Here is a 54,814-nt window from a genome sequence, read left to right on the forward strand (position 1 = left end):
GACCCGTCGGGTGGCGCCGAGGGCAACGCCACCTCTTCCGCCGGCGGATTCAAGCGGTGGATGCAACACCGGTTGGTTTTGGTGGGTTTGACAGTAGTTCGTCGAGTGCTTGTGCTGGTGTCCTCCAGCCGAGGGTCTTGCGGGGTCTGCGGTTGAGCTTGGCTGCGACGTGGTCGAGGTAGTCGAGCTGGTAGACCGACAGGTCGGTGCTTTTGGGGAAGTACTGACGCAGCAGGCCGTTGGTGTTCTCGTTGGTGCCGCGCTGCCAGGGCGAGTGTGGGTCGCAGAAGTAGATGTCCAGGCCGGTCGCGGCAGCAATCGCGGGGTGGGAGGTCATCTCGTGGCCCTGGTCCCAGGTCAGGGTGCGTCGCAGGGTCTCGGGAAGTCGACTCATCGTGTCGACCATGGCCGCGGCGACCGCGTCAGCGCCGTGACCCTCGGGCAGGTGCAGCAACATCACGAACCTGGTGGCGCGTTCGACGAGGGTCCCGATCGCCGAGTTCGACGCCGTCGAGCCCATGATCAGATCACCTTCCCAGTGCCCCGGCACGGCCCGGTCGGCGACCTCGGCGGGCCGTTCGCTGATGTTGACCATCCCGGGGATCCGGCCGCGTCGCTCACCCTCGACCCGGCGGACCTTGCGCACCGCACGGCCCGTCCGCAGCCGTTTGTGCAGGTCACGACGCAGTTCACCGCGCCCTTGGACGTACAAGGCTCGGTAGATCGTCTCGTGGCTCACACGCATCTCCGCGTCGTCGGGGAAGTCGATCTTCAGCTGTGCCGAGATCTGCTCAGGGGACAACTCATCCTCGAGCAGATCCTGCACCTTCTCGTGCAGTCGAGGATTCGCTACTAGCTTCCCGCCCCGCACGCGTCGGGCGCGGTGATCGGCGGCGAGCTGGGCCGTGACCGCCCGGTATCTGGGAAGTCGGTCGGGAAAGACGGTCGAGCCCCTGACCAGCTCGCGACCGACCGTGGCCCGGTGACAGCCGATCACACGGGCAATCTCAGCTTTCGACACTTTCGCGGCATGCAGCAGCGCGATCTCCTCACGCTGCTCCACCGTTAGCCGGGGACGCGTGGTGGCCGGCTCAGGCAATCGGGGCATCACACCACCACGCTCGCGGTACCAGTCCATCCCAGCGAACCTCGACGCGCCAACTTTCTGTGCCGCCTCCGCGACCGTCAGCCCCTCACGTACAAGACCCCAGAACTCGCGACGTACCTGCTGGGGAAACACCCGCCGAGCCGCCATCGCAAACACCCCTCACTACGAGGTGTTGCATCCAGACCTTGAACCCAAGNCCCCAGAACTCGCGACGTACCTGCTGGGGAAACACCCGCCGAGCCGCCATCGCAAACACCCCTCACTACGAGGTGTTGCATCCAGACCTTGAACCCAAGGCCGCCGAACGTGGCTGGGTCACCGCCCGCGAAGCATCAGCCCTGCAGCGCGTCCTCGGGTACCCCGCAGGGGTGGGGCGCCTGCTCCCCGCGGAGCTCGGCGACCTGGGCGACCAGGACGGCCATCACCTCGTCGGCGACCCGCCGCACGGTCGCGTCGTCGACCGGCTGGTCGCCGCTGTCGCCGGCGAGGCGGCGTACGTCGATGGGCTCGCCGACCGCGACGGCCACCCGAGGGCGCAGCACGGTGTTGCGCAGCAGGCGGGCGAGGATCCCGGTCTTCCCGACGACCTGCTGGGCGCCGACCATCGCGACCGGGACGACGGGTGCCCCGGTGCGCAGCGCCAGGCGTACGGCGCCGGTCTTGCTGCGCTCGGGCCAGTGCTGCGGGTCGCGGGTGATGCGGCCCTCGGGGAAGAGCCCTACCGCCTCGCCGGCACCCAGCGCGACGGCGGCCGCGTCGAGCGCGCCGGCCGCGGAGCCGGTGCCGCGCAGCACGGGGATGAAGCCGAGACGGCGTGCGAGCGGGCCCACCAGTCCATTGCGGAACACGCCGCCGGTGGCCATCAGTCGCAGCGAGCGCCCGAGGCGGCGGCCGACGATCGCGAGCAGGACGCCGTCGGCGAAGCTGGTGTGGTTGGCCACGACGATGACGGGGCCGTCGGGGAGGTCCCCGGACGGGACGGCCCGCCGGGTGAGCTCGAGGCGGCTGACGGCGGACACGAGGCTGCCCAGGAGGCCGGCGGCGACGGCGTAGAGCAGGGCGGCACGGAGGCCCGGGCGCTGCCAGGAGGTGGGTTCCATGGAGCGAGTGTCGGGCACCGGCGCAGTCGCCTGCGTGCGTACGAGGACTCAGCTCTGCGCGGCGGTCCAGTGGCGCGGTCGCTCCAGCCCGGCGGGGAGCACGGTGGTCGCGTCGCCGATCGCCGCGTTGACCTGCGGCTGGGCCAGGAACAGCGTGTTCGAGAGGTCGCAGCCCCGCACGTCGGCATCGCGCAGGTCGGCGCCCAGCAGGTCGGCCTCGCCGAGGTCGGCCGCGCGCAGGTCAGCTCGGATCAGCACCGCCCCGCGGAACGACCAGCCGCGGTGGTCACCCGAGAGGCAGTGCCCGGCCAGGTCGTGCCGGGACCGGTCGCGCGCCGCGTGGTGGGCGCGGCGTACACGGGTGCTCGCGGCGCCCAGCAGGTCGCCCACCCGCTCGTGGATGCGGTCGATCTCGGCGAGCAGCAGCGACTCGGGGTCGGCCGCGGTGAGTTCCGTGATCTCCGCCCGCGCAGCGGCGGCGGCCGGGTCGGGGGAGCGGCGCTCCGCCTCGTCGAGGTGCACGAGCATCTCGTGGAGCTGTCGCATCACCGAGAGCACAGCCGCCATCTCGCCGAGGTTGTCCTGCTCGCGCCACGAGACGCCCCCGTAGGTCACCTGCGAGACCTGCTGGCCGGCGCCGAAGCACTCGAAGACGGTGCAGCCGGGCCACCCGTCCTCGCGCAGCGTGGCGTGGATCCCGCAGCCGTCGCTGTCGGTGAGGTGGTGACAGGGGCGTCCGCTCGGCTTGTCGACGCCGAAGCCGGACGAGGCCGAGAACGGCAGCAGCACGCAGCAGAGGCCGAAGCAGGAGGAGCAGTCGGAGGTCAGGGCGCGGGACGACATCCGGAGGATCGTGTCATGCGCGTGGTGAGGCTAGGGCCTCAGGCGTACCAGCCGTTCTGCAGGGCGAACGCGTTGAGGAACAGGAGCGCCACGAACGCTGACGCGACGAACCGGTTGTCGAAGATCAGCTTGGCCATACAACGAGTCTGCCTCGCTGTCTGGGGAATCAAACAGTTCGAAGGTAAAGATTTGTCGCAGACGCCCGGCTCCGCTCCGCGGCCGGGTCGTATCGTGATGACATGCCGACCCCGGGCCTGCCTCCCGTCTCGCCGCTCAAGCTGCAGTTCCCGCAGTCGCTGGCCGTCTACGACGACTATTCCGCGGCCCAGAAGAGCGTCGACTTCCTCGCCGACGCCGAGTTCCCCGTCGACCAGCTCATGATCGTCGGCACCGACCTCAAGCGGATCGAGCGGATCACCGGCCGGCTCACCTGGGGCCGTATCGCCGTCGGTGGCATCGCGTCGGGGTTGTGGCTCGGCGTCTTCATCGGACTGGTGCTCGCACTGTTCACCACCTCCAACCTCTGGGAGGTGCTGCTGAGCACCGCCTTCATGGGCGCCACCTTCGGCCTGGTCTGGGCCCTGGTCGGCTACGCGTTCACGCACGGCCAGCGCGACTTCTCCTCGGTCACCCAGGTGGTCGCCACGAAGTACGAGGTGCTCGTGGAGAACAAGCACGCCGCTCGGGCCCGCGAGCTGCTCGCCGGGCTGCCGGGCGCGCTGCCCGACCCGTTCGCCTGACGTGCCGCGGGTTTGCCCGACCCGATGATCCGAGACATGGTGGAGGGGACACATTCGCCACACGGATTGGAGAGCCCATGCTGACTCTCACCGAGAACGTGACCGAGATCGTCAAGCAGCTGACCGACGAGGTGCCGGAGATCTCCGCCCTGCGCATCGCCGCCGAGCCCGACGGGCAGGCGCTGTCCGTCAGCCCGGCCGACCAGGCGGCACCGACCGACCAGGTCATCGAGCAGGACGGCGCCACCGTCTACGTCGACGGTGCGGCTGCCGAGATGCTGGACCAGATGGTGCTCGACGGGGGCGTGGACGAGGACGGCAACATCCAGTTCGCCCTCGGCCAGCAGGCCTGAGCCGCAGCACGGCCGTACGCCGGAGCCCCGGACCCTCAGGGGTCCGGGGCTCCGGTGCGTGCGGACGCTCGCGCCGAGATTTCCCAAAGTTGAGGGGAATCGACTCAACTTCTGGCGCGTTGTGAGGAGTGGGACCACAGTGGTCTCGTGACGGGCGCGAGAGCGCCTCCTCGACCAGCGAGCACGCATGAGAAGGAGCAGAGTTGAGCCAGTTCGGTGCCGAGAAGTTCACCACCCGCAGCCGCGAGGTGATCGAGGCCGCCCAGCTCGCCGCCACCACCGGCGGCAACACCACCACCGAGCCCATCCACCTGCTCGTCGCCCTGCTCAAGCAGGAGGACGGCGCCACCCGCAGCCTCGTGCAGAAGGCGGGCGTCGACGCAGGCCTGCTGCTCGCCCAGGCCGAGCGCGTGGCCCAGTCCCTGCCCCGCGCGACCGGCTCGACCGTCCAGCAGCCGAGCGCGTCGGCCTCGCTGACCCGCGTGCTCGCCTCCGCGATCGACCTCGCGGGGTCGATGAAGGACGACTACGTCGCCACCGACCACCTGCTCGTCGCGACCGCGACGGTCGAGTCGTCGGCGCAGAAGGTGCTCACCGACGCCGGCCTCGACGCCGCCGGGCTGCGGGAGGCCATCACGGCCGTCCGCGGCAACCGCCGGGTGACCAGCGAGGCCGCCGAGGCGTCGTACGAGTCGCTGGAGAAGTACTCCGTCGACCTGACCCGGGCTGCCGAGGACGGGCGCCTCGACCCGGTCATCGGCCGGGACGCCGAGATCCGCCGCGTCGTGCAGGTGCTCTCGCGACGCACCAAGAACAACCCCGTGCTGATCGGCGAGCCGGGCGTCGGCAAGACCGCCGTCGTCGAGGGCCTGGCCCAGCGCGTGGTCGCCGGCGACGTGCCCGACTCGCTCAAGGGCCGCCGGGTGCTGTCGCTCGACCTGGCCGCGATGGTGGCCGGCGCGAAGTACCGCGGCGAGTTCGAGGAGCGGCTCAAGGCGGTCCTGGAGGAGATCAAGGACGCCGGCGGGCAGGTCATCACCTTCATCGACGAGCTGCACACGGTCGTCGGCGCAGGCGCCGGGGGCGACTCCGCGATGGACGCCGGCAACATGCTCAAGCCGATGCTGGCGCGCGGCGAGCTGCACATGATCGGCGCGACCACGCTGGACGAGTACCGCGAGCGCATCGAGAAGGACCCCGCGCTGGAGCGCCGCTTCCAGCAGGTCTTCGTCGGCGAGCCGAGCGTCGAGGACACCATCCAGATCCTGCGCGGCATCCAGGAGAAGTACGAGGCGCACCACGGCGTGCGGATCACCGACGCCGCGCTCGTCGCCGCTGCCACCCTGTCGGACCGCTACATCACGGGCCGCCAGCTGCCCGACAAGGCCATCGACCTCATCGACGAGGCGTCGTCGCGCCTGCGCATGGAGCACGAGTCCTCGCCGGAGGAGATCGACCAGCTCCGCCGGCAGGTCGAGCGGCTCAAGATGGAGGAGTTCGCGCTGGCCAAGGAGACCGACGCGGCCTCCGTCGAGCGCCTCGACGTGCTGCGCCAGGACCTCGCCGACAAGGAGGAGGAGCTGCGCGGGCTCGAGGCCCGCTGGGAGCGCGAGAAGGACCAGCTCCAGGGCGAGGGCGAGCTGCGTCGCCAGCTCGACCAGCTCAAGATCGAGGCCGAGAAGAAGCTCCGCGAGGGCGACCTCGCGGGTGCGTCGGAGATCCAGTACGGCAAGATCCCCGAGCTCGAGAAGCAGATCGCCGAGGTCGAGAAGGCCGAGGCCGTCGACCTCGAGCCGCTCGTCGGCGAGGAGGTGGGTGCCGAGCAGATCGCCGACGTCGTCGAGGCCTGGACCGGCATCCCCACCGGCAAGATGCTGCAGGGCGAGACCGCCAAGCTCCTCGAGATGGAGCAGGTCATCGGCGAGCGCCTCATCGGCCAGCGCGAGGCCGTCACCGCCGTCAGCGACGCCGTACGCCGCTCGCGCGCCGGCATCGCCGACCCCAACCGGCCGACCGGGTCGTTCCTCTTCCTCGGTCCCACCGGCACGGGCAAGACCGAGCTCGCCAAGGCGCTGGCCGACTTCCTCTTCGACGACGAGCGCGCGATCGTGCGCATCGACATGAGCGAGTACAGCGAGAAGCACTCGGTCTCCCGGCTCGTCGGCGCTCCTCCCGGCTACGTCGGCTACGACGAGGGCGGTCAGCTCACCGAGGCGGTGCGCCGCCGGCCCTACAGCGTGGTGCTGCTCGACGAGGTCGAGAAGGCGCACCCGGAGGTCTTCGACATCCTGCTGCAGGTGCTCGACGACGGACGCCTCACCGACGGCCAGGGCCGCACGGTCGACTTCCGCAACACGCTGCTGATCCTGACCTCCAACCTCGGCTCGCACTTCCTGGTCGACCCGATCCTCGAGCCGGTCGCGAAGAAGGAGTCGGTGATGGGCGTGGTGCGCTCGCACTTCAAGCCCGAGTTCCTCAACCGGCTCGACGAGGTGGTCATGTTCGACGCGCTGGGCATGGCCGACCTGGCCCACATCGTCGACCTGCAGCTCGCGCTGCTCGAGAAGCGGCTGGCGGTCCGCCGGATCACCATCTCGGTCACCGACGCGGCGCGCGCCTGGCTGGCGGAGACCGGCTACGACCCGGCGTACGGCGCCCGGCCGCTGCGCCGGCTCATCCAGTCGGCCATCGGCGACCCGCTCGCGCGCAAGCTGATCGCGGGCGAGGTCACCGACGGTGGCACGGTCACGGTCGACGTGGGCGAGGGCGGGCTCGTGCTCCTCTGACGCAGCCGGCTGTAACGCCGGGTTGGTGCTTGTTCTACCCATGTTCTACGGGGGTGCCTACATGTACTAACCCGGCGTTACAGCGCGCCCGCCGGGCTGAGGCCCGTTGCGGCGTGGGGGATGCTGGGCACCGTGACCACGACGACCGACGGCGTACGCCCGTGGTGGCGGCTGCGCGACACCCCGGTCCCCGGGGGCGTGCCCGACCTGGCGAGGGCGCTGCTCTGGGCCGAGCTCGCGATCGTGCTGCTGGTCTCGCTGGGGCGCTCCGCGGTCTACTCGGTCGTCAACCTGCTCGGCGCGCTCACGGCCCCGGGGCCGCTGTCGGCGCAGGGTGCGAACCTCAACAACTCGCTCGCCCCCGACCGCCCGTGGCTCGACCTGGCCTACCAGCTGCTGCGGATCGGCTTCGCGCTGGTGCCGGTCGCGCTGGCGGCGTACCTGCTGGTGCGCTCGGGCACGCGGCTCCGGGACGTCTGGGCGCGTGACGGCGGGTGGTTCGCGCTCCGGGACGCGGGGCGCGGCGCGTTGCTCGCGCTCGGCGTCGGGTCGGTCGGGGTCGTGTTCTACCTCGCGACCTTCGCGCTCGGGACCAACCTCACCGTGGTCGCCCAGTCGCTCCCGGGGGAGTGGTGGCGGGTGCCGGTGCTGGTGCTCGCGGCCGCGGAGAACGCGGTGCTCGAGGAGTACGTCGTCCTCGGCTTCGTGCTCGTGCGGCTGCGCCAGCTCGGCTTCGGCGACACCGCGGCGATCGGTCTCGCGGCGCTGCTGCGCGGCAGCTACCACCTCTACCAGGGGCTCGGCGGCTTCGTCGGCAACCTCGCGATGGGGCTGCTGTTCGGCCTGCTCTACCGCCGCTGGGGCCGGGTGATGCCCTTCGTCGTCGCGCACACCCTGCTCGACGTGGGGGCGTTCGTCGGCTACGCCGCCCTCGCGGGACGCGTGGACTGGCTGCCGACGCTGTAGGTGCTACTCGCCGGTCTCGACCTCGTGCAGGTCCTGCTCGGCCTCGTCGGACGACGCGCGCCGACCGAGCCAGCCGCCGCCCCACAGGGCGACCGCCACCAGGACGGGCTGGAAGAAGAGCCGGATGAGCCGGGCTCGGTCGGTGTCGAGACCGAAGGCGTCGGTGCCCTCGACGTACTGCGCGATGTTGCCCGGGAAGATCGCGACGAAGAAGGCCGCCAGCAGGGCACCGATGGTGCGCCGGTGCTTCGGGAGCGCGACGAACGCGGCACCGAGGCCGATCTCGACGACACCGGAGCCGAGCACGGTGAGGTCCTCGTCGACGGGGAACCAGTCGGGCACCTGGGCCTGGAACTCCTGGCGCTGCGTGGTCAGGTGGAGGACGCCCGCGGCGACCATGAAGCCGCCGAGCACGACGCGGGCGACTGTCTGGGACTTCATGGACCCCAGCCTAGGGCGCGGGCAGGAGCACGCCGGGGTTCATCAGGCCGTCGGGGTCGAGCGCCCGCTTGAGCGCGCGCATCAGGTCGACCTCCACCTCCGACTTGTACGACGCCGCTGCCGCCGCCTTCGTCCGGCCGAGGCCGTGCTCGGCGCTGATGGAGCCGCCGGCGGCTGCGACCGCGTCGTGGACCGCGGTGGTGAGGTCGGCGGCCGCCGCGCGCAGGTCGTCGTCGCCACCGACGGGCGCGTTGAGGTTGTAGTGGAGGTTGCCGTCACCGACGTGGCCGTAGGTCACCAGCCGCACCCCCGGCAGCAGCTCCTGCAGCCGCGGTCCCATCGCGTCGGCCCAGTCAGCGAGGCCGGCGATCGGCAGCGTGACGTCGTGCTTGAGGGTGGCGCCCTCGACCTTCTGGACCTCCGAGATCCCCTCGCGCAGCGCCCACAGTGCGGAGCGCTGCGCCCGGCTGGTCGCGATCGCCGCGTCGGTGACCGCTCCCGCGTCGACACCCAGGTCGAGCAGCCGCTCCAGCGAGTGGTCGAGGCCGTCGTCGGAGGCGGTGCCGGCGAGCTCGACCAGGACGTACCAGTCGCTGGGCGCCCGGAGTGGGTCGGCGGCCGCGGGCAGGTGGGTCAGCACCAGGTCGAGCGCCTGCCGGTTGGCGATCTCGAAGGTGGCGAGGTGGGCGCCGGCCTCGCGCTGCGCGAGCGCGAGCAGCGCGACGGCGTCCTCGACGGACGGCACCGCGACCCACGCCGTCGCGTGCCGGGGCGTCGCCGGGAAGAGCCGCAGGACCGCGCCGGTGATCACGCCGAGCGTGCCCTCGGAGCCGACGAAGAGCTGGGCGAGGTCGTAGCCGGTGTTGTCCTTGCGCAGGCCGCGCAGCCCGTCCCAGACCCGGCCGTCGGGCAGCACCACCTCGAGCCCGAGCACCAGCTCGCGCGTCATGCCGTAGCGCAGCACCGCGGTGCCGCCGGCGTTGGTGGCGAGGTTGCCGCCGATGGTGCAGCTGCCCTCCGAGCCCAGCGACATCGGGAAGAGCCGGTCGACCGCGGCGGCGGCCGTCTGCACGTCGGCCAGCACGACGCCGGCGTCGACGGTGATCGTGGCGGCGACCGGGTCGACGTCGCGGACCGCGCGCATGCGCCCCAGCGACAGCACGACCGCGCTGCCCGAGCCGTCGGGCACGCCCCCGCCGACCAGGCCGGTGTTGCCGCCCTGCGGGACGAGCGGCGTACGCGTGGCGGCGCAGGCGCGGACCGCGGCGGCCACCTCGGCGGTCGAGCCGGGCCGCACCACGGCGAGCGCCCGGCCGCGCTGCGTGCCGGTCCAGTCGACGACGTACGCCTCGACGTCGGCGGCCTCGGTGAGCACGTGGTCGTCGCCGACGGCGGCGCGGAGGTGGTCGAGCAGGTCCGTCATGCCGCCCATCCTCGCCCTTGAGGGGTGGTCGACGAACAGCTTGTGTGATTCCTTACCACTGCAGCCCGTGCCCGTGTGAGAGTTGGGCACTCGTCAAGGCGACCCGGACAGAGAGGCAGGGATGAGCCAGCCAACGGCACGTGACCGCGCAGTGGTCCCGTGGTCCGACGACCAGACCCGGCTCCACCTCCAGGTGCTCGTCGAGGGCGTGGCGGGCCTCGCCGGCTTCGAGCAGTCGGCCGTCACCCTGCGTCGCGACGGGGTCTTCGAGGTCCTCGCCGCCGCGGGTGTCTCCGACGGGTTCGTGGGCACGGTCGTGCCGAGCTCGGTCATCGACCAGGAGATCGCCCTCGCCGAGGTGTGGGGTGCCTGGCGCTTCGTGCACCACGACAACATGGTGGTCGACGTCGTCGACTACATGCACGTCCCCGACATCACCCCGCTCGAGGGCGACGACGCCTGGCACCCGCTCGACAGCCTCTTCGCGCCGCTCTACGACGACGACGGCGTGCTGCGCGGCAGGCTCGGCGTCGACAGCCCGCGCAACGGTCGGCTGCCCGGGCCCGAGCAGCTCGAGGTGCTCACCCAGTACGCCGGCCTCGCCCGCACGCTCGTCCTGCTGGCCCTCGAGCGCGAGGAGCTCTCCGAGCGGGTCAGGCTGGCGACCGAGGCGCGCGAGATCGTGCGCCAGGCGCTGGGCGAGCCGACGCTCGACCGCGTCCTCGAGGCGTGCCGGCACGCCGTGGTGTCCTGCTTCGACGCCGTGGGCATGTGGCTGACCGCCTTCGACGTCGACGGCGGCACCTCCACGACGTCGTTCTCCCTGCGCGGCGACGCCGAGCTGCCCTACGACGAGATCGACGAGGACGTCATCGCGCTGGCCCACCACTACTGGGACCACCAGTACGTCGCACCCTTCTCGCGCCACCAGCGGGAGCAGCCCGGCCTGTCCGCCGACGACGCCGAGCGGCTGCTGGGCTTCCTCGACCGCATCGGCATCGGCTCGGTGCTCTTCATCCCGCTCGGGGTCGGCCCCGAGTGCCTCGGCTTCCTGGTGCTCACCCGGGTCTCCGACAGCCGCACCTGGACCGACGTCGAGCTCGACGCCGCCCGCGACATCGGCCGTGACCTCGGCCGCGCGGTCGCCAACGCGCGCCAGCTCCAGCTCGAGCGCGCCGTCGTCGACCGGCTGCGCAAGCTCGACAGCTATCGCGTGGAGGTGGTCAACACCCTCGGCCACGAGCTGCGCAACCCGCTGTTCTCCATGAGCGCCAACCTCGAGCTGCTCGAGGTCAGTGACCTCGACGACGAGGCGCGCAGGTCGGTGGCCGCGGCCTCGCGCGGTGCGACCCGCATGCGAGCGGTGATCGACGACCTGCTCACCATGGCCCAGATGTCCGACCCCCGCCGCGAGTTCGACCCGATCGCGGTCGACCTGTGCCGCGTGGTCGGCGACGTGCAGCAGGAGTGCCACGCGGCCGCCACGGCCGGCGGCGTGGAGTGCATCCCCGAGCTGCCCGACGGCCCGGCGCTGGTCGTGGGCGAGCCGGAGGAGCTCTTCCAGCTCTTCTCCAACCTGATCGGCAACGCCGTCAAGTACACCGATCCCGGCGGGCGGGTCCTCGTGCGCATCGAGCCCGGCGACGAGACGGTCGTCATCACGGTGGAGGACGACGGCATCGGCATCTCCGCGCACGACCAGGAGCAGCTGTTCCGCGAGTTCTTCCGCTCCACCAACCCCGAGGCGCTGGCCAAGCCCGGCACGGGTCTGGGCCTGGCGATCGTGGGACGCATCGTCGACCGACACTCCGGCACGATCGAGGTCGAGTCCGAGCGCGGCCGGGGCACGACGTTCACCGTCACCCTGCCCGCCTGGACCGGCGCGCTCGCCGTGGACGTCGTCGAGGCGGGCTGACGGTCCGTGGCCGGCCGCCGGCGTTGTGCCGGCGTACTTCGGGGTACGTGGTGCGGGTCATCACGACCCACCAGGAGGCCCCACCATGTCGAACGACGCCATCGTCCTGCTCAAGGACGACCACAAGCAGGTCCGCAAGGTCTTCCGCGACTTCCAGTCCGCGGGGGAGGGCGCCACGGCCCGCAAGGGCGAGCTCGTCGAGAAGATGATCGAGCTGCTCACCCAGCACACCTACATCGAGAACGAGGTCATGTACCCCCGGGTGCGCGAGCTGCTCCCCGACCTCGAGGACGACGTGCTCGAGTCCTACGAGGAGCACCACGTCGCCGACGTCCTGGTGATGGAGCTGGCGGGGATGAGGCCGACCGACGAGCGCTTCGACGCCAAGACGACCGTGCTCATCGAGAACGTCACCCACCACATGGACGAGGAGGAGCAGGAGTGGTTCCCGAAGGTCCGTGAGGGCCTCGGGCGCAAGGCGCTGCAGGAGATCGGCGAGGAGCTGCTGGCCGCGAAGGCGAAGGCGCCCACGAAGCCCTCGCAGCCGAGTGCGCTGAAGAAGACGGTCGACGCCGTCCTCGACTGAGTCGCACCACCCGCCCAGGCCCGCGGGGCGCATGGACGCCGCGCCCCGCGGCTGCCACCGTGGACCCATGGAGGAGACACTCGACGTCGACCACCTCGTGGTCGGTGCCGGCGCGATGGGGATGGCGTACGCCGACGCGCTCGTCGACCACTCCGATGCCCGCGTGGCCGTCGTGGACCGGCGGCACGCGCCGGGCGGGCACTGGCTGGAGGCCTACCCGTTCGTGCGGCTGCACCAGTCGGCGTCGTTCTACGGCGTCGCGTCCACGATGCTCGGCGGCGGCCGGCTGCAGGAGCACGGACCGGAGGCGGGCCTGCAGGAGCGCGCCTCGCAGCCCGAGATCGTCGCCTACTTCGCCCGGGCCGCGGACCGGATGCGGCGCACCGGTCGCGTCGAGCTGCTCACCGGGGCCGACTTCGTCGGTGACCGCACCGTCGTCTCGCGGGTCTCGGGCCGGCGATGGGTCGTGCCGGAGCCCTGCCGCATCGTCGACGCCCGCTACCTCGCGCCCTCCATCCCCGCCGAGTCGCCGCCCCCCTTCGCGGTCGGCGACGGCGCCCGGGTGGTGCCGGTCAACGACCTCGTGCGGCTGGAGGAGGCGCCGGGCCACTACGTCGTCGTGGGCTCGGGCAAGACCGCGACCGACGCGTGCGTGTGGCTGCTCGGCCAGGGCGTCGACCCCGGCGCCATCTGCTGGGTGCGCCCGCGTGACCCGTGGATGCTCAACCGGGCGCTCATCCAGCCCGACCCCGCCGTGTTCCTCGGGGTGCCGGCGGCGATCTTCGAGTCGGCCGCGGCCTCGACGTCCCTCGACGAGGTGTTCCTGCGCCTCGAGGAGGCGGGCGTCATGCTGCGCATCGACCGCTCCGTGACTCCGACGATGGCCAAGGCGCCGACGCTCGGCGAGTGGGAGCTCGCGCTGCTGCGCTCGGTCGAGGACGTCGTACGCCGCGGGCACCTCGCCGCGGTCGAGCGCGGTCGCCTGCACTTCACCGACGGCTCCACCGTGCAGGTCCCCGACGACGCCGTGGTCGTGCACTGCGCGGCTGACGGGCTGAAGAACCCGCCGCTGGTGCCGGTGTGGCAGCCCGGGCTGATCACCCTGCAGCCGGTGCGTGCGGGCTTCCCGTGCTTCGGTGCCGCGGTGACCGGCTACGTCGAGGCGACGCGCGACGACGACGACGAGAAGAACCGCCTGTGCCCGCCCTCGCGCTTCGGCGACTCGCTGGCCCAGTGGGCCGAGATGAACGTGCGCGGCACACGGGCCTCGATGGCGTTCGGCGCGGAGCCCGACATCGCGGACTGGGCCGCCACCGTCGCGCTCAACCCGGCGCGCGTCCCGCCGGGCCACCCCGGGTCGCCGGAGCTCGACCGGGTGCGCGCGCGGCTGGCCGCCAGCACGGGCCCGGGGCTCGTCGCCCTCGAGCAGATGGCGCGGGGGGCCTGAGTCAGGCCCTGCGCTTGCGGAAGGGCTGGGCGCGCTGCTTGCGCTTCATCGCCCGCGACTCCTTCATCAGCAACACCGGGTTGGTCGGGTCGCCACCCGCCGCCCGGTTGGCGCACACCACGCAGGTGCGCACGTCCTCGACGATCCGGCCGTCGGCGTCCAGCTGCACGACGCGGCGGTGGAGCGTGCGGCGGTTGCAGACGGGGCACCTGTCCAGGTGCTCGACGGTGGTCATCACGGCGGCAATCATGAGGGCTCCGCGGGCCTGTGTCACGACGATCGCCGGATTGCCACCCAGGTGGGTGGGGGGTGGGCCGCATCGGCGGCCCGGTGCCGGGTACGACGAGGCCATGAGCGACGCAGAGCAGACCCGTCAGGACCCCACCGAGGCCCACGACCAGCCCGACACCGAGGGCGAGCAGCTCCCGGCTCCCGGCGACCCGTCGTCGGTGACCGCCGAGATGGGCGAGAAGCCCGACCACGGCGAGGACACCTACGTCGGGCACGACCGCCTGCTCGACCAGGTGGCCGTCATCACGGGCGGCGACTCCGGCATCGGCCGGGCCGTGGCGCTGGCCTTCGCCCGCGAGGGCGCCGACGTCGTCATCGCCTACCTCGAGGGCGAGGACGACGACGCGAGGGAGACCGCGCGGATCGTCGAGGCGGCCGGCCGTCGGGCCGTGCTGGTGCCGACCGACCTCGTGCGGGAGGAGGCCTGCCAGGCGCTCGTCGACCGCGCGGTGTCCGAGCTGGGTCGCATCGACGTGCTCGTCAACAACGCGGCCTACCAGATGGCGCAGCCCGGCGGCATCGCCGACATCACCACCGAGCAGCTCGACCGGGTGATGCGCACCAACGTCTACGCGATGTTCTGGCTGTGCCGCATGGCGCTGCCGCACATGAAGGCCGGCGCGAGCATCATCAACACCTCGTCGGTGCAGTCGTCCTCGCCGTCGCCCGAGCTGCTCGACTACGCCACCACCAAGGCCGCCATCGTGAACTTCACGCGCGGCCTCGCCCAGTCGGTCGCCGAGCAGGGCATCCGCGTCAACGCCGTGGCCCCCGGCCCGATCTGGACTCCGCTCATCCCGGCGACCATGCCGCCGGAGAAGGTCAAGGACTTCGGCACCCAGACGCCGATGGGTCGCGCGGGCCAGCCCGCCGAGGTCGCCACGGCGTTCGTCTTCCTGGCCTCGCCCGAGTCGAGCTATGTCACCGGCGAGGTCATCGCGGTGACCGGGGGCAACCCGGTCACGATGTGAGCCGCGTGTAGCCCTCGCGGAAGCTCGCGTACGCCGGCGCCCAGCCGGTGGCGCGCAGCCGCGCGTTGGACAACCGCTTGCCGTGCCCCTGGGCGGGATCGGCGGCCGGGGGAGCAGGCGCCCCGAGCAGCGTCGCGAGGTGTGCCGCGACTGCGCCGAGCTGGGCCGGCTCGTCGTCGGTGCCGAGGTAGAGCGGCTCGGGCGTCGCCGGCATGGTCAGCAGGTGGACCACCGCTGCGGCTGCGTCCTGGCGGTGGATGCGGTTGGTCCACCGGTGCGGGTCGGTGATCCGGCCCTCGCGCACCTGGTCGAGCAGCCGCGTGCTGGCACCGCCGTACAGGCCCGACAGGCGCAGCACGGTGCCGTGCGGGACGCGGTCGCGGAAGGCCTCCTCGGCGAGGAGCAGCATCCGGCCCGGCCCGTCGGCCGGGGCCGCCGGCACGCTCTCGTCCTCGAGGTCGGGCAGGTCGTGGCTCGGGTGCACCGCGGTCGAGGAGACCAGCACCGCCCGCTCCGGCGGCTCCGGGAGGGCGTCGAGCGCGCGCGCCATGCCGTCGACGTAGGTCGCCCGGTAGGCCTCCTCGGTGCGTGGGCGGGCGGTGAGGGCGACGACGACGAAGCGGGGGCGTACGTCGGAGAGGTCGGGCGCCTCGCGGGTCAGGTCGACCGAGCGGCCAACCAAGGGAGGCGGCACGCGGGCCGCGTCGCGACGCAGCGCGAGCACGTCGTGCCCGAGGTCGGCCAGGCGCAGCCCGACGGCCGCGCCCAGGTCGCCGGCGCCGACGAGGAGGACGTCGGCCCTCATGCGCGTCCCGCCAGGAACTCGTCGACCTCGGCGGCGGTCGGCGCGGACTCGGGCCCGCGGCGGGTGACCTTGATGGCCGCGGCCGCGTTGGCGCGCCGGCAGCCCTCGACCCAGGGCGTGCCGGCCGCGACCTCGGCCAGCAGGGCGCCGGTGTGGGTGTCGCCGGCCCCGTTGGTGTCGACCGGCTTCTGCGGAAACCCGGCGACGTACGTCGTCTCGCCGCCCACGCGCACCGCGCAGCCCTCGGGTCCGTCGCGGACGATGGCCACGGCGTCGCCGCGCAGCAGGGGAGCGACCGCGGTGGTGAGCGCGGCGAGGTCGTCCGGCGGGACGTCGCCGACGGCGCGGAGCAGGTGCTCGGCCTCCTCGGCGTTGCTCGACCACACGTCGGTCACCTCGAGCATCGCGGCCCGCACGTCCTCGGCGAGCTCGGCGAAGGCGGCGCCCGGGTCGAGCACGACCACGACGTCGGGGTGGAGCGTCGGCAGCCAGGCCAGCAGCGGGTCGCGGGTGCTGTCGAGGGCCAGGGAGAAGCCGGTGACGCACACCAGGTCGCCCGCGCGGGGCGCCGAGGTGGCGAGCGACTCGACGGAGATGTGCCGCTCGGCACCGAGGGTGGTGACGAAGGTGCGCTCCGCGCTGGGCTCGACCATCACCACGCAGATGCCGGTGTCGAGGCCGGTCACCGGAGGGGCGGACACCGCGATGTGGTCGGCGGCGAGCGCGGCGCGCACGACGTCACCCTGCGGTCCGGTGCCGTGCGCCCCGGCGTGCACGCACTCCGCGCCGAAGCGGGCGGCCGCGACCAGCACGGTCACCGCGCCGCCGGCGTAGTCGGTGGCCGAGGACGCCATCACGTTCTGGCCGCGGGCGGGCAGGTCGGGCACCTCGACGACGACGTCGACCAGCGCCTGGCCCGTGTGGATGACGCGGCTCACGTGTTGAGCACCTCGTCGGTGGTGGCGAGGGTGATCTGCGGCGGGTAGAGCGACATCACGGTCATCGCCGCCGCGTGGTTCTCCGGCGTCGAGCCCGCGCACGCGTCGGTCACGACGGTGACCGTCGCACCGGCGTCGGCGGCCGCCAGCGCGGTCGAGACCACGCAGCAGTCGGTCGAGACGCCGGTGAGCACGAGGTGGGGCGTCGGCCCGGTGATCGCCTCCAGCTCGGCTCCCCACTTGCCGAAGGTCGGCACCGACACCACCCGGCGACCGAGGTCGGCCAGCTCCGGCACCAGCCCCAGGAGCGGGTCGTCGTCGGGCACGTCGGCGAAGGGCCACGCCTCGAGGTAGGCCTTCCAGCTGCCCTGCGGGTCGCGGCCGGGCACCCAGCGCGTGACGACGGTGCGCTCGCCGGCGACGGCCGCGAGGCGGCGTACGGGCTCGACGACCGCGGGGAACATGGGCGAGCCCCAGGGGCTGTCGGGCGAGGCGAAGATGCGCTGCGGGTCGATCACGACCAGCCAGGCGTCGGGGTGCATGTCGCCAGCCTGTCAGAGCCACCGAGACCGACCCCGGCACGACCCGCGCGACGCCGATGGGGCGTCGTTGGGCTGGTTGGGGACAATGGCGGGGTGAGCCAGCCCACCGAGCAGCGCCCGCCCCAGGTGACCCTGGCGTCGAGCATCGTCATGTTCGCCTCGCTGATGGTGCTCCTCGCCGCGTGGGAGCAGGTCTCCACGCTGGGCTCGCTGGAGACCCAGCAGGCGATCCGCGACTTCCTCGGGGAGGCGCCGTTCTCCTCCCTCGGCCTCGACGTCACGGGCGCGACCGAGGCCCTCCGCATCGCCTGCATGGTCGCCGCCGCCGCGGCGTGTGCCACGGGAGTGCTCGGCTGGTACGTCCGCAAGCCCGACCGCTCCGCGCGGCTCGGCCTGTCCGTCTTCGCCGTCCCCGTCTTCGTGACCGGTCTCGCCGCCGGCGGCCTGGCCGGCTCGTTCGTCGCCGCCGGTGCGGTGATGCTGTGGACCGCCCCGGCGCGGGAGTGGTTCGCCACGGGGCGCTGGACGCCGCCGTCGCCCGCGCCCGACAGGCAGGTGCGCGACAAGAAGGGGCCCGCCCAGCGGCGTACGACCCCCGACGAGCACGGCTCCGCGTGGTCCGCGCCGCGGCCTCCCGCGCCGGACGCCGGTCCGCCTCCGTCCACCCGTCCGTTCGGGGAGCCGGTCCGGGCGACGCACTCGCCCTACGGCCAGCCGCTCGCGCCCGACGCCGCTCCTGCGGCGGGCGTGGGCACCCGCCAGCAGCTGCTGCGCACCCGGCCCGGTGCCATGGTCGCGGCGTTCGTCATCACCGTCGTCACCGCCGGTGGGCTGCTGGGCCTGTCGCTGCTCTGGATCGCGATCGCGGGGCTCTCTCCCGACTTCCTGATGAGCGTGCTGGAGCAGCAGCAGCCCGACCTGCTCGACGACGGCATCACCCTGGACCAGGTGCAGAGCACGGTGTTCGCCCTCGCCGGCGGCTTCATCGTGTGGTGCGGCCTCGCGCTGGTCCTGGCCGGCTTCGCCATGGCCCGGCGCGACTGGGCGAGGCGGGGCCTGATCGTCAGCGCCGCGTTCAGCGCGGGCGCCTGCATCGCCCTGGTCGTCAGCACCCCCCTCACGCTCATCCCGGCGGCGGCCGCCGTCGCCACGGTCGTGTGCCTGCGGCGCGGCGACGTACGTCGCTGGTTCGCGCTCGAGCCGCGCTGACGCCTCGCCGGGCAACCGCCGACGTGGTGAGATGAGGCCATGAGCGACCAGCCCGGACCCACGCACTCCCCCTACGGCCAGGAGCCCCCGCAGGGCGACCCCTACGGCCGGCAGCCCTCGGGGCCGACCTCGCCCTACGGCCAGCAGCCGACCTGGGGGACGTCGCAGCCGGTCGGTGACAAGCGGCCCGGCACGGTGACCGCTGCGGGCTGGATCACGATCGTCTTCTCCGGCCTCACCTTCCTGCTGCTCGGCCTCGGGGTGCTCGTCTTCCTCGTCGCGCGCGACGACTTCGTCCGCGAGATCCAGGACGTCCCGGAGTTCCAGAGCTCCGGCATCGATCCCGACACCGCGGTCGGTGCTGTCATCGCGATCCTGGGTTTCCTCATGCTGTGGGCACTCATCGCCCTCGTCCTCGCCGTCTTCGTGCTGCGCCGCTCCAACGTCGCCCGGATCCTGCTCGTCATCTCCTCTGCGGTGACGGCCGTGTTCTCGCTGCTGGGGCTCTCGGGCGGGGGCGGATCCGCCCCCACCCTGATCGCCGCGGTCGCGGTGATCGTGCTGCTCTTCGTCGGGGGTGCGGGCGACTGGTTCAACCACGTCCAGACCCCGTCCGGCGGGGGCTATCCCGGCGCGACCTACGGCAGCACCCCCTACGGTGACCAGCCGACGTACCCGTCCTCGGGGAACCCCTACGGCCAGCAGCCGCCGGCCTCGGACAACCCCTACGGCCAGCAGCCTCCCGGGTCCGACAACCCCTACGGCCAGCCCCCGGCGCCGGGTGGCAGCGACTACCCGCCGAAGGACCACCCCGGCCGCTGAGCCCCCCGCTGGTCGCTCAGCGCGACAGGTCGGCGGCCGCGAGACGGCGTACGCCCTCGGCGATGACGTCGGGCTGCTTGCAGAAGGCCCACCGCACGAGCTGACGGCCCGCCTGCGCGTCGTCGTAGAACCCCTGCGTGGGGATCGCGACGACGCCGGCGCGCCCGGGCAGGGCGAGCGCGAACTCGCGGCCGTCGGCCCAGCCGAGGTGGGAGATGTCGGTGGTCGCGAAGTAGGTGCCCTCGGGCACCCGGGGCGCGAGCCCGGCCGCGGCGAGCCCCTCGCACAGCAGGTCGCGCCGCGCCTGCAGGTCGCGCGCGAGCTCGCGCGGCCAGTCGGGCTCGTGGTCGAGCGCGTGCGCGACGGCCGGCTGGAGCGGCGACCCGGAGGTGAAGGTCAGCCACTGCTTGGCCGCCAGCACCGCCTGCACCAGCGGCGCGGGGCCGGTGGCCCAGCCGACCTTCCAGCCGGTGAACGAGTAGCTCTTCCCCGCGCTGGACAGCGTCAGCGTGCGCTCGCGCATGCCGGGCAGCGTGGCGATCGGCACGTGGCCCTCGGCGCTGCGGGCGTCGTCGAAGACGAGGTGCTCGTAGACCTCGTCGGTCACCACGATCACGTCGTGCTCGATCGCGAGGTCCGCCACGACCTGCAGCTCCTCGCGGGTGAGCACCGTGCCGGTCGGGTTGTGCGGGGTGTTGAGCAGGATCAGCCGGGTGCGGTCGGTGACGGCCGCGCGGAGCTCGTCGGGGTCGGGGCGGAAGTCGGGGGCGCGCAGGGTGACCGGACGCCGCACCGCTCCACACATCTCCAGCATCGCGACGTAGGAGTCGTAGTAGGGCTCGAGCACCACGACCTCGTCGCCCGGGTCGACCAGCCCGAGGAGGGCAGCGGCCACGGCCTCGGTGCAACCGGTCGTCACCACCACCTCCCGGTCGGGGTCGAGCTCGATCCCGTAGTGGCGCTGCTGGTGGCGCGCGATGGCGGCGCGCAGCGACGGCACCCCGATGCCGGGGGCGTACTGGTTGGCGCCGCCCGCCAGCGCGTCCTGGGCGGCCGCGACGACCGAGGCGGGACCGTCGACGTCGGGGAACCCCTGGCCGAGGTTGAGCGCCCCGGTGCGCACCGCCAGCGCCGACATCTCGCTGAAGATCGTGGGCGGCACGTGGGCCAGCCGGGTCGAGAGTGGCGGGGACAGCGGCTGCGCGTCGGTCACCCCCTCACGCTACCCACCGCGGTGGCTAGGGTCGGGGGCGTGACCACCGACGCCGCCCTCGCCGCCGACATCGACGCCACCTGCCGCCTCACGGGGGAGTTCACCCTCCGCTCCGGGCAGGTCGCGGACACCTACTTCGACAAGTACCTCTTCGAGGCCCAGCCCGCGCTGCTCGACCGGGTCGCCGCGCAGATGGTCGACCTGCTCCCCGAGGGCACCGAGCTGCTCGGCGGGCTCGAGCTCGGCGGCATCCCGCTCGCCACGATGGTGAGCGCGCGCACCGGCCTGCCCGCGCTGTTCGTGCGCAAGAAGGCCAAGGAGTACGGCACGGCCAAGCTCGCCGAGGGCCCCGACGTGGCCGGTCGCCGGATCACGATCATCGAGGACGTCATCACCACCGGTGGCGCGGTCCGCGACGCCACCCACGCCCTGCGCGAGCTCGGCGCGGTCGTCGAGGTCGTGGTGTGCGCCATCGACCGCTCGCCCGAGGGCAACCCGCTGGCCGACGTGGACCTCGAGGTCCGGTCGGTGCTGACCCGCGCCGACCTCGACGCCGCGCGCGGCTGACGCCCGCCCAGGCGACGTACGTCGCTCAGTCGGCGTCGCGGCCGGTGATGTCGCGGTCGGGGCCGCCGTCGTGCTCGCCGACCTCGGCGCCCGCGGCCTCGGTGCGCCGGTGGCGCCACCACTCGATCGCGATCGGGACGACCGAGAAGGCCAGGATCACGAGCACGAGCTTGTCGATGCTCGAGCCGAGTCCGGGGAAGGCGTCGCCGAGGAAGTAGCCGAGCGAGCAGATCGTGACGACCCACAGGACAGCGCCCACCAGGCTCCACAGGAAGAACCGGTGCCGCTCCATGCGGGTCACCCCGGCCACGACCGTGATGTAGGTGCGCACGAACGGCACGAAGCGACCGATGACGAGGGCCTTGTTGCCGTGGCGGTCGAAGAAGGCCGTGGTCTGGTCGAAGTACTTGCGCTTGATGATGCGCCCGTCGCGCTCGTAGAGCGGCGGGCCGATCCGGCGCCCGATCTCGTAGCCCACGACGTTGCCCATGAACGCACCGGCGGTGAGGACGGCGATCGCGATGAGCAGCTCGACGAGCGCCGGGCCGGGGAAGAGGTCGAGCTGCCCGGTGGCGATGAAGAGCCCGAGCGCGAAGAGCAGGGTGTCCCCGGGCAGGATCGGGAAGAACAGGCCGCACTCGACGAAGACGATCAGCAGGCTGATCCAGAACAGCTCGGTGCCGAAGCGGTCGAGCAGCCAGTTGGGGTCCATCCACTGGATGCCGAGCAGCATCGGATGGAGCGCGGCGCCCGACCAGGCCCCGGACCACGCATGGACGTCCCACAGTGCGTTCACCGACCCACCCTAGCCAGCGCCTCCGCCTCGGACCTGATCGGGAGCGGTCCCTAGGGTGCAGGGGTGCAGGACGACGAGCGGGCCCCCTACGACCCGATGCCCCACGGTGCGCCGGAGGTCGGCGTGGGCCCGTGGGAGGGTCCGTGGCCCGAGGGCGAGCGGTGGGACCCCGACCTGCTGCGCGACGGCGACCGCCGCAACGTCGTCGACCGCTACCGCTACTGGAGCGTCGAGGCGATCGTGGCCGACCTCGACACCCGGCGCCACGGCTTCCACGTCGCGATCGAGAACTGGCAGCACGACTTCAACATCGGCACGATCGTGCGCACCGCCAACGCGTTCCTCGCCGCCGAGGTGCACATCGTCGGCAACCGGCGGTGGAACCGGCGCGGCGCCATGGTGACCGACCGCTACCAGCACGTGCGCCACCACCCCGACGCCGCGAGCCTCGCGGCGTACCTCCACGCCCTGCCGGAGCAGGACGGCGAGCGGGTGCGGCTGCTCGGCATCGACAACCTGCCCGGCTCGCTGCACCTCGAGACGATGGAGATGCCGCGGCGGCCGTGCTTCCTGTTCGGGCAGGAGGGGCCGGGCCTCTCCGAGGCCGCGCGCGCCGCGTGTGACGGCACCTTCTCGATCGCCCAGTTCGGCTCGACCCGCTCGATCAACGCCAGCTCGGCCGCCGCCATCGCGATGCACAGCTGGGTGAGGGCGTACGCCGACCTCGGCGGCGAACAGGCCTGGCGCGGCTGAGCCGGGTGACGCGACCGGGGCCGGGATGTCCCCACGACACCCCGGACCCGGTCGCGGTCCAGGTGACCGCGCTGCGGCACCGCCGGGTGCCGATCCGCTGCCAGGGCTGGGCTGCAGCCTTCGCCGGTCGACGGGTCATCGCGTCAAAATAAGCCTGACGCGGGTGCCACGCCATACCCGTGCGGGTGCAGTCTGCCGCGCGTCAGCCGTGGCGCTGGGGCGCGAGTGCGACCTCCAGCGCCGCGAGGCCGCGGCTGCTGTGGCTCTTGACCGTGCCCTCGCTGACGCCGAGCTCCATCGCGGCCTCGCGCACCGAGAGCCCCAGCCAGTGCCGCAGCACGACGACCTTGCGCTGCTGCTCGGGGAGCGCCTGGAGCGCGTCGAAGAGCGCGGAGCGCTCCTCCACCGACGTGCCCACCTGGTCGACCCGCTCGGGGACCTCGTCGCTGGGCCTCTCACGCCGCCACGGCCGCCGCGACTCGTCGATGTTGGCGCGCACCATGATCTGGCGGACGTAGGCGTCCTCGTTGCCCTCGTGCCGGATCCGCGGCCAGGCGACGTAGAGCTTGGTCAGGGCGGTCTGGAGCAGGTCGTCGGCGCGGTGCCAGTCGCCGCACAGGGCGTACGCGATGCGGCGCAGGTGCGTCTGCCGGGCGGCGACGAAGTCCGAGAACGCTGCGTCGTGCCTCACCGCAGACCACCTTCGTCGCTGCGGTCCCCGGCGAAGGCGATGAAGTCGTCGAGCGTCGTTGCGCCGTCCGCCTTCTCGGCGGCGAACGTCGTGACGCCGTCCTCCCGGTCGAAACGCAGGACGAGCACGAACCAGCGCTCCCCCTGCCAGCTCACGAGGGCCAGCGCCGAAGGCACCTCGCTGGTGCCGTACGCCGGCAGGTCGGGTCGGGCCCGTTGGTCGAGGACCTCGACGCCGGCGACCGCCGGTCGCACCGTGCCGTCGTCCTCCAGCTCCACCAGACGCACGCGCGGTCCGCCCGTCTCCAGGGCCACGTGGTCGGCCAGCCACTGGTCGAACGTGAGCCAGCCGGACTCGGCCTCCAGCTCCCACGCCGACGCGTCGCCGCCCTGGGTGAACAGCGCCCACGTCGTCCGACCCTCGGACCGGAGCACCAGTCCGAGCGAGTCGTCCCCGGGAACGGGGTCCTCGACCTGCCTGACCACGGTGACCCCGGGCGCCGCCTCGAGGTTGCCCCCGTGCCACGTGGCCAGGCCGCCGGCCAGGCCGGGGACGTCGTCGGCAGGTGCGGAGGTCATCCCGCCGTTGGCCACCTCGGCGCGGACGAAGGCGTCGAAGGAGTCGGCGAAGCCGTCCTCGGGACGGGTGGACGACATGCTGCTGCCGCCGTCGTCCCACTCCAGCACGAGCCACCACCGATCGCCGCGATAGCTGATGTCGAGCGCTGCCGACTCGGTGGCCTTGCCCGGGAACAGGTCGTCCCGGCGCTCGTGCACGACGGCACCCTGCCGGATCTCGAGCCCGTCGGGCGGCATGGTGCGTGCGGGCGGTTCGCCCTTGCGCCACGGAAAGAGGTGCGGCTCGTCCTGGGGTGACGGGGCCGGCGAACCCGTCGGCGAGGGGGATGTCGGCGCGGGTGGGTCGGTGGCCACCGGTGTCTCGGTGCTGCGCGGCGAGTGCGCCGGGGCCACGCCCCAGGCGGCCCCGACGACGACGGCCGCGGCGCACGCCGCGATGGCAGCCGACCTGGCGCGGCGACGGCGTACGGCCCGGTGCCCGGCAGCGACGTAGAGCCCGGCTGGGACGTCGGGTGCGCTCCCGAACGAGTCGTCGAGCTCGCGCTGCCAGTCGATCTCGGTGTCCATGCGACGTCCTTCCCCCGTGCTGAGTGTTCCACCGGTCAACACGGAGTCGCGGCTGCTTCGGTTGTCACGGGGTGAGACGGCTGCTCGCCCGGTTCGCGACCGGTGGGTAGCCACTAGGGTTGGGAACGCCTGCAGGACCACAGCTGAGGAGAACCGCCGTGCCCATCGCCACCCCCGAGGTCTACGCGCAGATGCTGGACGCCGCGAAGGAGAGGTCCTTCGCCTACCCGGCCATCAACGTGTCCTCGTCCCAGACGCTCAACGCCGCGCTCAAGGGCTTCGCCGACGCCGGCTCCGACGGCATCATCCAGGTCTCCACCGGCGGCGCGGAGTATCTCTCCGGCCCGTCCGTGAAGGACATGGTCACGGGCTCGGTCGCCTTCGCCGCCTATGCCGTCGAGGTCGCCAAGAACTACCCCGTCAACATCGCGCTCCACACCGACCACTGCCCCAAGGACAAGCTCGACGGCTTCGTCCGCCCGCTGCTCGACATCTCCGCCGAGCGCGTGGCGCGCGGCGAGGCGCCGCTGTTCCAGTCGCACATGTGGGACGGCTCGGCGGTGCCGCTGGAGGAGAACCTGCAGATCGCCGAGGAGCTGCTGGCGCGCTGCGCCGCGGCCAACATCATCCTCGAGATCGAGGTGGGCGTCGTCGGCGGCGAGGAGGACGGCGTCGCCAACGAGATCAACGACCAACTCTACACCACGCCCGAGGACGCCATCGCCACGATCAAGGCGCTCGGCTCCGGTGAGAAGGGCCGCTACATGACGGCCCTGACCTTCGGCAACGTCCACGGCGTCTACAAGCCGGGCAACGTCAAGCTGCGCCCGGAGATCCTCAAGTCGGCCCAGGAGGCCGCGGCCTCCGAGCTGGGTCTGGGCTCCGACGCCCGCCCCTTCGACCTCGTCTTCCACGGCGGTTCGGGCTCGACCGCGCAGGAGATCAGCGACGCGGTCGACTTCGGCGTGGTGAAGATGAACGTCGACACCGACACCCAGTACGCCTTCACCCGCCCGGTCGCCGCGCACATGTTCGCCCACTACGACGGCGTGCTGAAGGTCGACGGCGAGGTCGGCAACAAGAAGCAGTACGACCCCCGCGCCTGGGGCAAGGCCGCCGAGGGCGGCATGGCCGCGCGCATCGTCGAGGCGTGCGAGAACCTGCGCTCCGCGGGCACCTCGCTCGCCGGCTGAGGCAGCTCCCTGACGCCGTACCCAGATCCACCACCGAGCGGTGCGTGAGGGGGATTCCGCAGCCCGGACAGCCCCCTCACGCACCGCTCGTGCGTGTGTCGGAGCACGGCGCACCCGCGGGCGGTGAGTGAGGAGGATTTCGTACCTCGGAAATCCTCCTCACGCACCGCCCAGACGTCCGAGGCGTACGCCGCCGCGGCGCGGGTCAGCGCGGCGCGGGCTCCGCGTCGGCCCCCGCGTCGTCACGGGCCGGTGCGTCGGCAAAGTGGCGCGGCCGCTCGAAGAAGAGCACGGCGACGAGGCCGAGCGCCAGCACCGCCGGCAGGAGCAGCAGTGCCTGCGCCATCGCGTCGGTGAAGGGGCCGGCGACCTGGGCGGGCAGCGTCGTGCCGGTCGCGCCGCCCTCGGACGGGGAGAAGGACAGGCCGTTGGCCGCGAGCCGCGCGTCGATGAGCACCGCGATGGCCGCCGACCCCAGCACGGCGCCGACCTGGCGCGTCGCGTTGTAGACCCCGGAGCCGGCGCCGGCCCGCTGGGGCGGCAGGTTGCGGTTGGCCGTGGTGGCCAACGGGCCCCACAGGAACGAGCTGCCCAGGCCCATCAACGCGAAGACCGCGAGCAGCTGCCACAGCGGGGTGTCGGGGGCCAGCACCACGCTCAGCAGGAGCAGTGCCAGGCCGAGCCCGGCGAACCCGCCGACGGTCAGCGTGCGCGGGTGCACGCGGTCGGTCAGCTTCCCGGTGAGCGGCGCGGTGACGATCGACATGACCGCCATCGGCACGAGCAGCAGCCCGGCCTGGGTCGGGGAGTAGCCCCGCACCAGCTGGGCCCACAGCATCAGCGGGAAGCCCATCGCGGTGAAGGCGAAGGACACGGTGGTGATGGACAGGTTGGAGACCGAGAAGTTGCGGTCGCGGAACAGGCTCAGCGGGACCAGCGGCTCCTGGCGGTTGCGCGCCTGCCAGAGCACGAACAGCCCGAGCACGACCAGGCCCACGACGATCAGGCGCCACACGGTGATCGGGCCGGTGATGGTGGACCAGTCGTACTGCTCGCCCTCCTGGATGCCGAAGACCAGCAGGAACATGCCCGCGCCGCTCAGCGCCACGCCCAGCCAGTCGAAGGAGTGGGTGTGGGTCTCCAGCCTCGGCACGAGCCGCCACGCGAGGGCGAAGGCGACGATCCCGACGGGCACGTTGACGAAGAAGATCCACTCCCAGCCGAGGCTGTCGACGAGCAGCCCGCCGGCGATCGGACCGACCAGCGTGGCGACGCCCGCCGTCGCGCCCCACAGCGCCATCGCCGAGCCGCGCCGCTCGATCGGGAAGATGCGCGTGATGACGGCCATCGTCTGCGGCGTCATCATCGACGCGCCCAGACCCTGGGCGACGCGCGCCGCGATCAGGCCCTCGATCGTGGTCGTCAGCCCGCACGCGAGCGAGGCGATCGTGAAGACCGTCAGCCCGACGAGGTAGAGGTTCTTCGGGCCGAAGCGGTCACCGAGCCGACCGGTGATCAGCACCGGGACGGCGTAGGCCAGGAGGTAGGCGCTGGTGACCCAGACGACCTCGTTGACCCCGGCCTGCAGGTCCTCGATGATCGCCGGCGTCGCCACCGTGACGATCGTGGTGTCGACCAGGATCATGAAGAAGCCGATGCACAGCGCCCAGAGGGCGGGCCACGGGTCGGGCTGCTCGGTCCCGGTGGCGTCGGTGGTGGTCGGCGGGGTCGGTGCGGTCACGACCCCAGTGAACACCGGCGGTCCGACATCGATTCCTGGTCGCGGACGCCGAAGCGGTGCGTGGCGCGGGTTCCCGGAGCCGGGAACCCGCCCCACGCACCGCTCAGGTGGTGGCGTACGACGTCAGCGCGCGGGCGCGTTGCCCGGGATGTCGTCCGGGTCGCCGTAGGGGTCGCCGTGGTGCGTGTGCTCGCTGAGGTCCTTCTTCACCCGCGGGTCGTCGGCGTCGGCGAAGTAGTCGAACGGGATCGTCTCGTCGCGGCCGTTGGAGACCTTGACCGCGTTGAGCACCGCACTGATGACGACCGCGAGCACCACGTTGATGACGAACGCCGTCATCGCGATGTAGCCCAGCTCGCCGATCACCGGGATCGGGTCGAGCGAGCCACCGAAGTGGTTGATGCCGGCGCGCGGGTTGGCCACGTTCCACGCCTGCCACGTGCCGTAGACCATGCCGACCGCCCAGCCGGCGAGCAGGCCGTGGCGGTGGAACCACCGGGTGAAGAGGCTGAACACCACGGCCGGGAACGTCTGCAGGATCCAGATGCCGCCGAGGAGCTGGAAGTTGATCGCGTTCTGCTTGTCGAGCGTGAGCACGAAGACCAGCGCGAACGCCTTCACCAGCAGCGACATCAGCTTGGAGACCTTCGCCTCCTGGGCCGGGGTGGCGTCCTTCTTGATCCACTCCTTGTAGATGTTGCGGCTGAAGGTGTTGGCCGCGGCGATCGACATGATCGCGGCCGGCACCAGGGCGCCGATCGCGATGGCGGCGAAGGCCACGCCGGCGAACCACGCCGGGAACATGTCCTCGAACAGCTGCGGGATCACCAGCTGCGCGTTGGGCTTGCCGTCGAGGCCGATCGGCTGCGTCCCCGCGGCGATCGCGACCCAGCCGAGCAGGGCCAGGAGACCGAGCACGAAGGAGTACGCCGGCAGGATCGCGGCGTTGCGCCGGATCGTGTTGCGCGAGTTCGACGACAGCGACGCGGTCACCGAGTGCGGGTACATGAACAGCGCCATCGCCGAGCCGAGCGCCAGCGTGGCGTAGGCGAACGCCGCTCCGCCCTCACCGAGCGACGGGATGAAGGCGCCATTGGGCTTGCCGTCGACGGGGTTGGCCGCGCTCATCTTGTCCTGCGCCGCGCCGAAGATCGAGTCCCAGCCACCGACCTGGCCGGGCAGGTAGACGATCGCCACGATGATCACGAGGTAGATCAGGATGTCCTTGACGAACGCGATCACCGCAGGGGCGCGCAGGCCGCTGGAGTAGGTGTAGGCCGCCAGCACCGCGAAGGCGATGAGGAGCGGCGCGTCCTTGGCGAGGACGTTGTCGCCGCCACCGAGCCCGGCCACCTCGAGCACCGCCTGGATGCCGACGAGCTGCAGCGCGATGTAGGGCATGGTCGCCACGAATCCGGTGACCGCCACTGCGAGCGACAGGGTGCGGTCGTCGTACCTGCCGCGCACGAAGTCGGCCGTCGTCACGTAGCCGTGGCGGTGGCTCACCGACCACAACCGCGCCATGAAGATGAAGATGATCGGGTAGAGGATGATCGTGTAGGGCACGGCGAAGAAGCCGGCCACGGCACCCGTCGCGAACATCGCCGCCGGCACGGCCACGAACGTGTACGCCGTGTAGAGGTCGCCGCCGAGCAGGAACCACGTGATCCAGGTGCCGAACTTGCGACCCCCCAGGCCCCACTCGTCGAGCGACTCCATGGAGTCGGCGCGCATGAAGCGTGACGCCATGAAACCGGCGACGGTGACGATCAGGAACAGGACGATCAGGACCGCGAGGGCGACGCCGTTGACGCCGCCGGTGTCCGCCGCCATCACGGCGACCTGCGGCGTCATCGGTCCTCACCCACCTGGTGCGTGGTCTTCCCGCGGGCCGAGAGGGTGAGGCGGTAGGCCGTCCAGGTCAGCGCCGAGCAGATGAAGACCCAGAGGAACTGGTACCAGAAGAAGAACGGGAAGCCGAGGAGCTCGGGGTCGGTCTTCGCATAGCTCGGCACCCAGAGGAGGGCGACGATCGGGATGCAGAGCAGGACGGCGGCGATGGCCATCTTGCCCTTGTCGGTCGGGGGTGGTCCTTGCTCAGGACGCGACGGGGTAGGGGTGGTGCTCATCGGTCTAGCCCACCACAAGGTGATGGGCGTCACGTTCACCCGCCGGGCGGTGCTGCGACGAACGGTCGGTCTGCCGCGACGGGCGGTCAGCCGAGCAGCGCGTCCGCCGCAGCCGGGCTCGAGTCGCGCAGAAAGGTCGAGCACCGCTCCCACTCCGCCGTCTCGCCGATCGCGCGGGCTGCCAAGGCGAGGAGCGCGAGCGAGCGCAGGAAGCCGCGGTTGGGCTCGTGCTCCCACGGCACCGGCCCGTGGCCCTTCCAGCCGTTGCGGCGCAGCATGTCGAGCGAGCGGTGATAGCCGACGCGGGCGTAGGCGTAGACCGTCACGTCATCGGCGCCGGCCTCCTTGGCCTGTGCCGCGAGCGCGGCCCAGGCGGCCGGCGACTCCGGGTGACGGCGTACGACGCCCGCGGGCGCCTCCCCGCCGGAGATCTCGGCGTCGGCGGGGTCGGCGGGCAGGTGGGTGGGCGGGGGACCGGCCATCAGGTCGCCGCCGAAGGAACCGGAGGTCATGCCCGCAACTCTAGGCCGGGTGCCCGTCCGACAGACTTCCCCCATGGGTGAGACGTTCACGACCGAGATCCAGGCCCGCTACCGCGACATCAACCTCGCCGGGCACGTCGACAACGTCGAGGCGGTGCGGGTGCTCGACGAGGCGCGCTACGAGTTCCTGCGGTTCGCGCCCCTGCCCGGCCTGCCGGCGGGCGGGACCGGTCTGCTGCACGCGGTCGACGAGGGGGTCTCCGAGCTCGTCGCCTCGCAGTCGATCGAGTACCACGGCGAGATGCGCTTCGTGCCCTACCAGCCCTTCCTCGCCTCGCTCTGGGTGAGCCGCGTCGGGCGCTCGTCGTTCACGGTGGCCGCCGAGCTGCGGGTCGAGGCCGACGGCGGTCCGGCCGCGGTGTGGGAGTGCGTCAACGTCCTGTGGGACCACGCCGCCCAGTCGGCGTGGTCGATCAGCGACGCCGTGCGAGCCGACCTCGAGCGCTACCTCGGGGAGCCGCCGACCTTCCGCCGGTGAGGCTGGGCGTCGGTGTCCACGCCTCGGCTCGAGCGGACGTAGGTCCGCTCGACGCACGCCATGGCGTGCGCCTAGCGTCCGCCGGAAGGCACCAGTTGGTTCGGGCCTCAAGCGGCCGTACCGACGCCCGGTAGCCAGAGCCGTGATGCGGTTCTTCGCGGATGCGCCTCGGCGAACGCGAGGAGGTGTGGCGCAGGTTCGCGTCCGAACCTCGCCGTTGTCACGTCGTACTCCTTGCGGAGCCGATCGCGTGCCCTTTCCCAGCCGGGCTCGAAGCAGTCTGCCCACACGATGCGCGACATCCCGAATCCCTCGGCGCAGATGTCCGTGCGACGTCCCTGCTGTTTCCACACGACGACCTCGGGTGGTTCCGACGCAACGCCACCTCGTTCGGGGGGAACGAGCTTGAGCCTGCCCTCGCACTCGAAGAGATGACACCCGACCCGGATGTCGCACCAGACCACCCGGTCGCCGGCGATGCGGACTGCAAACTGCGTCTGCGCGTCACCTATGCCCAGTGAGGCCACGAGCTCCCGGCCGAGCGTCTCCAGCACGGACTCGGACCCAGCGTCGGAGTCCGCCAGAGCCGCCCGTGCACGAGCGATGTGCGGGTGGCACCTCATGCGGTCCAGCTCGGCCTCGAGGTCCGAATGGGGCACGCCGAGCCGGCGTACGGAGTCGATAGCGACCAGCCCGTGTCGATAGCCGTGCCATCGCGCGATGTCGATGGCGGTGCGCGCGTACGACGTGGTCACCAGGCCGCCGACCCGCTCGACGCACAGGGGCAGGAGATCGCGATGGCGCGTCAACCCGCTGTTCGTACGAGAGCCGCATGGTCCGTAGAGGGTCAGGTGGCTCGCCGGTGACAGCGGGTCGAGCGTGTCGATCTCGAGGAGCCGGGCCGCGGAGTCGTGGCTCATCGTGACCGGTCGCCGCGCCGACAGCGCCGCGGCTCGGTCCTTGAACAACCACCTCGACCGGGAGTCAAGCTGGTCCAACTGAGCTCGCTCGCAGTAGACACCAAGACGGACCACGGCCCAGGCACCGTCGGGCCTGGTGAGCGCCTTGACCTCGCGTTCGGTGTATCCGGCCCGGATGGCTTGGGCACGCGAGAACACTCCAGCTTGTTGAGCAGCTACGGCGCGAAGGGCAGGTCTCATGCTGCTGAGGCTGGACAAGCTCGTGTCGCCTTTCCAGCGGGTGAACTCAGCCCTGTGGACGAAGACCCGGCACAGCCTCCTGTGGACGCATGGCGGCGGCAGTGGCGGGGATCAATCTGACTAGGCACCTGCCGTGGACACTCGACGCACGCCATGCCGTGCGTTGAGCGGACCATGGTCCGCTCAACCCCTCATCCGGACGGCCCGCGGCCCCCGAGGGAACCTCAGGCGCCGAGAAGGCGGCGCACCTTCGCCGGGCCGAGCGCGAGCACCAGCGTCGGCAGGCGCGGGCCGCGGTCGGCGTCGACCAGCAGGTGGTAGAGCAGCCGGAAGAAGTCCTTCTGGTCGGCCTTGACCTGGTCGGTCGGGGCGTCGTCGAAGCCGAGCCCGCGCGCCACCTTGGGCGTGCCGTAGACGACCGAGGTGACCGCGTCGAGGTCGCCGTCGTCGGGCAGGCGGTCGAGGAAGATCTTGAGCCAGAGCTCCTCGTCCTCGGACAGGGACGACAACCGCGAGGTGTCCGGGGTCTCGCGCACGGTGGTGCGCTCGTCGGCGGGGACGTGCTCGGCCGTCCACTGCATCGCCTTGGACAGCCGCGGCTCGAGGTCGGCGACCGAGTCGTGCGGGAATCCCGAGGACTCCACGATCCGCGAGATCAGCTCGGCCGAGCCCGCGGTCACGTCGGCGACCGACGACAGCGTGCGGAAGGGCACCGGCACGGCGGGCGTCGGCAGGGTCCCCGCCGACGCCGTCGACGAGGCGCGGTGCCAGGCCAGCGTCGCGACGTCGGCCTTCTCCGGGTCGGCGGCCTTGCGGCCGAGGGCGTCCCACTCGTCGTAGAGGCGCACGACCGAGGCGCCGAAGTCGATGTCGAAGGCCTGCGTGGGCGCGCGACGGACGTAGAGCCAGCGCAGCATCGGCGCCTCGAGGATGCGCAGGGCATCGGCCGCGGTGGGCACGCCGCCGGCCGACGACGACATCTTCTGCACCCCGGCGAAGCCGACGAAGGCATAGATCACCCGGGCGGGAGCGCGCCAGTCGAAGATCGAGGAGACCAGCTCGGTGCCGACGGTGTAGGACGAGCCCGGGGTCATGTGGTCGCGCCCGGCGGGCTCGAAGTTGACCGACTCGTAGGCCCAGCGCATCGGCCAGTCGACCTTCCACACCAGCTTGCCGTCGGTGTCGCTCGACAGGTCGGTGGTGCCCTCGTGGCCGCAGGAGGAGCAGGTGTAGGACAGCGTCGTGGTGGCGTCGTCGTACGCCGTGGTGGTGACGGTGTCGCGCCCGCACTCGCGGCAGTAGGGACGGTAGGGGAAGCGCGCGACGGCGTCGGCGGAGGCGCCCGCGGTCGGGTCGCCCTCCTCGTCGTCCTCGTTGGCTACCGAGTCGGCGAGGTCGGCGGCCTCCTGTGCCGACGCGTCCTCGCCGGCGCTCACCTGCTTGGTGCGGTGCTGCGCGAGGACCGCCTCGATCTCGTCGCGGCGCGCGACGGCCTCGAGGACCTGCGAGCGGTAGGCACCGGAGGTGTACATCTCGGTCTGGGAGATCTCCTCCATCTCGACGCCGAGCTCGCGCAGCGCGTCCTGGAGCGGTGCCTTGAAGTGCTCGGCCCAGCTGGCGTGGCACTCCCACGGGTCGGGCACGGCGCTCAGCGGGCGACCGATGTGGTCGGCCCACTCGGGCGGCACCCCGGCCGGCACCTTGCGGAAGCGGTCGAAGTCGTCCCACGAGTGGAGGTGGCGCACCGGCACGCCGCGGCGCCGCAGCTCCTCGGCCACGAAGTGCGGGGTGATGAACTCGCGCAGGTTGCCCAGGTGGATCGGGCCGCTCGGTGACGCGCCGGACGCGACCGTCACGCGGTTGCCCTCGCCGGCGTGGCGTACGGCGTCGTCAGCCGCCCGCGTCACCCAGTCGACCGGATCGCCCTGCTCTCGCCGTCCACCTCGTGCCATGCGGCAAGGCTATCGGGGAGCCCGGACCGGGCCGTCGGGTGCGTCCGGGACGCAGGAGCGCCGGAGTCGTCCCCCGCGACGACTCCGGCGCTGCGCTCCGAGGAGCAGGCCTGCCGCACACCCCCGCACGCGGCCGGCCAGGCCCCAGTATGGAGTGGCCGGTCGCTGCCACGCGGTTCGCGAGTGCCGCTGGCACTAAACTGCCATCCATGGCAGGCGACCCCTCCTCGGTGCTCATGGCGCTCGGCCTCGACCGCGAGGCCGAGCAGCTCTACTTCCGGCTCGCCCCGGTCTCGGGGCACACGCTCGTGGGCGTGGCGCGGCTCGTGCAGGAGCGCCCCGACCGGCTGCTGCGCGCGCTGGCGCCCCTGCAGGAGCGGGGGCTGGTGACCTTCGCGGGCGAGCGCGTCGTCGTGCCGCCGCTGGCCGAGGTGGTCTCCGAGCTGGTGCTGCGCGAGTCGCGGCAGGCGGCGACGTCGGCCGCGCGACTGGGCGAGCTGGCCGGTGCGGTGCCGCACCTGGTCGCCGCCGCCACCCGCCCCGACGAGGCCGACCTCAGCGACATCCGCCCCCTCGACGGCGAGCTCAGCGCGGGAGGTGACCCCCTCGAGCTGCTGCACCTGATGCTGCGCACCAGCCGCGGCGACATGCTGTGGCTGCGTCCCGACGCCTGGGCGATGCCGCGGGAGTCGAAGGTGAGCACGATCCTGTCCGAGGCCATGGCCATGGGGCGCCGGTCGCGCGCGATCTACCCCGTCCGGGCCCTCACCGAGGCGCCCGAGGCGCTGCGCACGCGAGCCTCGCTGGGCGAGCGGGTGCGGGTCATGTCGGAGGTGCCCACCAGGATGTTCATCCTGGGCGACACGCACGCGGTGCTGCCCGAGCCCATCGGCTTCGCCGACTCCCCGCGCGTCCACGTGCGTCAGCGCTCGGTCGTGGCCGCGCTGACGCTGTGGTTCGAGCTGCTGTGGTCACGTGCGGCCCCGGTCCCGGAGCTGGAGTCCGGAGGCGGTCGGCCCGAGGAGCGCCAGTTCCTCCTCGAGCAGCTGATGGCCGGGGCCACCGACGAGGTGATCGCCCGCAAGCTCGGCATCGGCCTGCGCACGGTGCGCCGCCGGATCTCCTCGCTGATGTCCGAGCTCGGCGTCGACACCCGGTTCCAGGCAGGGGTCGAGGCCGTGCGTCGCGGCTGGCTCTGAAGCCGAGCGGCCAGGTCAGGCCGGGGGCAGGATCATCGAGTACGCCGACGGCTCGAGGCGCCAGCTGCGGCTGCGCTCGGGCCCGGAGATCTCGCCGTCGGCCGACAGCCAGAACTCCTCGCCGCTGACCTTCACCGAGCGTCCACGCAGGGTGACGACGTCGTCGCGCTGGTCGTGCTCGCCGCGGCTGAGGTGGGCGACGTAGCCGACCTTCGCGAGCGGCTTGACGGCCCGGCTGATCATCACGTCGAGGCGGCCGTCCTCGGGGTCGGCGTCGGGGTTGAGCTCGGTGCCCCCGCCGACGTTGCCGCCGTTGCCGATGGCGACCATCAGCACCGGGCGGTCGACGTCGTTGACGACCTCGCCGTCGACCTCGACGCGCAGGCGCCAGCTGGGCGGGTGGAAGGCCGAGAGCGCGGCGCCGATCGGATAGCCGAGCTTGCCCAGGTTGACCTTGCCGACGCCGACCGAGCCGAGGCGGGTCTTCCACTTCGCGCCCTTGCGGCTGGCCTGGGCCCCCACGCCGACGTGCACGTTGTTGACCACGATGTTGCCGGTCTCGTCGACGAGCAGGTCGACCGGCCGGGCCTCGCCGTCGAGCACGAGGCGGGCGGCGTCCTCGATCTCGAGCGGGATGTCGTTGCCGCGGGCGAAGTCGTTGCCGGTGCCCATCGGGAGCAGCGCCAGGGTGGAGCCCGCGAGCTCGTGTCGCTTGTGCAGCGCCGTGACCACTGCGTGGATGCTGCCGTCGCCGCCGGCGACCACCACGGTGCGGCCCCCGGCGCGGTGCAGCACGCCGTCGAGCTCCCCGGGGTTCGACGTCTTGGCGACCTCGACGGAGGCGCCCTCGCGCAGGACGGCCAGCGCCTCGGAGAGCCGTTCCTCGTCGGAGGTTCCGGCCTCAGCGTTGGTGATGACCAGAAGGGAGCGCACGGCCGGAGACTAGCCCACACAGCCGCCCGCGCATCAGCCTCTCGGGTGGATGCCGGTCCGCGCCCGGTCGCCGTCACGGTCGGTGCGGCGGAGGTGCGGTAGCGTGGCGTCGCAAGAGCCCCGGTGCCTTGTGCCGGGGCTGTTCGCATTTCCTGTTCAGATCTTGATTTCCGATGACATGACAGAGGAGGGCTGAGATGCCCGCGATCGTCGTGCTCGGCGCCCAGTGGGGCGACGAGGGCAAGGGCAAGGCCACCGACCAGCTCGCCACCACGGACTCCATCGACTTCGTGGTCCGCACGAGCGGTGGTCACAACGCCGGCCACACCATCGTCATCAACGGTGAGAAGTACGCCACCCACCTGCTGCCCAGCGGCATCCTGACCCCCGGCGCGACCTCGGTGATCGCCGGCGGCGTGGTCGTCTCGCCCGAGGCGCTCTTCCGCGAGCTCGACGGGCTCGTCGCACGCGGGGTGGAGGTGGCCGACCTCAAGGTCAGCGCCAACGCCCACGTCATCGCGAGCTATCACGCGACCATCGACAAGGTGACCGAGCGCTTCCTCGGCAAGAACCAGATCGGCACCACCGGCCGCGGCATCGGGCCGGCGTACGCCGACAAGGTCAACCGGGTCGGGGTGCGGATCGCGGACCTCTTCGACGAGGGGATCCTGCGCGAGAAGGTGGAGGCCGCCCTCGACGTGCGCAACCACCTGCTCACCAAGGTCTACAACCGTCGCGCCATCGAGGTCGACACGGTCGTCGAGGAGCTGTTGTCCTACGCCGAGCGCCTCGAGCCGATGGTGTGCGACACCTCGCTGCTGCTCAACCGGGCGCTCGACGCGGGGCAGACGGTGCTCTTCGAGGGTGCCCAGGCGACCATGCTCGACGTCGACCACGGCACGTACCCCTTCGTCACCTCCTCCAACCCGGTCGCCGGCGGCGTCTGCGTGGGCGCGGGCGTCGGTCCCACCCGCATCGACCGGGTGATCGGCGTCATCAAGGCCTACACGACCCGCGTCGGCTCGGGGCCGTTCCCCACCGAGCTCTTCGACGACGACGGCGCGCAGCTGCAGCAGCTCGGCGGCGAGATCGGCGTCTCGACCGGGCGCACCCGGCGCTGCGGGTGGTACGACGCGGTGGTCGCGCGCTACGCCAGCCGCGTCAACGGCCTCACCGACTTCTTCCTCACCAAGCTCGACATCCTCGGCGCGTGGGAGCAGATCCCGGTCTGCGTGGCCTACGAGATCGACGGCAAGCGCGTCGACGAGATGCCGATGACCCAGACCGAGTTCCACCACGCGAAGCCGGTCTACGAGTACTTCGAGGGCTGGCAGAGCGACATCTCCGACTGCCGCTCCTTCGACGACCTCCCCAAGAACGCGCAGGTCTACGTCCAGGCGCTCGAGGAGATGTCGGGGTCGCGGATCTGGGCCGTCGGCGTCGGCCCGGGCCGCGAGCAGACGGTGGTCGTGCACCCGTGAGGGTCCTCGTCGTCGGCACCGGCGGGCGCGAGCACGCGCTCGCGGTCGCGCTCACCCGTGACCCCGCGGTGGGCGAGGTCCACGCCGCTCCCGGCAACCCCGGGATCGGTCAGGTCGCCACGCTCCACGACGTCGACCTCATGGACGGCGCCGCCGTCGCCGCCCTCGCCACCTCGATCGAAGCCGACCTCGTGGTCGTCGGGCCCGAGGCGCCGCTGGTCGCGGGCGTCTCCGACGCAGTGCGCGAGGCAGGCATCGCCGTCTTCGGCCCGTCGCGGGCGGCCGCGCGCCTCGAGGGCTCCAAGGCCTTCGCCAAGGACGTGATGGCGCTCGCCGGGGTGCCCACCGCCGGCTCGCACACCTGCACCACCGCCGACGAGGTGGCCGCGGCCCTCGACACCTTCGGGGCGCCGCACGTCGTCAAGGACGACGCCCTCGCCGCGGGCAAGGGCGTGGTGGTCACCAACGACCGCGACGAGGCGCTGGCCCACGCTGCCGGCTGCGAGCGGGTGGTGGTCGAGGAGTTCCTCGACGGCCCCGAGTTCTCCCTCTTCGTCGTGTGCGACGGCACCGTCGGCGTGCCCCTGCTGCCGGCCCAGGACTTCAAGCGGATCTTCGACGGCGGGCGCGGGCCCAACACCGGCGGCATGGGGTCCTACGCCCCGCTCGGCTGGCTGCCCGAGGGCACCGTCGAGCGCGTGATGGAGCAGGTGGTCGCGCCGACGCTCGCCGAGATGCAGCAGCGCGGCGCGCCGTTCGTCGGCTGCCTCTACGTCGGGCTGGCGCTCACCGCGGGCGGGCCGAAGGTCATCGAGTTCAACGTCCGCTTCGGCGACCCCGACATCCAGCCCGTGCTCGCGCTGCTGACCTCGCCCCTCGGGGTCCTGCTGCGCGCCGCCGCCGACGGCGACCTGTCGGTCGCACCCCGCCCCGAGTTCGCCGACGGCGCCGCCGTGACCGTCGTGATGGCGAGCGCGGGCTATCCCGAGGGCTCGCGCTCCGGCGACGTCGTCGTCGGCACCGAGACCCTCGACCGCGAGGACGACGTCGACGTCATCCACGCCGGCACCGCGCGGACCGACGCCGGGCTGGTCACCGCCGGCGGCCGGGTGCTCGCCGTGCGCGCGACCGGCACCGACGTCGCCGACGCCCGCGCGAAGGCGTACGAAGGCATCGCGTCGATCAGCTTCCCGGGCGCCCAGTGGCGCCGCGACATCGCCGCGGAGCCCCTCGGGGTGGTCGAGGGTGCGGCCTCACGTGGCTGACCCCTTCGCGGTCGGCTCGCCCGTGCGGGTCCGCGAAGTGCTCCACGGCGCGGAGTGGGCGTCGTGGGACGAGCGCGTGCTCGCCGACGACGGCACCCTCCTCGTCACCGTGAAGCCCGCGGGCACGGCGATGCACTTCCCGCCGCACCCGGTGCCGCACCCGTGGGGACACCTCGAGGCGTGGCAGGGCACGACGGTGCTCAAGCAGCGCCGCGCGGGCGACTGGTACTCCGTGTGGCGGTTCTTCGACGCCGCGGGCCGCGCGCTGTCGACGTACGTCAACTTCGAGACGCCCGTGGTCCGCACCGCCGACGGCGTGGACGTCAACGACCTCCAGCTCGACGTCGTCGTCGAGCTCGACGGCACGTGGCGCTGGAAGGACGTGCAGCACCTCGCGCCCTCGCTCGCCTCGGGCCGGATCACCTCCGAGGAGCTGCTCGCCACCCTGGCGGCGGCCGCGGAGGTGGCCGACCTGCTCGAGCGCGACGACCGCTGGTGGGCACCGTGGGACGAGTGGTCCCCGCAGGATGGGACACTCTGAGCCGTGAGCGTCCCCAACGTCCTGGCCACCCGCTACGCCGGCGCCGATCTCGCCGAGATCTGGTCGCCCGAGCACAAGATCGTCCTCGAGCGCCAGCTGTGGGTCGCCGTCCTCAAGGCGCAGCGCGACCTCGGCATCGCCGTCCCCGACGGCGTCGTGGAGGCCTACGAAGCGGTCATCGACCGGGTCGACCTCGACTCCATCGCCGCCCGTGAGCGCGTCACCCGCCACGACGTGAAGGCCCGGATCGAGGAGTTCTCCTCCCTGGCCGGGCACGAGCACATCCACAAGGGGATGACCTCGCGTGACCTGACCGAGAACGTCGAGCAGCTGCAGGTGCGCCGCTCGCTCGAGCTGGTGCGCGACCGCGCGGTGGCCGCGCTGGTCCGGCTGGGCCGGCTCGCCGCCGAGCACGAGGCCACCGTCATGGCCGGTCGCTCGCACAACGTCGCCGCCCAGGCGACCACCCTCGGCAAGCGCTTCGCCACCGTCGCCGACGAGATGCTCATCGGTGTGCAGCGCGTCGAGGAGCTGCTCGCGCGTTACCCGCTGCGCGGGGTCAAGGGCCCGATGGGCACCTCGCAGGACATGCTCGACCTGCTCGATGGCGACGCCGCCCGCCTGGAGCAGCTCGAGGAGCGGGTCGCCGCGCACCTCGGCTTCGAGCAGGTGCTCACCAGCGTCGGCCAGGTCTACCCGCGCTCGCTCGACTTCGACGCCGTGGCCGCGCTCGTGCAGCTCGTCAGCGGACCGTCCAACCTCGCCACCACGATCCGGCTGATGGCCGGTCACGAGCTGGTGACCGAGGGCTTCAAGGAGGGCCAGGTCGGCTCCTCGGCGATGCCGCACAAGATGAACACCCGCTCCTGCGAGCGCGTCAACGGCCTCGCCGTCATCCTGCGCGGGCACCTGTCGATGGTCAGCGAGCTCGCCGGCGACCAGTGGAACGAGGGCGACGTCTCCTGCTCCGTCGTGCGCCGCGTCGCGCTCCCCGACGCGTTCTTCGCCACCGACGGCCTCTTCCAGACCTTCCTCACCGTGCTCGACGAGTTCGGCGCCTTCCCCGCGGTCATCCAGCGAGAGCTCGACCGCTACCTGCCGTTCCTCACCACCACGAAGGTGCTGATGGCGGCGGTGCGCAACGGCGTCGGTCGCGAGGCCGCCCACGAGGCGATCAAGGAGGCCGCCGTCGGCACCGCGCTCGCCATGCGCGCCGGCCAGGCCGACAACGACGTGTTCGCCAAGCTGGCCGCCGACTCCCGGCTGGGGCTCACCCGCGACCAGATCGACGCCCTCGTCGCCGACCCGATCGAGTTCACCGGCGCTGCCGTGGCCCAGACCCGCGCGGTCGTCGCCCGGGTCGAGGCGCTCGCGGCGGCCCACCCCGGCGCAGCGGCGTACGTGCCGGGCGCGATCCTCTAGCGGCGGCGACCACGGGGGACGTCGAGCGGACACTGGTGCGCTCGAGTAGCCCGGTGCCGCTTCATGGGGGTACCTGAGCGGACAACGGTCCGCTCGAGCAGCACCGTGGTCCCCGGGGACCCCCGGCCGGACCCACGCCCTCAGTCGCCCGATCGCCAGGACCGTACGGCGGCGGCAAGCGCGACCGACAGCACGGCGAGCGCGGTCAGCAGCGCCGCCCGCGCGGCGACGGGGGCGGACGCCACCGCCGCGACGGCCTGGTAGACGGTCATGAGCAGTGCGGCGCCGAGGGCCGATCCGATCCGCTGGCCGGTCTGCAGCGCACCACCGGCGGCCCCGCCCATCCGCGGGGGGACCTCGGCCAGGGTGAGGGTGAAGTTGGGCGAGATGACCCCGCCGCCGCCGATCCCGGCGAGGAGCATGGCGGGCGCGAGGGTCCACCACAGCGTGTCGGAGGGCGAGGTGACCAGCCAGGCCGCCAGCGCCGTGCCGGTCATCATCACCGACAGCGCGACCAGGGTGACCCGTCGCCCGATCCGTCCGACGAGCCGTCCGGCCAGCGGTGAGGTCGTGGCCGCCCCGACCGCGAACGGTGTGAGGAGCAGGGCCGAGGAGAGCGGGGAGAAGCCCTCGCCCTCCTGCAGGTGCACCGAGAGGACCAGGAAGATTCCGGTGAAGCCGGTGAAGTAGAGCGTGCCGACCAGCAGGCCGTTGGCGTAGCCGGGCAGCCCGCGCAGCAGCGAGACGTCGAGCAGCGGCGGACGACCCAGCGCGATGGTCCGCACCTCCCACCGCACGAAGCCCCACGCGAGCGGCGGGAACGCCAGGAGCAGCAGGAGCGGCAGGCCCGCCCCGCCCTCGAGGCTGATCAGCGGGTAGAGCACGGCGAGCACGGCGAGTCCGAGCAGGGCGGCCCCGGGCAGGTCGACGCGCGGGTCCTTCTCCGCGGCACCGGCCCCACCCGCGTCGTTGTCGGGCACGAGGCGGTGGATGAGCACCAGCGCGACGAGCCCGATCGGGACGTTGATGAGGAAGAGGGAGCGCCAGCCGTCGTCCTCGCCGAGCAGCCCGATCAGCGTGCCGCCGATCAGGGGACCGGCGGCGGAGGCCACCGCGACGGTGAAGCCGAACAGACCGAACGCCCGGCCGCGTTCCTCGCCGCGGAAGAGCTGCTGGATGAGCCCGGAGTTCTGCGGCGTGAGCAGGCCCGCGCTCGCCCCCTGCGCCAGCCTGGCCAGCACGATCGCCGTGGCGCTGGGCGCCAGCCCGACGGCGAGGCTGGAGGCGACGAACCCCACCAGTCCGACCATCATCATCCGACGCCGGCCGTGGGCGTCGCCGAGCCGACCGCCCGCCACGAGCGTCATGCCGAACGCGAGGGCGTACCCCGACACCACCCACTGGATCGTCGCTGCGCTGGTGCCGAGACCCGCGCGGATCGAGGGGACCGCGACGTTGACGATCGTGACGTCGAGCAACGACATGAAGCCGATGACGAGGGAGACCGCGAGCACGCGCCAGCGGCGCGGGTCGGGCTCGTACGTCGCATCGACGGTGCCGCTCTGCGCGTCGACCTGCTCGTGGCTGCTCATCGCCCCACAGCCTCGCACCCGACACCAGAGCAGGGGATGATCGAGGGCGTGAGGGCGATCGAGGCACGGGTGACCGGACGGGTGCAGGGTGTCTCCTTCCGGTGGTACGCAGAGGAGCAGGCGCGGCGCCTCGGCGTGGCCGGCTGGGTGCGCAACGAGCCCGACGGCTCGGTGCTGCTGCACGCCGAGGGCGACGACGCGGCGCTCGACGCGCTCGTCGCGTGGTGCCACGACGGGCCGTCGCTCGCGCGGGTGCGCGACGTGGCGGTGCGCGAGGCGGCGGTGACGGGGGCGACCTCGTTCGAGACGCGCCACTGAGACGCCGGGCTAGCGTGTGCGCGTGACGTCACCACCCACCTACGACGACGTCGAGGTCGTCGTGCCCGCGCCCGGCGCCGGGCCGGGAAGCTGGGCCGGTGCCGCCAGCGCGGTGCTGGTCGACGACGTGTTCTGGCTGGCCTGGCGCGTCCGCCGCCCGCTGGCCGACGGCCGTGGCGTGCGGGTCGTCGTGGCCCGGTCGGACGACGGCACCACCTTCGAGCCCGTCGCAGAGGTGCACCGCGACGCCTTCGGTGCGGAGTCGTTCGAGCGCCCCGCCCTCGTCCCCCTCCGCCAGGGCGGCTGGCGCCTCTACCTCTCGTGCGCGACCCCCGGCTCCAAGCACTGGTGGGTCGACAGCCTCACCGCCGACACGGTCGAGGCCCTGCCCGACGGCGTACGACGTCGCGTGCACGACGGCGACGGCCGCACGGGCGTCAAGGATCCCGTCGTGCGGCTCACCGACGAGGGCTACGAGATGTGGCTGTGCTGCCACCCGCTCGACGAGCCGGGTCACGAGGACCGGATGACCACCCGGCGCCTCACCAGCGCCGACGGCCTGGACTGGCACGACCGGGGCGAGGTGCTCGCCGGCCGGGAGGGGCACTGGGACGCGCGCGGTGCGCGCGTGACCGCGGTGCTGGGCGACGGGACACTGCTCTACGACGGACGCCCCGACGCCGCGTCGAACTGGCACGAGACGACCGGGGTGGCCAGGTGGGACGGCGAGAAGGTCACCCGCGACGACCGGGCACCGATCACCTCCCCGCACGCCGACGGCGCCTTCAGGTACGCCACCGCCGTGCCGCTGCCCGATGGCCGGGTGCGCTTCTACGTCGAGGCCGCCCGCCCGGACGGGGCGCACGACCTGGTCACCTGCGTGCGCTGAGGCCGGTCGCTCAGTCCGCGAGCAGCCCCTGCCGTCGCGCCACGGTCGCCGCCTCCGTGCGGTTGGCCGCCCCGAGCTTGGCCAGGATGTGCGACACGTGGACGCTCGCGGTCTTGGGCGACATGAACAGGCGCGTCCCGATCTGCCCGTTGGTCAGGCCGTCGGCGACCAGCCGGAGCACCTCCACCTCCCGCTCGGTCAGCACCTGGTCCGTACGCCGCTCGCGCGACCCGAGGCCGTAGGTCTCGGCGAGCCTGTCGGCGCGCGCCAGCAGCGGCACCGCCTCGAGCCGCCGGGCAATCTCCCGCCCTGCGGTCAGGTGCTCGCGGGCGGCCGTCCGGTCGCCGTGGGTCGCCTCCTGCTCGGCCAGCGACAGGTGGGTGACGGCCACGTCGGGGACGTGCCCGATCCGCTCCCAGCCCTCGAGCGCGGCCCGGAGCGCCGACCTCGCGTCGCGACCGTGGAAGCGGTCGAGCTGGGCCTCGAGGTCGATCGGCCACACCTCGCCGAGGGGCCCGTAGCGCGGGAAGCGCGCGAGCGCCTCGTCGATCACGGAGAGGTGCTCCCGTGCATCGGCGACGTCGTCACCGACGCCGGACGTGGCCGCGTCCGCCTCGGCCCGCGCTGCGACGAGCGCGGTGGTCACGAGCTGGTCGGCGTTGAACAGGACGTGGTCGTCGGTCCAGGCGGGCAGCAGCACCGACCGCATCGCCGGGAGGTCGCCTTCGAGGACCGCGGCCCGTGCGAGCAGCTCGCGGACCAACGCCTGTGGAGCGCCCCCGGGAGCGGGATCCGTGACCCGCGTGCGCCACCTGTCGACGTCGGCCGAACCCCGCTGGACGAGGTCGAGAACGTCGAGCCGGGCGCTGCTGCTGCGCACGTCGTCGTCCCACCACGGAGCACCGGCCTCCAGCGCCTGGCGGGCTCGGTCCCAGTGCCCGGTGAGGAGCCAGCTGAAGGCCGCGTTCTCGGTGAGGTGCTCCCACGCCTCCACGGACAGGTGCGGGCGGGGCAGCCGCGCGAAGCCGTCCTCGGCGGCCGCCTGCGCCTCGACGTGGCGACCCATGATCGCCTCGCACCACACCAGGTTGCCGATGCAGCCGACGACGCCGCGCCAGGCCTCGTCGGGATAGTCGCCAAGCACCTGACGCAGGAGCGCTGCGCCTGCGGCAGGGTCGCCGGTGATCTGTGCCTGGTAGGAGCCCATCGCCGCACAGAGGAACACCGCACGACGTACGCCGAGCGCACGGGCGCCGGCGAGGGCGCGGGCGACCAGCTCGCTGCCGTGCGCGGCGTCGTCGGAGCGGCTGCCCACCGCCGCCCAGACGGCGACGGAGACGACGTCCACGGGCGCGTCGGCGAACGCCTCGTCGGCGGCGACGACGGCCGTGTTCGGCAGGAAGTTGGCCTCGCCCTTCGCGTGCTCGTCCTCGGCGAGCAACGCTGCGGCGGCCCGCTCGGCGTCCGTCATTCGCTCGAACGGAGTGGCTGCGGCGAAGGCCCGGCGCTGCGAGCGGCTCGCGAGCGTGACGGCCAGCAGGCCGCGACCCCAAGCCTCACGCAACGGCATGCCCGCGACCTCGGCGGCGTCGTCGAGCTGGGTGAACGCCCGCATCACCCGCGTCCAGAGCGCCACCTCTTCATCGGGCAGGCACACGCGCTCGGCGGCGGGCAGGGCCGCGACCGTCGCGGCCAGCGCCCGACGTACGTCGCGTGCGTGGTGCCAGTGCTCGGCGATCGCGAGGAGAGCCGGGTCGCGCGCGAGCACCCCCGGGTTGTCCTCCAGCACCTCCGCCCACCTCCGGTGCCACGACCGCCGCGCCCCCGGGCCGAGCTCGCGGTCGGTCGCCTCGCGCAGCAGGGCGTGCCGGAAGCCCACCGCGTCGGTCTCGTGGTCGGTGCGCAGGATCCCGGCGTGCAGCGCCTGGGCCAGGGCGGCGTCGAGCTCGTCGGCCGTCATGTCGAGCACCTGCTCGAGCAGGCTGATCCGCAGGTGGCCGTCGCCCACCGCGGCCGCCTCCACCAGGCGCCGTGCCTCGGGTGCCAGCCCTCCCAGGCGACCCGCGGCCACGGCCGAGACGGTGCTCAGCTCCGGCCGGCCGGCCGCGGCGACCAGCTCCTCCACCACGAAGGGGATGCCGTCGCTGAGCCGTTCGACGCGCGCTGCGACGTCGGCGGACGGCGCCGACCCGAGCAGCTCGCGCAGCTGTCGCTGGACCGCGGCGGGGCTGAGCCGCGACAGGGGCAGCACCTCGCAGCCGGGCGTGCGCGCCAGCGCGGCGACGTACGACGTCAGGGCCGCCTCGGCCTCGGTGCTGCGCTCCGGGTCGTCGGTGCGGACGGTGGCCACGAGGAGCAGGCCGGACGGCAGCGTCCGCGCGGCCAGGGAGACGAGGTCCCGGGTCGCGGAGTCGGCCCAGTGCAGGTCCTCCACCACCCACACCAGCACCTGCGTCGACGCCAGCCGCTCGAGCAGGTCGAGGAACGTCGAGAGCAGCTGCACGCGCTCGACCTGCTGGCGGGGCGCGGCCCCCGGGAGCAGCGGGGCGAGCGCCTCCCTCTCGTTCGGGAGCAGCACCTCGCTGCCCGCGACGCGCAGCAGGTCGCGCAAGGTGTCGGCGACCACGCCGAAGGGGATCTTGCCGGTGGACATGTCGACCGCGTGGCCGGTGAGCACGAGCGCGTCGTCGAGCGTCGCGACGGCCTCGGCGAGCAGCCGGCTCTTGCCGATGCCCGCCTCGCCGGTGACCAGGAGGCAGCGGCTGGCACCGTCGCGGGCGCTCACGAGAGCGCCCGCGACCTGCTCCAGCTCGGACTCCCTGCCGACGAGCGTGCCGCCCATCTCCTGATGGTCGCAGGCGGGGCGGCCGGGTGCCACGACGAGATCGGCATGCGTGGTCGGCATCAGAGGGCGGGTCGGGGCGCGGGGAGCCACCTCGACCACCCGCCGCGCCGGGGCGAGGGGACCTCGGTGACGGCCGGCTCGACCGCGGTCCTGGTGCGCCGGGCGGCCCGGGCGGTGCGGGCGGACGCGATGTCGCGCGCGACGTCCTGGCGGTGGGTGGCGGCGATGCGGGCGGTGATGTCGATGGCGGTGTGGTTCATGACGGGCTCCTGGTCGGGTGCTGTGCGGTGGATGCCTCCACGCTGCGGCTAAGGCGCCCCGCACCACATCCGGCAGACGCCTTATCCGTGCCGGCAGGTGCCTCAGACGTACGCCGACGTGGCCGGGATCTCGTCGCCGTCGGCTTCGCCCCACGAGCGCCCGCGCCCGACACTTGAGGGCATGACCGCTCCCGTCACCGTCTCCGTCACCCGCCACGTCGACCCGGCACAGACCGCGCAGATGCTGGCGTGGATGCAGGCCGGCACGTCGATGGCGGAGAAGTTCGACGGCTTCCTCGGGTCGGGGTGGGTGCGGCCGGGCGTGGACTCGCCCGACTGGCACATGCTCTACCGGTTCGCCGACGCCGAGTCGCTCGCGGCGTGGGAGGCCTCCCCGGAGCGCGCGTGGTGGCTCGAGGCCGCGCAGGGGGACGTCGAGGAGTCGCGGCGCGAGCGGCGTACGGGCATCGAGGGCTGGTTCGACGAGCCCGCGACCGTCGAGTCGCTGAACGCGGTCGCGCCGGCGCCGCCGCGCTGGAAGCAGATGGTGGTGATCTACCTGGTCTTCCTGCCCCTGAGCCTCACGGCCAACTTCATCGCCCTGCACACCATCGCCGACTGGGCGCTGGTGCCGCGGGTCGTGCTGGTCACGACGGTGATGACGCCGCTGATGACCTACGTCTTCCTGCCGTGGGTCACGCGGCGGATGTCGTGGTGGTTGCACCGCTGACGCCACTAGGCTCGAGCACGTGGCCGAGCTGAACATTCCCGCAGCACCCGTCATCGAGGGCACCACCCACGTCCACTCGGGCAAGGTGCGCGACCTCTACCGCATCGATGCGGGTCCGCACGAGGGCCGGCTGCTGATGGTCGCCAGCGACCGGATCTCCGCCTACGACTTCGTGCTGGACTCGACCATCCCCGACAAGGGCGAGATCCTCACCCGGATGTCGCTGTGGTGGTTCGACCAGCTCGCCGACCTCATCGGCAACCACGTCGTGTCCACCGACGTCCCTGCCGCCGTGGCCGGTCGGGCGGTGGTCTGCGAGCAGCTCGACATGTTCCCGGTCGAGTGCGTCGCCCGCGGCTACCTCACCGGCTCCGGCCTGCTCGACTACCACCGCACGGGCGAGGTGTGCGGCATCGCGCTGCCCGCCGGCCTGCAGGACGGCAGCCGGCTGCCGGAGCCGATCTTCACCCCGGCCACCAAGGCCGAGCTCGGCGACCACGACGAGAACGTCTCCTACGAGGCGGTCGTCGAGACCGTGGGCGACGACGCCGCCGCCGAGCTGCGGATGCTCACGATGAAGGTCTACTCGCGCGCGCACGCCCAGGCCCTCGAGCGCGGCATCATCCTGGCCGACACCAAGCTCGAGTTCGGCCGTCGACCGGACGGCACGACGATCCTCGCCGACGAGGTGCTCACCCCCGACAGCTCACGCTTCTGGCCCGCCGACGAGTGGCAGCCCGGGCGCGCGCAGGCGTCGTACGACAAGCAGATCGTGCGCGACTGGCTGACCCACGAGTCGGGCTGGGACCGCACCTCCGGCGAGGCGCCCCCGCCGCTGCCCGAGGCCGTCGTCGAGCGCACCCGCGCGCGCTACGTCGAGGCCTACGAGCTCCTGACCGGGGAGTCGTTCTGACCACGCGGCGCTTCACCGCCTCGGTGGAGATGCCCCACTCGGCCGAGCAGGCCTTCACCTACCTCGTCGACCCGCGCAACCGGCCGGCGTGGCAGTCGAGCCTGCTGTCGGTCGACGTCCCCGCCGACGAGGAGCCGCACCTCGGGCAGGCGTGGAGCGAGCTGACGGCGGTCGGCGTACGACCCCACCTCGTGGTCACCGAGCTCGTCCCGTTCCGCGTCTGGGCCGAGAGCGGCACCTGGCGCGGCGTGCGGGCCGACCTGCGGCTGCGCTTCACCGCGCGCGCCGACGGCTGCCGCGTGCAGGCCGAGGGCGAGGTGAGCGGCACCGGGCCGTACGCCGTCGCAGCAGCCGCCTCGGGCCTCGTGGCCGGGAAGGCGATCGCCGCCGACCTCCGCAAGGCGAGCCGGCTCATCGGCGAGCAGCACGCCGGCTGACCCCGCCGCCTGCCGCGGCGAGACGACGGGTGACGCCCGTCACGACCGGTGAGTAGGTTGGCGCCATGGCCAACCTCTCCTCCCTCCTCGAGCGATCCGCGCAGGCCCACCCGGACCGGACGGCGGTCGTGCTGGGCGACACCCGGCTGACCTATGCGCAGGTCGACGCCGCTGCCGGCCAGGTCGCCAACCTCCTCGTCTCGCGCGGCATCGAGCCGGGCGACAAGGTGGCGCTGAGCTGCCCCAACCTGCCCTGGTTCCCGATCGTCTACTACGGCATCCTCAAGGCCGGCGCGACCGTCGTCCCGCTCAACGTGCTGCTCAAGGGTCGTGAGGTGGCCTACCACCTCGACGACTCGGACGCGAAGGCCTACTTCTGCTTCCAGGGCACCCCCGAGCTGCCGATCGGCACCGAGGGCCACGCCGGCTTCGAGCAGGCCGAGCGGTGCGAGCACTTCTTCGTCATCACCGCCGACCCGGCGGCCGAGTCGCCGATCGCCGGCACGCAGACCCTCGGTCAGGCGCTCGCCGGCCAGGCGACGGACTTCGAGTCGCGCGAGGTGGGCGAGGACGACACGGCCGTCATCCTCTACACCTCGGGCACCACCGGCCAGCCCAAGGGCGCCGAGCTGATGCACCGCAACATGATCTCCAACGCCCTGGCCAGCGAGGACCTCTTCGGCGCCGACGCCGAGCGTCCCGACACGCTGCTGTGCGTCCTGCCGCTGTTCCACTCCTTCGGGCAGACGGTGATCATGAACGCCGGCTTCGCCTTCGGCGGCACCGTGGTGCTGCTGCCCCGGTTCGAGGCCGGGCCCGCGCTGGCCCTGATGGACCGCGAGGACGTCACGTTCTTCGCCGGCGTCCCGACGATGTACTGGGGCCTGCTCGGCGCGCTCGACGACTCCGGGGTCGACGTCAAGAAGCTCGCCGACACCATGCGGGTCGCGGCCGCGGGCGGGTCGGCCCTGCCGGTCGAGGTTCACAAGGAGTTCGAGCGCCGCTTCGGCGTGACCATCCTCGAGGGCTACGGCCTCTCCGAGACCTCCCCCGTGGCGAGCTTCTCGGTGTGGGGCGAGCCCGCCCGCGTGGGCTCCATCGGCAAGCCGATCCCGGGCGTGGAGATGAAGCTGATCAACCCCGAGCCCGGCATCCGCGAGGACGTCGAGGACGCCGTCGACGTGGTCGGCGAGATCGCCATCAAGGGGCCCAACATCATGAAGGGCTACTACGGCCGCCCCGACGCGACCGCCGAGGCCATCGTCGACGGCTGGTTCCGCTCGGGCGACCTCGGCCGCAAGGACGCCGACGGCTGGTACTACATCGTCGACCGCTCCAAGGACATGATCATCCGCGGCGGCTACAACGTCTATCCGCGCGAGATCGAGGAGGTCCTGCTGACCCACCCCGACGTATCGCTGGCCGCGGTGATCGGCGTGCCCCACGAGAGCCACGGCGAGGAGATCAAGGCCGTCGTCATCCGCAACGACGGCTCGACGCTCACCGAGGACGAGCTCGTCGCGTGGGCGAAGGAGCAGATGGCCGGCTACAAGTACCCGCGCATCGTCCAGTTCGTCGACGCCCTGCCGATGACCGCGACCGGCAAGATCCTCAAGCGCGAGCTGAGCTGATGCGGGCGCTGGCGATCGCGCTCGGCGTCGTGCTGGTGCTCACCGGGGCGGTGTGGACCTTCCAGGGCTTGGGCTACCTCGAGGGCAGCCCGATGACGGGTCAGACGATCTGGGCCACCCTCGGCCCGATCGTCGCCGGCTTCGGCGTGGCGCTGGTGGTCGTAGCGGCGCGACGGAAGCGGAGCTGAACCGCTCGGGCTGAACCTCCTGGGGAACCAGGTGCAGGGCCGAGGTGCCGGACGAGGTGCAGGTGGTTCCCCACGGAGTCGTCCACAGGCGGGAGGTCGAGGGCGTACGCCGACGCGTCACCGGGTAGGCGTCGCGCGTGTCCGACTTCCATCCCCGCTGCCCGCCTCCGCGCGGGCTGGTGCGTCCGGTGCGGACAGATCCCGACGGCGTGACCGGTCCCACGCGAGGCGTCGCGGCGGGACCGCGATGGCGTACGAGCAGCCCCGGCCTGGTGGTCCCCGCCGACGTCGAGCTGAGCGTCGAGCAACGGATCCTCGAGGCCGCGGTCCGGCTGCCCGCCGGGGCGATGCCCACCGGCTGGGCGGCGCTCAGGCTGGCAGGCGCGGCGTGGTTCGACGGCGCCGCCGCGGACGGACGTACGCCGATGCCGGTGCCCGTCCTGCTGCCGCACGCCTCGCGGCTCCGCGGGTCCGGCGTGCGGGTCGAGCGCACGCGGGGCTCGCTGCCGCCCCCGGTGACCCGGCACGGCATGGCGTGCGTGCCGAGCGAGGTCGCGCTGCTGCACGAGCTGCGCTGGGCCGCCTCGCTACGCCGCGCCGGAGTCATGGCGGACATGGCCCTCGCCGCCGGCGTCGTCGACCTCGCGGTCCTGCGCGCCCACGCCGCGACCCGTCGCCGCACCGACGCGACGACGTACGCGCTGCAGCGGGCGTGCGGCGAGTGCCGATCGCCGAAGGAGTCGGAGATGCTCCAGGTGTGGGGGGCCGACCTCGACCTCCCGAGGCCGGTGATGAACCGTGAGGTGCTCGACCTCGCGGGTCGCGTGATCGCAGTGGTCGACCTGCTGGAGGTCGAGTCCGGGACCTACGGGGAGTACAAAGGGGCGGCGCACCGCAGCCGGGAGCGACAGCGCCGTGACGAGGCGCGCGCCGACGAGCTGCGCGGGGTGGGGCTGGAGGCGTTCGTCCTGGTGGCCGGCGACTCCGAGCGGGTCTGGCGCGACCGGATGCTCTCGGCGCGGGGGCGCGCGCTGTGGCTTCCGGAGGGCCGGCGGCGGTGGCGTGTGGGTGCGTTCGTGCCCGCGCCGCCCCTGCCCGACGAGGACGAGGCGGCGCTGGACGAGTTCATGCTCGAGCACTACCGCGCGCTCGAGTGAGTGGGGAACGAGGCGCAGCCGCTGGGACGCGTCCGACCTGCAGGTCGTTCCCCAGCCGCGGACGTCACCGCCGCAGGGTGATCCCGAGCCGCTCCTGCAGCGCGAGCGCGTCGAAGGGCGCGTGCACCTTGGCGTCGTTGTCGAAGTAGACGTGCACGTCCAGCCCGTCCGCCTCCCAGCCGCGCGCCTTCTCCGCCCACCGGTCGAGGGCGGCGTCGGAGTAGCCGCTGGCGTAGAGCTCGGTGTCGCCGTGGAGGCGGACGTAGGCGACGCCGCTGGTCACCTCGTCGAACATCGGCCAGGTGCCGGCGGAGTCCGCGACGACCATCCCGATGTCGTGCGCCCGCAGCAGCTCGCAGAACTCCGGCGTGCGGAAGGAGTCGTGCCGCACCTCCAGCACGTGGTGCAGCGGCCGGTCCACCGGCGAGGAGGTGTCGGCCGGCTCCTTCAGCCTGGACGCGTCGTGGTGGGCGGCCGCGTACGCCGAGGCGTCCGACGTACGACGTGGCAACAGGTCGAAGAAGGCCGCGAGCCGGTCGGGGTGGAAGCCGAGGTTCGGTGGCAGCTGCCACAGCACCGGACCGAGCCGCTCGCCGAGCGAGAGCACGCCCGAGGCGAGGAAGGTGCCCAGCGGGACCTCGACGTCGTTGAGCTTCAGCATGTGGGTGAGGTAGCGCGGCCCCTTCACCGCGAACACGAAGTCCTCCGGCACCTGCTCGGCCCACGAGCGCCAGCTCGACGGCCGCTGGAGCGAGTAGAACGACCCGTTGACCTCGATCGCGCCGAGCCGCTCGGCGGCGTGGGCGAGCTCGAGGCGCTGCGGCAGTCCCTTGGGGTAGAAGACACCGCGCCACCCGGCGTAGCGCCAGCCGGAGATGCCGACCCGGATCATGGCCCCCGCGTACCCGGCGCGGTGTCCGCACATGCGTGCCCGGCTCGGAGGGTGCGCCCGGGCGTCACTAGAATCGTGCCCGCCCACCACCTCGCCCGTCCTCAGGAGCACTCCGTGGCCCGAGTCGTCGTCGACGTCATGCCCAAGCCCGAGATCCTCGACCCCCAGGGCAAGGCTGTGCTCGGCGCGCTGCCGCGCCTCGGGTTCGACCTCGTCACCGATGTCCGCCAGGGCAAGCGGTTCGAGCTGCAGGTCGAGGGCGAGATCACCGACGCGGTGCTCGCCGAGATCGACCGGGTGGCCGAGACGCTGCTGTCCAACCCGGTGATCGAGGACTACGAGGTCCACGTCGAGGAGCACTCCGTCACCGAGGTGGCGCACGAGGCCGGTCGATGAAGGTCGGGGTCGTCACGTTCCCCGGCTCCCTCGACGACGTCGACGCGCGCCGCGCAGTCGGCATCGGCGGCCACGAGGCGGTCGCGCTGTGGCACGGTGACGACGACCTCAGGGGCGTCGACGCGGTCGTGCTCCCCGGCGGCTTCTCCTACGGCGACTACCTGCGCTGCGGTGCCATCTCCCGCTTCGCGCCGGTCATGACCTCGGTGGTCGAGGCCGCCGGCAAGGGGATGCCGGTCCTCGGCATCTGCAACGGCTTCCAGATCCTGTGCGAGTCGCACCTCCTCCCCGGGGCACTGATCCGCAACGACCACCGCAAGTTCGTCTGCCGCGACCAGCGCCTGCGCATCGAGCGTGTCGACACCCCGTGGACCTCGGCCTACGCCGCCGGTGCCGAGGTCACGATCGTGCTCAAGAACGGCGAGGGCGGCTACGTCGCCGACGAGCCGACCCTCGACCGCCTCGAGGGCGAGGGCCGCGTGGTCGCGCGCTACCTCGACGACAACCCCAACGGCTCGCTGCGCGACATCGCGGGCATCTCCAACAAGCGCGGCAACGTCGTGGGCCTGATGCCCCACCCCGAGCACGCGGTGGAGGACCTCACCGGTCCGGGCACCGACGGGCTCGGCTTCTTCACCTCGCTCGTCGAGCGCGCCTTCGCATGAACACCCCACGACGTTCGTCTCCTCCGCTTCGCTCCTCCGAACAACGCCGCAGGGACCCCGCATGAGCCCGACCCGTCTCTACCGCCTGGTCGCGCGCGCCGAGGCCGTCACGTGGGCGCTGCTGCTGACCGGCATGTTCCTCAAGTACGTCACCGACACCACCGAGCTCGGCGTGCAGGTCTTCGGCATGGTGCACGGCGTCGTGTTCATCGCCTACTGCCTCACCACGGTGCTGCTGTCGCTCGACCAGCGCTGGTCCTTCGGCCGGCTGGCGCTGGGCCTGGCGGCGGCGGTCCCGCCGTTCGCGACGGTGCCCTTCGAGGCGTACGCCGAGCGCGCCGGGATGCTGGGCGACGCCTGGCGCCTGCGCTCCGACGCGCCGCACGGCGTCCTCGAGACGCCCGCGGCATGGCTGCTGCGGCGCCCGGCCCAAGGCCTGGTCGTCGCGCTCGTCGCGGTCGCCGGCCTGACGGGCGTGGCGCTCGTCGTCGGTCCGCCCGTCTGAGGCAGGTCAGAGCCCGCGCTGGAGCTTGCTCCAGGTCTGCGGGGTCGCCACCCCGGAGACCGCGATGCGCAGGCGCGACTGGTAGGCGCGGAGCGCGGTCTCGGTCTTGGCGTCGAAGACGCCGCTCGCCCCGAACCGCCCCGCGCCGGCCGCGTTGAGCGCCCGCTGGAGGCGGTGGACCGCCTCGTCGACCGAGCCGCGCTTGATCGTCGTACGCGCGCCGGCGGAGAGCAGCGCGGTCCAGTGGCGCTTCTCGAAGGTGTCGGTCGGAGTGAACTTGCGGCTCGCCTGCCAGGCGCGCGCGGCGGCGATCGTGGCGGCGTCGTAGGAGCCGCTGATCGCGCCGGAGTAGGTGCCCTGCTCGGTCAGCAGGCACTGCAGCACCTTGACCCGGGTGGGCTTGGCCGAGGTGGGCGACAATGTGGGGTACTGCCAGAAGCCGAGACGGGTGCCCGGGCAGCGACCCTCCGGGCGGGCGACGGAGCCCGCGCCGAGGTCGATGAAGTTGCTGTCGATGTTGATCGTCACGCCGCCCCACGTCTCGTTGTGGCCACCGCGGTACTGCTTCATCCGGCCGCCCGGGCGCCAGCCGTCCTCGGGGATGTAGGTCGTCGAGGTGTTCACCGCGCCGTCCCACCGCGCGATCCAGATGCGGTCGGGCAACGCGAACTGGCCGGGGCGCTGGGTGCGTGCGTCGTCGAGCATCTTGATGCCCGAGCTGGCGCTGGAGTAGAAGCCGGCGACGTAGCCGAGCGCCTTGATCCGTGTGACCCACGCGCTGGTGAAGACCAGCGCCGACTCGCGGCACGCGGTGTTGGTGAGGTCGAACCCCTCGAGGTCGTACCAGAGCGTGCTGCCCGGCCCGATGCCGTACGCCATCGCGTCGGCGGCGTTGTGGTCGGCCTCCGC

55 protein-coding genes (1 of these 55 cut by a window edge) are annotated in these 54,814 nt (G+C 72.5%); 30 read left to right on the forward strand and 25 right to left on the reverse strand.

Annotated features, from left to right (window positions below):
- Positions 1-49: 49 nt before the first annotated feature.
- The 3 genes from ASG76_RS00005 to ASG76_RS00015 all read right to left on the reverse strand — a co-directional run bounded on the left by ASG76_RS00005 (position 50) and on the right by ASG76_RS00015 (position 3,051).
- Positions 50-1,189 carry an IS30 family transposase gene (locus tag ASG76_RS00005; protein ID WP_414858311.1) on the reverse strand — a complete coding sequence of 380 codons (1,140 nt, stop codon included), beginning with the start codon at positions 1,187-1,189 and terminating at the stop codon, positions 50-52.
- Positions 1,190-1,440: 251 nt separating this feature from the next.
- Positions 1,441-2,208: a lysophospholipid acyltransferase family protein gene (locus ASG76_RS00010; RefSeq protein ID WP_056598161.1), complete on the reverse strand. Its 768-nt coding sequence runs from the start codon at positions 2,206-2,208 to the stop codon at positions 1,441-1,443.
- A 48-nt stretch (positions 2,209-2,256) separates the two neighbouring features.
- Positions 2,257-3,051 carry a pentapeptide repeat-containing protein gene (locus ASG76_RS00015; protein ID WP_056598163.1) on the reverse strand — a complete coding sequence of 265 codons (795 nt, stop codon included), beginning with the start codon at positions 3,049-3,051 and terminating at the stop codon, positions 2,257-2,259.
- Positions 3,052-3,290: 239 nt separating this feature from the next.
- Here ASG76_RS00015 and ASG76_RS00020 point away from each other — a divergent pair, with 239 nt between their 5' ends.
- The 4 genes from ASG76_RS00020 (at position 3,291) to ASG76_RS00035 (ending at position 7,896) form a co-directional block, all read left to right on the forward strand.
- Positions 3,291-3,791: a general stress protein gene (locus ASG76_RS00020; RefSeq protein ID WP_056598166.1), complete on the forward strand. Its 501-nt coding sequence runs from the start codon at positions 3,291-3,293 to the stop codon at positions 3,789-3,791.
- Positions 3,792-3,868: 77 nt separating this feature from the next.
- Positions 3,869-4,144: an iron-sulfur cluster biosynthesis family protein gene (locus tag ASG76_RS00025; protein ID WP_056598170.1), complete on the forward strand. Its 276-nt coding sequence runs from the start codon at positions 3,869-3,871 to the stop codon at positions 4,142-4,144.
- Positions 4,145-4,347: 203 nt separating this feature from the next.
- Complete coding sequence (gene clpB, locus ASG76_RS00030; protein ID WP_056598174.1) at positions 4,348-6,930, forward strand: ATP-dependent chaperone ClpB; 2,583 nt, start codon at positions 4,348-4,350, stop codon at positions 6,928-6,930.
- A 132-nt stretch (positions 6,931-7,062) separates the two neighbouring features.
- Positions 7,063-7,896, forward strand: coding sequence for a CPBP family intramembrane glutamic endopeptidase (locus tag ASG76_RS00035; protein WP_235529353.1), 834 nt, complete (start codon positions 7,063-7,065; stop codon positions 7,894-7,896).
- 3 nt (positions 7,897-7,899) lie between these two features.
- On the opposite strand, the gene ASG76_RS00040 is transcribed toward ASG76_RS00035, so the two are convergent.
- Positions 7,900-8,337, reverse strand: a complete 438-nt coding sequence (locus ASG76_RS00040) for a hypothetical protein (protein WP_056598177.1) — start codon at positions 8,335-8,337, stop codon at positions 7,900-7,902.
- Positions 8,338-8,347: 10 nt separating this feature from the next.
- A complete protein-coding gene (locus ASG76_RS00045) occupies positions 8,348-9,760 on the reverse strand; it encodes an FAD-binding oxidoreductase (protein ID WP_056598183.1) in 1,413 nt (470 codons plus the stop codon).
- 121 nt (positions 9,761-9,881) lie between these two features.
- Here ASG76_RS00045 and ASG76_RS00050 point away from each other — a divergent pair, with 121 nt between their 5' ends.
- The 3 genes from ASG76_RS00050 (at position 9,882) to ASG76_RS00060 (ending at position 13,708) form a co-directional block, all read left to right on the forward strand.
- On the forward strand, positions 9,882-11,675 hold the full coding sequence (locus ASG76_RS00050) for a sensor histidine kinase (protein ID WP_082587133.1): 1,794 nt from the start codon (positions 9,882-9,884) through the stop codon (positions 11,673-11,675).
- Between the two features lie 85 nt (positions 11,676-11,760).
- On the forward strand, positions 11,761-12,261 hold the full coding sequence (locus tag ASG76_RS00055; RefSeq protein ID WP_056598192.1) for a hemerythrin domain-containing protein: 501 nt from the start codon (positions 11,761-11,763) through the stop codon (positions 12,259-12,261).
- A 67-nt stretch (positions 12,262-12,328) separates the two neighbouring features.
- Positions 12,329-13,708 carry an NAD(P)-binding protein gene (locus ASG76_RS00060; protein WP_056598194.1) on the forward strand — a complete coding sequence of 460 codons (1,380 nt, stop codon included), beginning with the start codon at positions 12,329-12,331 and terminating at the stop codon, positions 13,706-13,708.
- A gap of 1 nt (position 13,709) precedes the next feature.
- Here the strand turns inward: ASG76_RS00060 and ASG76_RS00065 are convergent, their stop codons facing one another.
- The gene (locus tag ASG76_RS00065; protein ID WP_056598196.1) at positions 13,710-13,946 is read right to left on the reverse strand and encodes a hypothetical protein; all 237 of its coding nucleotides are present in this window, start codon (positions 13,944-13,946) and stop codon (positions 13,710-13,712) included.
- Between the two features lie 112 nt (positions 13,947-14,058).
- Between ASG76_RS00065 and ASG76_RS00070 the strand changes: the two genes are divergently transcribed.
- Entirely contained in the window at positions 14,059-14,970 is a 912-nt protein-coding gene (locus ASG76_RS00070) for a glucose 1-dehydrogenase (RefSeq protein ID WP_056598200.1), read from the forward strand.
- On the opposite strand, the gene ASG76_RS00075 is transcribed toward ASG76_RS00070, so the two are convergent.
- Genes ASG76_RS00075 through ASG76_RS00085 form a run of 3 tightly spaced genes read right to left on the reverse strand, consistent with a single transcriptional unit; the run spans position 14,960 to position 17,255 of the window.
- Positions 14,960-15,775 (reverse strand): hypothetical protein, encoded by an 816-nt coding sequence (locus ASG76_RS00075; RefSeq protein WP_056598205.1) that lies wholly within the window; start codon positions 15,773-15,775, stop codon positions 14,960-14,962. The two genes, ASG76_RS00070 and ASG76_RS00075, sit on opposite strands and share 11 nt — an antisense overlap.
- On the reverse strand, positions 15,772-16,713 hold the full coding sequence (locus ASG76_RS00080; protein WP_056598208.1) for a PfkB family carbohydrate kinase: 942 nt from the start codon (positions 16,711-16,713) through the stop codon (positions 15,772-15,774). The genes ASG76_RS00075 and ASG76_RS00080 overlap by 4 nt, the downstream gene beginning before the upstream one ends.
- Positions 16,710-17,255: a cysteine hydrolase family protein gene (locus ASG76_RS00085; protein WP_056598210.1), complete on the reverse strand. Its 546-nt coding sequence runs from the start codon at positions 17,253-17,255 to the stop codon at positions 16,710-16,712. Before ASG76_RS00085 ends, ASG76_RS00080 begins: the two co-directional genes overlap by 4 nt.
- Before the next feature lie 93 nt (positions 17,256-17,348).
- Between ASG76_RS00085 and ASG76_RS00090 the strand changes: the two genes are divergently transcribed.
- Positions 17,349-18,464, forward strand: coding sequence for a hypothetical protein (locus ASG76_RS00090; protein ID WP_056598212.1), 1,116 nt, complete (start codon positions 17,349-17,351; stop codon positions 18,462-18,464).
- Positions 18,465-18,503: 39 nt separating this feature from the next.
- Entirely contained in the window at positions 18,504-19,286 is a 783-nt protein-coding gene (locus ASG76_RS00095) for a hypothetical protein (RefSeq protein WP_056598214.1), read from the forward strand.
- 16 nt (positions 19,287-19,302) lie between these two features.
- On the opposite strand, the gene ASG76_RS00100 is transcribed toward ASG76_RS00095, so the two are convergent.
- Positions 19,303-20,499, reverse strand: coding sequence for a pyridoxal phosphate-dependent aminotransferase (locus ASG76_RS00100; protein WP_268788320.1), 1,197 nt, complete (start codon positions 20,497-20,499; stop codon positions 19,303-19,305).
- A gap of 39 nt (positions 20,500-20,538) precedes the next feature.
- On the opposite strand from ASG76_RS00100, the gene pyrE reads away from it, so the two are divergent.
- Positions 20,539-21,066 (forward strand): orotate phosphoribosyltransferase, encoded by a 528-nt coding sequence (pyrE, locus tag ASG76_RS00105; RefSeq protein ID WP_056598216.1) that lies wholly within the window; start codon positions 20,539-20,541, stop codon positions 21,064-21,066.
- A gap of 25 nt (positions 21,067-21,091) precedes the next feature.
- On the opposite strand, the gene ASG76_RS00110 is transcribed toward pyrE, so the two are convergent.
- Positions 21,092-21,862, reverse strand: coding sequence for a DedA family protein (locus ASG76_RS00110; RefSeq protein WP_235529354.1), 771 nt, complete (start codon positions 21,860-21,862; stop codon positions 21,092-21,094).
- 96 nt (positions 21,863-21,958) lie between these two features.
- On the opposite strand from ASG76_RS00110, the gene ASG76_RS00115 reads away from it, so the two are divergent.
- On the forward strand, positions 21,959-22,615 hold the full coding sequence (locus ASG76_RS00115) for a TrmH family RNA methyltransferase (RefSeq protein ID WP_056599398.1): 657 nt from the start codon (positions 21,959-21,961) through the stop codon (positions 22,613-22,615).
- 202 nt (positions 22,616-22,817) lie between these two features.
- Here ASG76_RS00115 and ASG76_RS00120 read toward each other — a convergent pair whose 3' ends face one another.
- Positions 22,818-23,306, reverse strand: coding sequence for a SigE family RNA polymerase sigma factor (locus ASG76_RS00120; RefSeq protein WP_056598219.1), 489 nt, complete (start codon positions 23,304-23,306; stop codon positions 22,818-22,820).
- On the reverse strand, positions 23,303-24,451 hold the full coding sequence (locus ASG76_RS00125) for a hypothetical protein (protein WP_056598221.1): 1,149 nt from the start codon (positions 24,449-24,451) through the stop codon (positions 23,303-23,305). The genes ASG76_RS00120 and ASG76_RS00125 overlap by 4 nt, the downstream gene beginning before the upstream one ends.
- 158 nt (positions 24,452-24,609) lie before the next feature.
- On the opposite strand from ASG76_RS00125, the gene fbaA reads away from it, so the two are divergent.
- Positions 24,610-25,644 (forward strand): class II fructose-bisphosphate aldolase, encoded by a 1,035-nt coding sequence (gene fbaA, locus ASG76_RS00130; protein ID WP_056598223.1) that lies wholly within the window; start codon positions 24,610-24,612, stop codon positions 25,642-25,644.
- A 205-nt stretch (positions 25,645-25,849) separates the two neighbouring features.
- Here fbaA and ASG76_RS00135 read toward each other — a convergent pair whose 3' ends face one another.
- The 4 genes from ASG76_RS00135 to ASG76_RS00150 all read right to left on the reverse strand — a co-directional run bounded on the left by ASG76_RS00135 (position 25,850) and on the right by ASG76_RS00150 (position 30,026).
- Complete coding sequence (locus ASG76_RS00135) at positions 25,850-27,385, reverse strand: DHA2 family efflux MFS transporter permease subunit (protein ID WP_056598224.1); 1,536 nt, start codon at positions 27,383-27,385, stop codon at positions 25,850-25,852.
- A gap of 123 nt (positions 27,386-27,508) precedes the next feature.
- Complete coding sequence (gene mctP, locus ASG76_RS00140; RefSeq protein ID WP_082587134.1) at positions 27,509-29,239, reverse strand: monocarboxylate uptake permease MctP; 1,731 nt, start codon at positions 29,237-29,239, stop codon at positions 27,509-27,511.
- Entirely contained in the window at positions 29,236-29,514 is a 279-nt protein-coding gene (locus tag ASG76_RS00145; RefSeq protein WP_082587135.1) for a DUF3311 domain-containing protein, read from the reverse strand. Before ASG76_RS00145 ends, mctP begins: the two co-directional genes overlap by 4 nt.
- A gap of 86 nt (positions 29,515-29,600) precedes the next feature.
- Complete coding sequence (locus ASG76_RS00150; RefSeq protein WP_056598235.1) at positions 29,601-30,026, reverse strand: DUF3151 domain-containing protein; 426 nt, start codon at positions 30,024-30,026, stop codon at positions 29,601-29,603.
- A 43-nt stretch (positions 30,027-30,069) separates the two neighbouring features.
- On the opposite strand from ASG76_RS00150, the gene ASG76_RS00155 reads away from it, so the two are divergent.
- On the forward strand, positions 30,070-30,534 hold the full coding sequence (locus ASG76_RS00155) for an acyl-CoA thioesterase (protein WP_056598238.1): 465 nt from the start codon (positions 30,070-30,072) through the stop codon (positions 30,532-30,534).
- A 107-nt stretch (positions 30,535-30,641) separates the two neighbouring features.
- On the opposite strand, the gene ASG76_RS00160 is transcribed toward ASG76_RS00155, so the two are convergent.
- Positions 30,642-31,652, reverse strand: a complete 1,011-nt coding sequence (locus ASG76_RS00160) for a hypothetical protein (RefSeq protein ID WP_157558846.1) — start codon at positions 31,650-31,652, stop codon at positions 30,642-30,644.
- 266 nt (positions 31,653-31,918) lie between these two features.
- Complete coding sequence (lysS, locus tag ASG76_RS00165; protein WP_056598244.1) at positions 31,919-33,646, reverse strand: lysine--tRNA ligase; 1,728 nt, start codon at positions 33,644-33,646, stop codon at positions 31,919-31,921.
- Between the two features lie 209 nt (positions 33,647-33,855).
- Here lysS and ASG76_RS00170 point away from each other — a divergent pair, with 209 nt between their 5' ends.
- Positions 33,856-34,845: a helix-turn-helix transcriptional regulator gene (locus ASG76_RS00170; protein WP_056598247.1), complete on the forward strand. Its 990-nt coding sequence runs from the start codon at positions 33,856-33,858 to the stop codon at positions 34,843-34,845.
- 15 nt (positions 34,846-34,860) lie between these two features.
- Here ASG76_RS00170 and ASG76_RS00175 read toward each other — a convergent pair whose 3' ends face one another.
- Positions 34,861-35,778, reverse strand: a complete 918-nt coding sequence (locus ASG76_RS00175; protein WP_056598249.1) for a diacylglycerol/lipid kinase family protein — start codon at positions 35,776-35,778, stop codon at positions 34,861-34,863.
- Between the two features lie 197 nt (positions 35,779-35,975).
- Here ASG76_RS00175 and ASG76_RS00180 point away from each other — a divergent pair, with 197 nt between their 5' ends.
- From ASG76_RS00180 to purB, 4 genes are read left to right on the forward strand one after another with little or no spacing between them, the layout of a single operon-like run.
- Positions 35,976-37,259 carry an adenylosuccinate synthase gene (locus ASG76_RS00180; protein ID WP_056598256.1) on the forward strand — a complete coding sequence of 428 codons (1,284 nt, stop codon included), beginning with the start codon at positions 35,976-35,978 and terminating at the stop codon, positions 37,257-37,259.
- On the forward strand, positions 37,256-38,524 hold the full coding sequence (gene purD, locus ASG76_RS00185) for a phosphoribosylamine--glycine ligase (protein ID WP_056598259.1): 1,269 nt from the start codon (positions 37,256-37,258) through the stop codon (positions 38,522-38,524). Before ASG76_RS00180 ends, purD begins: the two co-directional genes overlap by 4 nt.
- Positions 38,517-39,065 carry a DUF402 domain-containing protein gene (locus tag ASG76_RS00190; RefSeq protein WP_056598262.1) on the forward strand — a complete coding sequence of 183 codons (549 nt, stop codon included), beginning with the start codon at positions 38,517-38,519 and terminating at the stop codon, positions 39,063-39,065. Before purD ends, ASG76_RS00190 begins: the two co-directional genes overlap by 8 nt.
- Before the next feature lie 3 nt (positions 39,066-39,068).
- The gene (purB, locus tag ASG76_RS00195; RefSeq protein WP_056598264.1) at positions 39,069-40,487 is read left to right on the forward strand and encodes an adenylosuccinate lyase; all 1,419 of its coding nucleotides are present in this window, start codon (positions 39,069-39,071) and stop codon (positions 40,485-40,487) included.
- Between the two features lie 140 nt (positions 40,488-40,627).
- Here purB and ASG76_RS00200 read toward each other — a convergent pair whose 3' ends face one another.
- Positions 40,628-42,079, reverse strand: coding sequence for an MFS transporter (locus ASG76_RS00200; protein ID WP_056598268.1), 1,452 nt, complete (start codon positions 42,077-42,079; stop codon positions 40,628-40,630).
- 48 nt (positions 42,080-42,127) lie between these two features.
- Between ASG76_RS00200 and ASG76_RS00205 the strand changes: the two genes are divergently transcribed.
- Together ASG76_RS00205 and ASG76_RS00210 are read left to right on the forward strand one after the other, a co-directional pair.
- Positions 42,128-42,397 (forward strand): acylphosphatase, encoded by a 270-nt coding sequence (locus tag ASG76_RS00205; RefSeq protein WP_235529355.1) that lies wholly within the window; start codon positions 42,128-42,130, stop codon positions 42,395-42,397.
- Positions 42,398-42,419: 22 nt separating this feature from the next.
- Positions 42,420-43,286: a hypothetical protein gene (locus ASG76_RS00210; protein ID WP_235529356.1), complete on the forward strand. Its 867-nt coding sequence runs from the start codon at positions 42,420-42,422 to the stop codon at positions 43,284-43,286.
- A 10-nt stretch (positions 43,287-43,296) separates the two neighbouring features.
- Here the strand turns inward: ASG76_RS00210 and ASG76_RS00215 are convergent, their stop codons facing one another.
- The gene (locus ASG76_RS00215) at positions 43,297-46,128 is read right to left on the reverse strand and encodes a helix-turn-helix transcriptional regulator (protein WP_056598275.1); all 2,832 of its coding nucleotides are present in this window, start codon (positions 46,126-46,128) and stop codon (positions 43,297-43,299) included.
- A 62-nt stretch (positions 46,129-46,190) separates the two neighbouring features.
- A complete protein-coding gene (locus ASG76_RS00220; protein ID WP_056598279.1) occupies positions 46,191-46,391 on the reverse strand; it encodes a hypothetical protein in 201 nt (66 codons plus the stop codon).
- A gap of 181 nt (positions 46,392-46,572) precedes the next feature.
- Here ASG76_RS00220 and ASG76_RS00225 point away from each other — a divergent pair, with 181 nt between their 5' ends.
- From ASG76_RS00225 to ASG76_RS00250, 6 genes are all read left to right on the forward strand, one after another.
- Positions 46,573-47,121: an antibiotic biosynthesis monooxygenase gene (locus ASG76_RS00225; protein ID WP_056598282.1), complete on the forward strand. Its 549-nt coding sequence runs from the start codon at positions 46,573-46,575 to the stop codon at positions 47,119-47,121.
- A 19-nt stretch (positions 47,122-47,140) separates the two neighbouring features.
- On the forward strand, positions 47,141-48,034 hold the full coding sequence (locus ASG76_RS00230; protein ID WP_056598285.1) for a phosphoribosylaminoimidazolesuccinocarboxamide synthase: 894 nt from the start codon (positions 47,141-47,143) through the stop codon (positions 48,032-48,034).
- Complete coding sequence (locus ASG76_RS00235) at positions 48,031-48,471, forward strand: SRPBCC family protein (protein ID WP_268788329.1); 441 nt, start codon at positions 48,031-48,033, stop codon at positions 48,469-48,471. The genes ASG76_RS00230 and ASG76_RS00235 overlap by 4 nt, the downstream gene beginning before the upstream one ends.
- 65 nt (positions 48,472-48,536) lie before the next feature.
- Positions 48,537-50,102 (forward strand): long-chain-fatty-acid--CoA ligase, encoded by a 1,566-nt coding sequence (locus ASG76_RS00240; RefSeq protein WP_056598290.1) that lies wholly within the window; start codon positions 48,537-48,539, stop codon positions 50,100-50,102.
- Positions 50,102-50,290, forward strand: coding sequence for a hypothetical protein (locus tag ASG76_RS00245; RefSeq protein WP_056598295.1), 189 nt, complete (start codon positions 50,102-50,104; stop codon positions 50,288-50,290). The genes ASG76_RS00240 and ASG76_RS00245 overlap by 1 nt, the downstream gene beginning before the upstream one ends.
- A gap of 137 nt (positions 50,291-50,427) precedes the next feature.
- Positions 50,428-51,447, forward strand: coding sequence for a hypothetical protein (locus ASG76_RS00250; RefSeq protein ID WP_157558847.1), 1,020 nt, complete (start codon positions 50,428-50,430; stop codon positions 51,445-51,447).
- A 64-nt stretch (positions 51,448-51,511) separates the two neighbouring features.
- On the opposite strand, the gene ASG76_RS00255 is transcribed toward ASG76_RS00250, so the two are convergent.
- Complete coding sequence (locus ASG76_RS00255) at positions 51,512-52,339, reverse strand: DUF72 domain-containing protein (protein WP_157558848.1); 828 nt, start codon at positions 52,337-52,339, stop codon at positions 51,512-51,514.
- 114 nt (positions 52,340-52,453) lie between these two features.
- On the opposite strand from ASG76_RS00255, the gene purS reads away from it, so the two are divergent.
- The 3 genes from purS to ASG76_RS00270 all read left to right on the forward strand — a co-directional run bounded on the left by purS (position 52,454) and on the right by ASG76_RS00270 (position 53,905).
- Positions 52,454-52,735, forward strand: a complete 282-nt coding sequence (gene purS, locus ASG76_RS00260; protein WP_056598303.1) for a phosphoribosylformylglycinamidine synthase subunit PurS — start codon at positions 52,454-52,456, stop codon at positions 52,733-52,735.
- Complete coding sequence (gene purQ / locus ASG76_RS00265; protein WP_056598306.1) at positions 52,732-53,400, forward strand: phosphoribosylformylglycinamidine synthase subunit PurQ; 669 nt, start codon at positions 52,732-52,734, stop codon at positions 53,398-53,400. The genes purS and purQ overlap by 4 nt, the downstream gene beginning before the upstream one ends.
- A 61-nt stretch (positions 53,401-53,461) precedes the next feature.
- Positions 53,462-53,905, forward strand: a complete 444-nt coding sequence (locus ASG76_RS00270) for a DUF3817 domain-containing protein (protein ID WP_056598309.1) — start codon at positions 53,462-53,464, stop codon at positions 53,903-53,905.
- A 6-nt stretch (positions 53,906-53,911) separates the two neighbouring features.
- Here ASG76_RS00270 and ASG76_RS00275 read toward each other — a convergent pair whose 3' ends face one another.
- Positions 53,912-54,814, reverse strand: the 3' portion of a protein-coding gene (locus ASG76_RS00275) for a glycoside hydrolase domain-containing protein (RefSeq protein WP_056598312.1). Its footprint extends 462 nt past the window's final position; only the last 903 of its 1,365 coding nucleotides appear in the window; its start codon lies beyond the right edge, outside the window; it ends in the stop codon at positions 53,912-53,914.

Source organism: Nocardioides sp. Soil774, from assembly GCF_001428125.1.
In the GTDB taxonomy this organism is placed as follows: Bacteria; Actinomycetota; Actinomycetes; order Propionibacteriales; family Nocardioidaceae; genus Nocardioides.

What these genes read in the sequence shown, in the direction of transcription:
- ASG76_RS00010 (WP_056598161.1), bottom strand. Translation starts at nt 2,208, where the DNA reads ATGGAACCCACCTCCTGGCAGCGCCCGGGCCTCCGTGCCGCCCTGCTC.
- ASG76_RS00015 (WP_056598163.1), bottom strand. Translation starts at nt 3,051, where the DNA reads ATGTCGTCCCGCGCCCTGACCTCCGACTGCTCCTCCTGCTTCGGCCTC.
- ASG76_RS00020 (WP_056598166.1), top strand. Translation starts at nt 3,291, where the DNA reads ATGCCGACCCCGGGCCTGCCTCCCGTCTCGCCGCTCAAGCTGCAGTTC.
- ASG76_RS00025 (WP_056598170.1), top strand. Translation starts at nt 3,869, where the DNA reads ATGCTGACTCTCACCGAGAACGTGACCGAGATCGTCAAGCAGCTGACC.
- ASG76_RS00040 (WP_056598177.1), bottom strand. Translation starts at nt 8,337, where the DNA reads ATGAAGTCCCAGACAGTCGCCCGCGTCGTGCTCGGCGGCTTCATGGTC.
- ASG76_RS00045 (WP_056598183.1), bottom strand. Translation starts at nt 9,760, where the DNA reads ATGACGGACCTGCTCGACCACCTCCGCGCCGCCGTCGGCGACGACCAC.
- ASG76_RS00050 (WP_082587133.1), top strand. Translation starts at nt 9,882, where the DNA reads ATGAGCCAGCCAACGGCACGTGACCGCGCAGTGGTCCCGTGGTCCGAC.
- ASG76_RS00055 (WP_056598192.1), top strand. Translation starts at nt 11,761, where the DNA reads ATGTCGAACGACGCCATCGTCCTGCTCAAGGACGACCACAAGCAGGTC.
- ASG76_RS00060 (WP_056598194.1), top strand. Translation starts at nt 12,329, where the DNA reads ATGGAGGAGACACTCGACGTCGACCACCTCGTGGTCGGTGCCGGCGCG.
- ASG76_RS00070 (WP_056598200.1), top strand. Translation starts at nt 14,059, where the DNA reads ATGAGCGACGCAGAGCAGACCCGTCAGGACCCCACCGAGGCCCACGAC.
- ASG76_RS00075 (WP_056598205.1), bottom strand. Translation starts at nt 15,775, where the DNA reads ATGAGGGCCGACGTCCTCCTCGTCGGCGCCGGCGACCTGGGCGCGGCC.
- ASG76_RS00085 (WP_056598210.1), bottom strand. Translation starts at nt 17,255, where the DNA reads ATGCACCCCGACGCCTGGCTGGTCGTGATCGACCCGCAGCGCATCTTC.
- ASG76_RS00095 (WP_056598214.1), top strand. Translation starts at nt 18,504, where the DNA reads ATGAGCGACCAGCCCGGACCCACGCACTCCCCCTACGGCCAGGAGCCC.
- ASG76_RS00115 (WP_056599398.1), top strand. Translation starts at nt 21,959, where the DNA reads ATGCCCCACGGTGCGCCGGAGGTCGGCGTGGGCCCGTGGGAGGGTCCG.
- ASG76_RS00125 (WP_056598221.1), bottom strand. Translation starts at nt 24,451, where the DNA reads ATGGACACCGAGATCGACTGGCAGCGCGAGCTCGACGACTCGTTCGGG.
- mctP (WP_082587134.1), bottom strand. Translation starts at nt 29,239, where the DNA reads ATGACGCCGCAGGTCGCCGTGATGGCGGCGGACACCGGCGGCGTCAAC.
- ASG76_RS00145 (WP_082587135.1), bottom strand. Translation starts at nt 29,514, where the DNA reads ATGAGCACCACCCCTACCCCGTCGCGTCCTGAGCAAGGACCACCCCCG.
- ASG76_RS00150 (WP_056598235.1), bottom strand. Translation starts at nt 30,026, where the DNA reads ATGACCTCCGGTTCCTTCGGCGGCGACCTGATGGCCGGTCCCCCGCCC.
- ASG76_RS00155 (WP_056598238.1), top strand. Translation starts at nt 30,070, where the DNA reads ATGGGTGAGACGTTCACGACCGAGATCCAGGCCCGCTACCGCGACATC.
- lysS (WP_056598244.1), bottom strand. Translation starts at nt 33,646, where the DNA reads ATGGCACGAGGTGGACGGCGAGAGCAGGGCGATCCGGTCGACTGGGTG.
- ASG76_RS00170 (WP_056598247.1), top strand. Translation starts at nt 33,856, where the DNA reads ATGGCAGGCGACCCCTCCTCGGTGCTCATGGCGCTCGGCCTCGACCGC.
- ASG76_RS00180 (WP_056598256.1), top strand. Translation starts at nt 35,976, where the DNA reads ATGCCCGCGATCGTCGTGCTCGGCGCCCAGTGGGGCGACGAGGGCAAG.
- ASG76_RS00200 (WP_056598268.1), bottom strand. Translation starts at nt 42,079, where the DNA reads ATGAGCAGCCACGAGCAGGTCGACGCGCAGAGCGGCACCGTCGATGCG.
- ASG76_RS00215 (WP_056598275.1), bottom strand. Translation starts at nt 46,128, where the DNA reads ATGGGCGGCACGCTCGTCGGCAGGGAGTCCGAGCTGGAGCAGGTCGCG.
- ASG76_RS00220 (WP_056598279.1), bottom strand. Translation starts at nt 46,391, where the DNA reads ATGAACCACACCGCCATCGACATCACCGCCCGCATCGCCGCCACCCAC.
- ASG76_RS00225 (WP_056598282.1), top strand. Translation starts at nt 46,573, where the DNA reads ATGACCGCTCCCGTCACCGTCTCCGTCACCCGCCACGTCGACCCGGCA.
- ASG76_RS00240 (WP_056598290.1), top strand. Translation starts at nt 48,537, where the DNA reads ATGGCCAACCTCTCCTCCCTCCTCGAGCGATCCGCGCAGGCCCACCCG.
- ASG76_RS00245 (WP_056598295.1), top strand. Translation starts at nt 50,102, where the DNA reads ATGCGGGCGCTGGCGATCGCGCTCGGCGTCGTGCTGGTGCTCACCGGG.
- ASG76_RS00255 (WP_157558848.1), bottom strand. Translation starts at nt 52,339, where the DNA reads ATGATCCGGGTCGGCATCTCCGGCTGGCGCTACGCCGGGTGGCGCGGT.
- purQ (WP_056598306.1), top strand. Translation starts at nt 52,732, where the DNA reads ATGAAGGTCGGGGTCGTCACGTTCCCCGGCTCCCTCGACGACGTCGAC.
- ASG76_RS00270 (WP_056598309.1), top strand. Translation starts at nt 53,462, where the DNA reads ATGAGCCCGACCCGTCTCTACCGCCTGGTCGCGCGCGCCGAGGCCGTC.